The sequence below is a fragment of the Kitasatospora sp. NPDC085464 genome, assembly GCF_044541955.1.
Lineage (GTDB): Bacteria > Actinomycetota > Actinomycetes > Streptomycetales > Streptomycetaceae > Kitasatospora.
This window is the reverse complement of sequence record NZ_JBITTM010000025.1, coordinates 1-57,671: the sequence shown is the minus strand read 5'-3', so window position 1 is coordinate 57,671 and position 57,671 is coordinate 1. Positions and strand designations below refer to the sequence as shown.

Below are 57,671 nucleotides of genomic sequence, written 5' to 3'. Positions count from 1 at the left end.
GGGCGCTGGTTGATTCAGTTCGGGTGCGTGGCAGCTCGGCGAGGAGCTGGGGTCTTGCTTTCATCTCTCCCTGATCCGAGCTGAGTTGTCAGTGCGAAGTCTTGCGACACCGAAGCGTACTCGCACGCGGAGGCCGAGGGGGCGCTTGAGGGCGAGTGGAGAGATGGTCGACTTCTTCGAGGGGCGTGGGCGTCGTGACGTAGAGTCGGCGGATCCGGCCAGGCCCTGGTCGGCGGGCGGCGACGCGCCCGCGGCGGAGGGGTTCAAGGCCGCTTCTCGGTAGGGTAATTCAGGCAGTTCTCCGCCTCTTGCGCTGCTGTTGCGCGGGCTGACAGTCTCTGCGCTGTGATCGGTGACAACGCGCTCGCAGTTGCGGAGGCGGTCGCCTCGCCGCGGTGGTCGCCGACCTTCGCGCCGGTGGAGGCCGCGGGCCTGCGACACCTCGAATCGGCCGAGTTCGTCGAGGCCGCTCTCGCCACAGCTCCCAGCAGGCCCGTCCTGCCGGTCGGGCCGCTGCCCGGGACGGCCGGCTTCGCCGTCGTGATGGCGCCGTTCGCGGGGCTGGCTGCGCGGCAGCTGGTCGGCAGGCTCGATCCGGTGGTGGGGCAGGTGGTCGAACTGCCCAGCATCGTGCAGGAGTTCACCGAGACCACGGCTGCCGCGCTCGGCAGCCTGGCGGCGCGGGCGCTGGTGCTGGAGTTGCGGGTGGCCCGGAGTGAGGGGCGGCTGTCGGGGGCGAGTCCGCAGGACAGGTTCCGGGACTTCGTCGCCGCTGCCGGTACCCGGTCCGGGTTGGTGCGGTTGTTCGCCGAGTACCCGGTGTTGGCGATGCTGGTCGGTCGTATCTGTGTGGATTCCGTTGCGGCGACGGCCGAGGTGCTCACCCGGTACGCCGCCGACCGCTCCGAGCTGGTCGCCCGGCTGTTGGGCGGGCGCGACCCGGGCCCGTTGGTCGCCGTGGACCGGGCCGTCGGTGATGCGCACCGAGGTGGCCGTCGGGTGGCGGTACTCGGCTTCGCCGACGGCAGTCGGGTGGTCTACAAGCCCCGTTCGCTCGCGGTCGACCGCCACTTCGGCGAACTGGTGGACTGGTTCAACGCCCGCCCGGGGTCACCCGGGTTGCGCACGCCCGCTCTCCTGGCCCGGCCGGACTACGGCTGGACGGAGTTCGTCGAGGCCCGGCCCTGCGCCTCCGCGTCGGAGCTGGAGCGGTTCTACCGGCGGCAGGGTGCGCTGCTCGCCATCGCGCACGTCCTCGACCTCACCGACCTGCACCACGAGAACCTGATCGCCTGCGCCGACCACCCGGTGCCGGTGGACGTCGAGACGTTGTTCCACCCGCCCGGGTACGAGGGCGAGGACCGCACCGACGACGACCCGGCGGGCCGCGCGCTGGATGCGTCCGTCCAGCGGACCGGTCTGCTGCCGCACCTGGTGCTCGGGGACGAGGCCGCGCTCGACCTTTCCGGACTGGGGGGCGGCGCCGGTCACGGCTCGCCGTTGGAGGCGGTCGGCTGGGAGGCCGCCGGCACCGACGAGATGCGGCTGGTCCGCCGGCCCGGCGTCGTCGACGGCGGGGTCAACCGCCCGCAGCTGGGCGGTGTCGAGGCCGAGCCCGCGGCTCATGCGGGGGCGCTGGTGGCCGGTTTCCGCGCTGGCTACCGCGCGATCCTGACGGGCCGGCGGGAGTTGGCCGGACTGCTGCGGCGCTTCGCGGCCGACGAGGTCCGGGTGGTGACCCGGGCCACGCAGGTCTACGCGACGGTCCTCGCCGAGGCGACCCACCCCGACGTGCTGCGGGAGCCGGGCGACCGGGAGGGGCTGCTGCGGCTGCTCGGTACGGACGCCGTGGACGACCAGGGCTGGCCGGGGCTGCTCGACCACGAGGTCGCCGAGCTGTGGGACGGCGACGTGCCGGTGTTCACCGCCCGTCCGGGTGGCGTCGACCTGTGGAGCGGCACCGGTGCTCGCATCCCCGGCGCCCTCGACCGGCCCGGACTGGCCCGGGTGATGGAGCGCCTGGCGGCGATGGACGAGGCCGACCTCGCCGGGCAGGAGCGGATCATCCGGGCGTCGCTGGCCTGCCGTGCCGCGGAACCGGCCCATCCCGCCGCGGTGCCCGGCCCGCGCACCCGCGAACAGGACGCTGAACTGCCCGCTCCCGAGCGGCTGCTCGCCGCGGCCCGGGACATCGGCGACCTGCTGGTCGAGCAGGCGCACCGGGGGCCGGGGCGGGCGAACTGGCTGGCCATGGAGCTGCTCGGCGAGCGGTACCGCAGGCTCGCGCCCTGCGGTGCCGACCTGGGGCACGGATACGCCGGGGTCGCCCTGTTCCTCGCCCAACTCGCCGCGGTCACCGGCACGGACCGCTACGCGGACACGGCGCTTGCCGCGCTGCACCCGGTGCCGGAACTGCTGGAGCGCCTCGCCGCGCTCCCGGACGAGGACCTGGGCGCGGTCGGCTCGGGTGCCTTCACCGGGCTCGGCGGCATCCTGTACGCCCTCGCGCAGACGGCGGTCGCCCTGGACGACGCCGGGCTGCGCGCCCTGGTCGAGCCGGCGGCCGATCTGACCGTTCGGGCTGCCGGGGCCGAGCAGCCGCTCGGCGTGCTCGACGGCACCGCGGGCGGTCTGGTCGCGCTGCTGGCTGCGCACCGGGTGTTCCCGTCGGCAGGGATCCGGCGCGGCGCGGGTGCCTGTGCCGACCGGCTCGCCGCCGCGCCCGTCCCGGTGGAACCAGGCTTCGCGACCGGCGCGGCCGGGGTCGGCTGGGCGCTGCTCGGTTTCGCCTCCGGCGGGGGCGGCGACCGCTACCACCGGTCGGGGCTGGCCGCGCTGCGTTCGGCCGTGGCCGCGGTGCCGTCCGTCGGGGCCGACCTCTCCTGGTGCACCGGCCGGGCCGGGGTGGCGCTGGCGGTCGCGGACCGGGCCGAGGCGATGGCGGACCCGGGGTCGGCCGAGGCCGTCGCCGAGGTCGTCGGGCACCTCGCGGGCGCCGGACCGCTGCCCGATCACGGTCTGTGCCACGGCGAGTGGGGCGTCCTGGAGCTCCTGCACCGGATGCCCGACCGTCCGGCACTCCGGGTCCGCGCCGCAGGTGCGGTCCTGCGTGGCCCGCGCTGCCCGGCCCCCGGCGGGATCACGCCGCCCGGACTGCTCACCGGTCTGGCCGGCCTCGGCCACGGCCTGCTGCGGCTCGGCTTCGCCGACCGCGTCCCGTCGGCGCTGCTGCTGCGGGCACCGAACCCCTGAGCCCCGCCGTCAGCCCATCCGACCGAACCACCGTGCTGACCGAACCACCGTCCGCAGCCGATCGACCGTGCTGACCGAACCACCGTGCCAAACCGAACCACCCTGCCAAAGCGGACCACCGTGCGCAGCCGAACCACCGTGCCCGGTCGGGCCACTGTGCCCGGTCGGGCCACTGTGCCCGAACCGCGGTCACAGCCGCGGTCGCCTCCGAGACCGTCGGACGTCGACCTTCGAGATCATCTGCCGGAAGGGAACACCGTTCATGAACACCACCGCCCTCGCGCAGCGCCCGATGCAGCCCGCCGGCGCGCACCGCGCCGCCACCGTCGATCACCCGGCGGGTGAGATCCGGCTGCGGACCGGCGGCGGGCTCGGCCGCCGGTCCCGACTGCTCAGCGGGCCCACGGCGTTCCGCTCCACCAGCGCGTGGACCACCATCAGCAAGGTGGTGGGTGACGAGCGTCACTGACCGCACCGCCGGGCAGGCCGGATCCGGCGCGCCCGGCGGGCGGACCGGCCGGAACAGGCAGGCGGGCCCGGGCCGCGCACCCCGCGGCAGCACGACCACCTTCCTGTGGAGATCACTATTCATCACAACTTCGGCACAGTAGCCTGCGAATGTGCGCAACACTTCCCCGACGATCATCGGCCGTGAGACCGAACTCGGGCTGCTTGAGAGCAGCCTGAGCGGTCTTCAGTCCCATGCGGGCCGCGCGGTCTTCCTGGTGGGGGAGGCGGGGATAGGCAAGTCCCGGCTGGCGGGTGACTGTGCCGGCCGGGCCGAGGCGCTGGGCCTGCCGGTGCTGCGCGGACGCGGCAGCCCGACCAGTGCCGGGATCCCGTACCGCCCGCTCATCGAGGCGTTGAACTCCCGCTTCCGGGTCGTCGGTGTCCCCGACGACCCGGAGCTGGAGCCCTACCGTCCGGCGCTGGGCCTGGTGATCCCGCAGTGGCGGCACACGGCCGTGCCCGGCTACCCGGAGAGTGCCGTCGAGCTGGCCGAGGCCGTGCTGCGGCTGCTGGCCGTGCTCGGCCGGGACGGTGGTTGCCTGCTCGTCCTGGAGGACCTGCACGAGGCCGACTCGGACACCATCGCCGTGGTGGACTACCTGGTCGACAACCTGGCCGGACTGCCCGTCCTCCTGGTGGCCACCCTGCGGCCCGAGCCGGGCGCCGCCCTGGAGCTGGCCCGGGGCGGTGAGCGGCGCCGGGTCGCCTCGCTGGCCGCCCTGGAGCCGCTCGGGCCGACGCAGATCGGCGCGCTCGCCGCGGGCTGTCTGGAGCTGGGCTCCGAGCAGGTGCCCGCTGCGGTGGTCGACCGGCTGAGCACCATCAGCAACGGGAACCCCTACCTCGTCGAGGAGTTGCTGACCGAGATGGTCGGCTCCGGGGCGCTGCGCCAGGACGGCGACGGCTGGGTGGTCGTCGGCGACCTGGCGGCCGCCGTGCCGGCCAGCGTGGTCAGCGGCCTGCGGCACCGACTGGAGCAGCTCGATCCCCAGGTGCGCGACCTGCTGCTGCTCGCCGCCACCCTGGGCACCGGCTTCTCGCTCGGCACGCTCCAGCTGATCACCGGCCACAGCATGCGGCTGCTGCTCGACCACCTGGCGGCGGCGGCCGCCTCGGGCTTCGTCGTCCCCGACTCCACCGCCGTCGACCAGTACGCCTTCCGGCACGCGCTCACCGCGGAGGCCCTGCTCGCCGGGCTGCCGCCGGCCGAGCGGGCCGTGATCGCCCGCCGGGCGGCCGAGGCGATCCTGGCGGCCGACCCGGCGCTCGCCGACGGGCGCTGCCAGCTGGTGGCGCGCCTGCGGGAGCTGGGCGGTGACCGGGCGGGGGCGGCGCTGCTCTACGCCGAGGCGGGCCGCCGGGCGCTCGCCGCGGGGGCCTCCGCCACCGCGGTGAAGCTGCTGGAGCGGGCCCACGAGTCGGCCGCGGCGTCCGACCGCACCGACGTCATCGAGTCGCTGGTCTACGCGCTGGCCGAGGCCGGTCAGCTGGACCGGGTGTTCGCGCTGGCCGAGTCGCTGCCGGCGGCCGGGGCCGACGCGCTGGACATCGAGCGTCGCATCGCCCTGCACACCAGGCTCGCCTGGGCGGCGGTGATCGCCGAGCGCGCTGCCGACACCCGGACGCAGATCGCCGCGGCCCGTGCGCAGCTCGGCGGCTCCGGCGATCCCCGCCAGACCGCCGCCCTGGCCGTGGTCGAGGGCCACCTGGCGCTGCTGCCCGGCCACGGCGGGGCGACGGCGGAGACCGAGCGGCTGGCCCGCGAGGCGGCCGAGGTCGCCGAGCGCGAGAAGCTTCCGGTGGTGGCCTGCCAGGCGTGGCAGCTGCTCGCCCTGCTGGCCCGCGAACGCGGCTTCGACGACGCGGACGCCTGCCTGGAGCGGATGCTCGCCGTCGCGGAGACGCACACCCTGCCGGTCTGGCGGGTGGAGGCGCTGCTGCGGCTCGGCGGGAACGCCTTCATGCGCACCGGTGACGCGCGTAGGATCCGGGAGGCCAGGGACGCCGCCCGCGACCTGGGCGCCCTCGTCCTCGCCCAGCACGCGGAAGGCCTGCTGGCCATGGACGCCCTGCAGCGCGCCGACTTCACGGCCGCCCGGGAGATCATCGACCGCTGCCTGGAGCCGAGCGCCCGGATGCGCAACCTGGGCAGCCACCGCTACCTGCTGCTGGTGGCCGCCACCCTCGCCGCCCACCAGGGCCGGCGGCGGCAGATGGAGCGGGAGCTGCTCCGCTTCGAGCAGGCCGACGACTCGGACTCCTTCCTCACGCCGGTCCTGCACGGCCTGTGCCGGGCGTTCTGCGCGCTCCTGGAGGAGAACCGCGCCCGGGCGGGTGCCGACCTCGCCGCCGCGGCCGCCTGGGAGGACCGGCACCCCAACGTGTTCTACCTCAGCGGACGGTACGGCCTCGGTGCGCTGCTCGGCGTCCTCGCGGGCACCGCCGACCGCACGGCGTACGCGACGGTCCTGGCGGCGCCGGCCGCCGCCCTGGCGTGGAACCGGCAGTTCATGCTGCTGGCCGACGCCGTCCTGCTCGGACGCGAGGGCCGCGGCGGGGAGGCCGCCGGCCGGGTGGAGCAGGCGCTGCAGGCGTCCCGGGGGTTCCCGACCGCCCGGCACCTCGGACTGCGCCTGGTCGCCGAGGCCGCCCTCGCCGACGGCTGGGGCGAGCCGGTCGCCTGGCTGCGGACCGCGGAGGAGTACTTCCACGAGGCCGGCGTACGCTCCGTCGCCGGCGCCTGCCGGTCGCTGATCCGGCAGGCGGGCGTGTCGGTCGCCCAGCGGCGCAGCGGGCGGGAGCTGATCCCCGAGGCGCTGCGGGCGAGCGGGGTGACGCCGCGTGAGTACGACGTGTTCGCCCTGCTCGTGGAGCGCCTCGGGAACCAGGACGTCGCCCAGCGGCTGTCCATCTCGCCCCGGACGGTGGAGAAGCACATCGCCAGCCTGCTCCAGAAGACGGGCAGCGCGGACCGCGCGGAGCTGTGCCGCCTCGCCCGGGCGCTGTGCGGGGACTGATCGGGGGAAGTGACCGGGGGCTCCGGGCGATGCCGGACGGGGCCGGGTGATGCCGGGCGAAGCCGGGCGGGGCGGGGACGCCTCGGTCCCCGCCCCGCCCGGCATCGCGTCCCGACGCGTCCCTGCGCGTTTCCACGCGTCCCGACGCGTCCGGGCTCCTACGCTCCCGGACTGAGGAAGTCCGGGACGTCGGTGCCGAGGCCCTGCTCCTGCGCCCTGTGGTGGACCAGGTCGGCGACGGCGAGGTCGAGGACGCCCAGGCCGAAGGGCGAGAAGACCGTCAGCGCCTCGGGGTCGCGGTGGTGGCGGCCGCCGGTGAGGACGGCGCCGATCGAGTCGGCGATGAAGTCGCGGTGGCCGGTCTGCTGTTCGGCGAGGTGAAGGGAGGTGGACTCGCGGCAGACGTGGTCGCCGTCGTCGACGATGTTGACGCTGGACAAGATGGTCTCCGGGGCGAGGTCACGCAGGGACAGGTGGAGCAGCAGCGTCCCCGGTCGGCAGGGGGAGGGGTCCAGGTGCGGGGTGGAGGCGGTGGTGGCCAGGGAGACCAGGCGGTGGGCCGCCAGGGCGTCCTCGATCCGGTCGGCCGTGGTGGTCTTGAGCCCGGGGAACCGGGCCGCGCACCGTTCGGCGAACGCCTGGGCGCGGGCCGGGTCGAGGTCGAACAGGGTGACCTCGGTCAGGTCGGGCAGCAGGGCGCGCAGGAAGGTGAGCACCTCGAAGTTGATCACGCCGCAGCCGATCAGGGTGGCGCCGGTCTGCGGCTCCTGCGGGGCGAGCGTGGCGGCGGCGAGGGCGGCGCTGGCCGCGGTGCGCCGGGCGGAGATCACCGAGCCCTCCAGCAGCACCTCGGGGTGGCCGGTGCGCATCGAGTTGAGGATGATCGCGGCCGAGGCGCGCTCCAGTCCGGAGGCCAGGTTGCCCGGGAAGGACGAGATCCACTTGATGCCGGCGACCGGCTCCCGGTCGTCGGCGTCCCCGGTGTTCCCGAGGTAGCCGGGCAGGGCGATGATCCGGTTGCGGGCCTCCTCGGGGAAGCGCAGGAAGAGCGAGTGGGGGAGCGCGGTCCGGCCGGCGGCGTGCAGGCGGTACGCCCGGCTCACCGCCTCGACCACCTGGTGCTCCGCACCGTCCAGGACCTGCCGGACCTCGCGGGCTGTCAGGATCAGCATGGTGTCACCTCGGCCATCGGACCGTTCTCCCTCCACAGGTGGGTGACGTCGCCGAAGTGCGACGTGACCCAGTCGTCGTCGTAGATCGTGTCGAGGTAGCGCTCACCCCGGTCGGGGAGGATCACCGCGCAGGTTGCGCCGGGCGGGATCCGGTCGCCCATCTGCCGGACCGCGGCGAGCACCGCGCCCGACGAGCCGCCGGCGAGGATGGCCTCGCGGTGCGCCAGGCGCCGGCAGTTGACCACGCAGTCCAGATCGCTGACGTGCACCACCTCGTCCGCCAGGCCGTCCTGGTGGAGTGCCGGCCGGACGGCGGCGCCGTGGCCGGGGATGAGCCGGGGCGCGGGCCGGCGCCCGAAGATGACGCTGCCCTCGGCGTCGACGGCCACGATGGTCACCGGGAGCTGCTGCTCCCGCGCGTACTCGGCGCAGCCGCGCAGGGTTCCGCAGGAACTGGTCGCGCAGAACAGGTAGTCCGGGCCGCCGGGCAGGGCCTCCCGGATCTCCCGCATGGTCGCGTGGTGCGAGCGCGGGTTGAGCGGGTTCGAGTACTGGTCCGGCCAGTAGGCGTGTTCGGTCCTGGCGAGGATCTCGCGCACCCGCCGGATCCGCACCGGCAGGTACTCGCCGGTGGCCGGGTCGGTCCGGGTGACCACCTCGACCTCGGCGCCCAGCGCCCGCATGATCGCGATGTTCTGCCGGTTGGCGCGGGGGTCCACCACGCAGATGAGGCGGATCCCGAAGTACCCGCAGACCTGGGCGAGTCCGATGCCCAGGTTGCCGGAGCTGGACTCGACGACGACCGACAGCCCGGGGATCAGCCGGCCCGAGCGGATGCCCTCGCTCAACAGCTCCAGTGCGGAGCGGTCCTTGATGGAACCGCCCGGGTTGTGCGCCTCCAGCTTGGCGAAGAGGCGGAAGTGGCTGGTCGGGTCGATTCTGGTCAGCTCGACCAGCGGCGTTCGGCCCACGGTCCGGAGTACACCGGCCGGCACGGTGTCAGACATGCGCACGGGCCCCGTCGATGGTGTCGCCGGTGGTGCGGCGGCGCGGGCTCGTCGGCCGCGTCCCGGTCCACGCGGGCCCGGTGTGCGGCTCCACATCGTCGACGGCGATCCGGGACGTGCAGGTTTCGGTGGCTTCCTCGGCCACAACTACCCTCCTGGTCTTGAGGTTTGACACTGCGACGGGGCGAGCCTGCCGGGCTGTGGGGAACGGCGGCAAGAGACAAACGGGCAGCGGGACGAGCATGCGCGCGGTGCCGCTGTGTCCCCGGGCCGCGAAGCCCGCAGCGCACGGCGGACCGGCCGGTCACCCCGGCGGCGGCGCACCCGCGCCGGACGGCCGCAGGACGGCGTACGGGCCGGCGTACGCGACGCGGCACTCACGCGCCGCGGGCCACGCGCCACGGGTCACGCGTCACGCGCTCGGAGCGGACTCGGCGGCGGTGGCGTCGGTGATGCCGGCTGCGTCCTCGTCCTCGTCCTCGTCCTCGGCCCCGGCCGCGGTGGCGCCGTCGTCGGCGGCCGGCTGCCCGGGGGCGGCGCCGGCCAGGGACGGCGCGGAGCGCACCGAGGGGCTGAGGGTGGCGGTCGCGCCGAGCAGGACCATCCAGGCGGCCAGGACCACCACGGTGGAGTGCGCCCCGAACCGCGCGAGCAACTCGCCGCCGATCAGCGAACCCAGCGGGACGGCACCGAAGGCGATCAGGCCGACCGCGCCGATCACCCGGCCCTGGATGGCGTCCGGGGTGACGGCGAGCTGGTAGGCGGAGGTCACCACGTTCCACACCGGCCCGACGAAGCACATCAGGGCGTACACCGCGCCGATCAGGTACGGGCCGTGGACCACCAGGAGCACCGGGACCAGCAGCGCCCAGGCCCAGTTGGCGCCGATCACCACGGTCCGCATCGACAGCCGCCGTTCCAGCTCGGGCGCCAGCAGGGAGCCCAGCACCCCGCCGACCGCTCCCAGGCCGAACATCACGCCGATCTGTGCCGGTGAGCCGCCCTGGTCGCGCGCCATCAGGATGACCGTCAGGAACACCGCCTGGAACAGCAGGTTGCTGCCCGCGATCAGGAAGGTCGTGGTGCGGATGAACGGCTGGCGCCACAACCAGCGGACGCCTTCGGTGAGTTCGCGGTGCAGCGGGCCGCTGCGGGGGCGCCGTTCGGCCTGGAACTCGGTGCGGATCAGCAGCAGGGAGACCAGCGACCACAGGTAGCTGACGGCGTCGAAGAGGAACGGCAGTGCGCGGCCGAAGCCGAACAGGGCGCCGCCCAGCGGTTTGCCGAGCATCGTGGCGCCGCGGGCCCGCGCCTCGTTGCGGGAGAGCGCGGCGGCGAGCTGGGACGGGTGCACCACGTTGGGGACGGCCGCCGAGGCGGCGATCTGGAAGCACACCGTCAGCGTGCCCTCGGTGAAGCCCACCGCGAGGATGTGCGGCAACGACAGCCGGTCCAGCAGCAGGGCCGCCGCGACGCTGCCGATGGCCAGGATGCGCAGCACGTCGCACCAGATCATCGTCCGTCGGCGGTTCCAGCGGTCGACCAGGGCTCCCGCCGGGAGCTGGAACAGGAGTTGCGGCACCAGTGCGACGAAGCCGGCGGCTCCCGCGTCGGCCGGGGACCCGGTCAGCGCGAGGACCAGCAGCGGGTACGCCACACTGGAGGCGTTGGATCCGAGCCCGGAGACCGCCGCTCCCTGCCAGAGCAGCAGGAAGTCCCGGTTGCGCAGCAGCGGCGGGACGTTCCGGGGGACTTCCTCGCGCACGGTGTCGGTCATGGTCCGATGCTGGGAGGCCGGCCGCCCCGGGCCCAGAGAAGGACCGGCAGTCACGCGCGCAGTTCGCCGCCGGAACCTCGGCCGTGCTGACCCTGCCGCCCCTTTCCCGCAGTCGGCAGGCTGACGCCGGGCCGGTGGAGCGTCACCGGACCGCTGACCCGGTCGCACGCACAGGAAGGCGAAGGATGAGCACGAGCCCGAGCTCCCGCACGGAGCTGCTGCAGCGGCGCCTCAGCGGCTTGACGAAGAAGCGGCAGGAGGGGATCGCCCCCGTGCCGCGGGACGGCGCGCTCCCGCTGTCGTTCGCGCAGCGCCGGATGTGGGTGCTCGACCGGCTCCGGCCGGGCGGCGTCGAGTACCTGATGCCGCTGCTGCTGCGCCTGCCGGGACCGGTGGATCCGGTGGCGCTGCGGCGCGCGCTGGACGCGCTGGTCGCCCGGCACGAGGTGCTGCGCACCCGCTACCCGGCCGTGGACGACGAGCCGGTGCTGGTGATCGACGCACCGGGGCCGATCGCCCTGACCACCGTCGACCTGGCGTCCGACGGGCCGGAGCAGGCCGAGCGCCGGCTCGCCGAGCTGGTGGCCGAGGACGGCCGGCAGCCGTTCGACCTGGCTGCCGGGCACCCCGTCCGGGCGCTGCTCGCCAAGCTCCCCGGCGACGCGTACGCGTTGCTGCTGACGATCCATCACATCGCGTCGGACGGCTGGTCGGAGGACGTCCTGCTCGGCGAACTCGGACGGCTCTACGAGGCGTTCGCGGCCGGCCGGGCGGACCCGCTCGGCCCGCCCGCCGTGCAGTACGCGGACTTCGCCGCCTGGCAGCGCGAGCAGCTGTCCGGCGACCGGCTGGCCTCTCAACTCGCCTACTGGCGCGACACCCTGGCCGACCTGACCCCGCTCGCGCTGCCCACCGACCGGCCCCGCGGTCCGGTCCGGGACGCCGCCGGCGCCGTCGCGATGTTCACCGTTCCGGCCGAACTCGTCGCGCCGCTGGAGGAGTTGGGCCGAAGCCGGGGCGCCACCCCGTTCATGGTCTTCCTGGCGGCCTTCCAGCTCCTGCTGGGCCGCAGTTGCGGGCAGACCGACGTGGTGGTCGGCACCCCCGTCGCGGGCCGGGAGCAGGCCGACGTCCAGGCCATGGTGGGCCTGTTCGCCAACACCGTCGCCCTGCGCGCCGACCTCGCCGGCGACCCGTCGTTCCTGGAACTGCTCGGCCGCGTGCGGGAGTCCGCGCTCGGCGCGTTCACCCACCAGGAGACCCCGTTCGAGCGGCTGGTCGACGAGCTGGCGCCCGAACGCGACCCCTCCCGCAACCCGATCTTCCAGGTGGTCTTCCAGCTCGCCGCGCACACCCCGGCCGAGCCGGGTGCGCTGCGCGCCGAGCTGCAGGCGGTGGACTGGCACCCCGCCAAGTTCGACCTCTCGCTCGCGCTCACCACTGCCGCCGACGGCTCCATCAGCGGCGAACTGGAGTACGCCACCGCGCTGTTCGACCCGGAGACGATCGAGCGGACCGTCGCGCACTACCTGCGGCTGCTGGCCGGAATAGCCGCCGACCCCGGCCGGCCGGTCAACCGGCTCGACCTGCTGCCCGACGCCGAGCGCGAACTCCTCGCGTCCTGGAGCGGAGCCGGCCGCAGCTACCCGGCCGATGAGACCCTGCCCGAGGTGTTCCGGCAGTGGGTGGAGCGCACCCCCGACGCCCCCGCCGCGACCTGCGACGGCGTCTCGCTGACGTACGCGGAACTGAACGCCCGGGCCAACCGGCTGGCCCACCGGCTGCGTGCGCTCGGCGCCGGCCCGGAGAGCCTGGTCGGCGTGCGCTGCGAGCGCGGGCTCGGCCTGGTGGTGGCGCTGCTCGGTGTGCTCAAGTCCGGTGCGGGCTACCTCCCGCTGGACCCGGGCCAGCCGGCCGACCGGCTCGCCTACATCCTCGCCGATGCCGGGGCGACCGTCCTGGTCGCCGACCGGAGCACCGGCGAGGAGAACGTCACCACCGTGCTGCTCGACGAGGCCGACCGGGACTGGCCCGACACCGACCCCACCCCGCTGGCGACGTCCGGCAACACCGCCTACGTCATCCACACCTCCGGCTCCACCGGCGCCCCCAAGGGCGTCCCCGTCACGCACGCCAACGTGCTGCGCCTGCTGCGCTCCTGCCAGGAGGACTTCGGCTTCGGCCCGGACGACGTGTGGACGCTGTTCCACTCCTACGCCTTCGACTTCTCGGTCTGGGAGCTGTGGGGCGCGCTGCTGAACGGCGGCCGGGTCGTGGTGGTGCCGTTCGCCGTCTCGCGCTCCCCGCAGGACTTCCTCGACCTGCTGGTCGCCGAGCGCGTCACCGTGCTCAACCAGACCCCCTCGGCCTTCCGCGGCCTGCAGGAGGCCGTCGCGCTGGCCGACCTGCGCCCCGAGGCCCTGTCGCTGCGGACCGTGGTCTTCGGCGGCGAAGCGCTGGACGTGGCCGAACTGGGGCCCTGGTTCGAGCGGTTCGGCGACCGGCGGCCCGTCCTGGTGAACATGTACGGCATCACCGAGACCACCGTCCACGTCACCCACCGCCCGGTGCGGGCCGAGGAGACCGCCGGTGCCCGGCGCAGCCCGATCGGCCGCCCGCTCGGCGACCTGCGGCTCCACCTCCTCGACGCGGAGCTCAACCCGGTGCCGATCGGCGTCCCGGGCCAGCTCCACGTCTCCGGGCCCGGCCTGGCCCGCGGCTACCTGAACCGCCCGGGGCTGACCGCCGAACGCTTCCTGCCCGACCCGTACGCCGGCACACCGGGCGCCAGGATGTACCGCACCGGGGACCTCGCCCGCTACGGCGCCGACGGCGAACTGGAGTTCCTCGGCCGGGCCGACAGCCAGGTGAAGATCCGCGGCCACCGGATCGAGCCCGGCGAGATCGAGGCGGCCATCGGCGCCCTCCCCGACGTGGACAAGAGCCTGGTGATCGCGCACCGCGGCGCCGAGGAGCGGGAGGCCCGCCTGGTCGCGTACGTCGCCCCCCGGGCAGGCAGCACCCTCGACGTGGCGGAGCTGCGCGCGGCCCTGGGCCGGACGCTGCCCGGCTACATGGTGCCGGCGGTCTTCGTCCCGCTGGCGGCCTTCCCGATGACGGCCAACGGCAAGATCGACCGCCGTGCCCTGCCCGCCCCCGAGGCCCACCGCGCGCTCGGCGGCGCCGAGCACGTCGCCCCGCGCACCGGCACCGAGCGGGTCGTCGCCGAGACCTGGGCCGAGGTCCTGCGCCTGCCCCGGGTCGGCGCCCTCGACAACTTCTTCCACCTGGGCGGCGACTCCATCCGGGCGATCAAGGTCGTCGGCGCGCTGCGGCGGCGCGGGATCGACCTGACGGTGCAGAACCTGCTGGTGCACCAGAGCGTCGAGAGCCTGGCCCGGTTCGCCGACCAGGCCGCGCCCGGCGGACCGGCCGGCGTGGAGGAGCAGCGGGTGGCGCCGTTCGAGCTGCTCTCGGCAGCCGACCGCGCCGCCCTGCCGCCCGGCCTGGTGGACGCCTACCCGCTCGCCATGGTGCAGGCCGCGATGGTCTACCAGATGCTCGCAGACCGGGACGAGAGCCCGTACCACAACATCACGCTGTTCCCGTTCGTCGACGACGCGCCGTTCTCGCTGCGCGCGATGCGGGAGGCCGCGGCCCGGCTCGCCCGGCGGCACGAGATCGTGCGCACCAGCTTCGACCTCACCGGGTACTCCGAGCCGCTCCAGCTCGTCCACGCAGACGGGACGGTGGAGGTCGGCCACGACGACCTGCGCGGGCTCGACGAGGAGCGGATCCAGGCCGAGCTCACGGAGTTCACCACCCGGACCCGCCGCACGCCCTTCGACATCGGCCGGGCGCCGATGCTGCGCTTCCACGTCCACCAGACCGCCGACGACCGCTGGACGTTCTCCTTCATCGAGTGCCACGCGATCCTCGACGGCTGGAGCCACCACTCGCTGATCGACGAGGTGATGCGCGACTACCGGGCGATCCGCGACGGGCGGGCCCCGGCCGACACCGGGCAGCGGCACACCGTCCGCTACGCCGACCACATCGCGCTGGAGCGGCGCTCCCTCGCCGGCACCGAGGACCGCGCGTTCTGGCAGCAGCGGGTCGGCGACTTCGAGCGCGTCGTCCTGCCGCCGTCCTGGGCCGCCGACCCGGCGGCCGGCGAGCGGCCGTACCAGGTCACCGTTCCGTTCCACGACCTGGAGCCGGGCCTGCGCGCGCTGGCCGCGGCCGGCGGGGTGCCGCTCAAGAGCGTGCTGTTCGCCGCGCACCTGAAGGCGATGGCCGTGATCAGCGGCAGCCGCCGCTTCCACAGCGGACTGGTCTTCAACGGGCGCCTGGAGACGGACGGCGGCGAGCTGGTGCGCGGCATGCACCTCAACACCGTGCCGCTCGGCGTCGAACTGACCGGCGGCACGTGGCGCGAGCTGGTGGGGCAGGTCTTCGCCGCCGAGGTGGCCGCCTGGCCGCACCGCCGCTTCCCGCTGCCGGAGATGCAGCGCGCCTGGGGCGACGGCAGCCCGCTGGTCGAGGTGTCCTTCACCTACCTGGACTTCCACGTCCTGGACGACCGGCAGATCGATTCCGGCAAGGTCGTCGACGTCAGCCCGAACGAGTTCGCGCTGGACGCCTCGACCTTCCCCGGCGTGTTCGTCCTCTACGGCCGCCCGGAGCGGATCAGCCGGGCCAACGGGGAGCGGCTGGCCGGGCTGTACCGGCGGATCCTGGAGGCGATGGCCGCCGACCCGCTGGGCGACTCCGGCGCCGACGCCCTCGCCGCCGAGGAGCGCGAACTGCTCGACCGGTTCGCGACCGGCCCCCGGACGGCCGCCCCGGACGCCTGCGTGCACGAGCTGTTCGAGCAGCAGGCCGCCCGCACCCCGGACGCGGCCGCGCTGCACTGCGCCGACGGCAGCACCGTCGACTACGCCTCACTCAACGCCCGCGCCAACCGGATCGCCCGGCGGCTGCGCGGGCTCGGCGTCGGCCCCGAGTCGAAGGTCGGGGTCCTGCTGCGGCGGGGCCCGGACCTGGTCGCGGCGCTGCTCGCGGTCCTCAAGTCCGGTGCCGCCTACCTGCCGCTCGACCCCGCGCACCCGGCCCGGCGGCTGGCCGGCGTGCTCGCCGAGACCGGCGCCGCGGCCGTCCTCACCCAGGCGGAGCTGGCCCCGCTGGTCGCGGGCCTGCCCGCCGAGGCCGTGCTGCTCGACCGCGACGCGGAGACCGACGCGCAGGACGGGGACGACCTCGGCCCGATCGCCACGCCCGCCAACCTGGCGTACATCGTCTACACCTCCGGCTCCACCGGCACCCCCAAGGGGGTGATGATCGAGCACCGCTCCCTGGTCAACTACGCGACCTGGGCGGGCGCCGAGTTCCCGGACGTGCACGGCACCGGCTCGCCGCTGTACTCCGCGATGGCCTTCGACCTGCCGGTCACCTCGCTCTTCCCCGCGCTGCTCTCCGGGCGGCCGGTCACCCTCACCGAGGACGACGGCACCCCCGGCCTGGACGGCCTGGTCGCCGTCCTGGAGCGCGGCGGATTCGGCCTGGTCAAGCTGACCCCCACCCACCTGGCGCTGCTCAACCAGACCCTGCCGCCCGCCGCGCTCGCCTCCGCCACCGACCGGTTGGTGGTCGGCGGCGAGGAGCTCACCCGCGAGGCGCTCAGCGCCTGGACCGAACACGCCCCGGACACGGCGGTGGTCAACCACTACGGCCCGACCGAGGCGACCGTCGGCTGCTGCATCCTGAAGTCCCGCGCCGACAGCCTGCCCGAAGGCCCGGTGCCGATCGGCCGGCCGGTGGCCAACACGGTGATGCGGATCCTCGACCGCGACCAGCGGCTCGTCCCGGTCGGCGTCATGGGCGAGCTGTACATCGGCGGCGCCCAGCTGGCCCGCGGCTACGCCGAGCGGCCCGCGCTGACCGCCGAGCGCTTCGTCCCGGACCCCTACGCGGCCGCGCCCGGCGCCCGGCTCTACCGCACCGGGGACCTGGCCCGCTACCGGGAGGACGGCCTGCTGGAGTTCGGCGGCCGGGCGGACAACCAGGTGAAGATCCGCGGCTACCGGGTCGAGCCCGGCGAGGTGGAGGGCATGCTCCGTCGCCACGGGGCGGTCCGGGAGGTCGCCGTCCGGGTGCGCACCGCGGCCGGCGGCGACCGCAGCATGGTCGCGTACGTCGTGCCGCGCGAGGGCGCGGACATCCAGCCCGTGGAGCTGCGGGACTGGCTGCTCGGGCACCTGCCCGAGTACCTCGTCCCGTCCGCCTTCGTCCTGCTGGACGCCCTGCCGCTGACCCGCAGCGGCAAGGTCGACCCGCACGCCCTGCCCGAGCCCGAGGCCGACAGCCTCCCCGCCACGCCGTACCTGGCGCCGCGCACCGCGATCGAGGGCATCCTGGCGACGGCGCTCGCCGAGGTGCTGGGCCTGCCCCGGATCGGCATGGACGACTCCTTCACCGACCTCGGCCTGCACTCGCTGATCGCGATGCGGGTGATCGTCAAACTCCGGGAGGAGCACGGGACGGCGGTCGCCTTCCGCGACTTCTACCAGCACCGTACGGTCGCCGAGCTGGCCCGGGCGATCGACCCCGCCGTCGCCGCCGACCTCGCGCCCGCGCTCGTCGCCGACCCGGCGAACGCCGCGGACGACCTCGCGGACTCCGTGCTGTGGCTGCGGCGCGAGGGCGGGCGGGCACCGCTGTTCTGCGTCTACCCGGGCGGCGCCCAGTGGTACGTCCACCTGGCCGAACACCTCGCCGAGGACCGCCGGGTGGTCGGCCTGGAGTGGCCCGGCCTGCACCGCGACGTCGCCTCCCCGCAGAGCATCGGCCGCGTCGCCGAGCAGTTCCTCGCCCGGATCCGGGCCATCCGGCCCACCGGCCCGTACCACCTGCTCGGCTGGTGCGGGGCCGGACCGGTCACCAGCGAACTGGCGCACCGGCTGCACCAGGACGGCGAACAGGTCACCTTCGCCCTGCTCGACCCCGCCCTGGACAGCCACACCCGCCGGAACCTGTGGGACGAGGCGGCGATGCTCGCCCGCGGCGAGAGCCTGCTCGGCGAGCTCGACCTTGCGGAGGGGGAGGAGGAGATCGAACTCCTGCAGGCGGAGTTCCTCAAGGTGCTCGACCACGTCATCGACGAGGGCCCCAAGTTGGCGCCCCGGCCCGGTGACACCTTCTGGGCGGGCCGGCTGAAGGTCTGGCGCGAGCTGGCCCAGGCCACCCTCGGGTACCGGCACCGGCCCTACCCGGGGCGGATGCACCTGCTGATCGGCGACGAACTCGCCGGCGGCGCGCACGACGTGGCCTCCGGCCAGTCCTTCCGGGACTACGTGACGCGCTGGACCGAGCTGACCCCCGGGGGCCTGGAGGTCCACCGGGTCGGCGGCGACCACCTCGGCGTGCTGCAGCCGCCGCACGTCGCCGGGCTCGCCGGGGTGCTCGACGGGCTGATGGCGGAACAGGACTGACGGTCGGCGGCAGTCGAGGCCGGCCCCCCGCGGCGCAACCGCGGGGGGCCGGCCTCTGCGTGTCGGTTCAGGTGTGTCGGCCTCTGCGTCCCCGTTACTGCGTTCCCGCCCCTGCGGGCCCGCGCCCGCCGGACACGCCGAAGGGGCCGCCTCCCGGTGGTTTCCGGGAGGCGGCCCCTTCGGCCGGGCTCACTCGTCGCCGGCCCCCGCCGGGCCGCCGCCGACGCACCACTCCAGCACCGCGCGGGCACTGTGGTACTTGTTCTCGGCCTGCTCGAAGGCGATCGAGTCGGGCCCGTCGAGCACCTCGGCGGTCACCTCGTCGCCGCGGTGCGCGGGCAGGTCGTGCATGAACAGCGCGCCGGGGACGGCGTCCATGACGGCCTTGTCCACCCGGAACGGCTCGAAGAGGCGCCGCCAGTCGGGGTCGGGCTTGGTCGTGCCGGTGGTCTGCCAGCGGGTGGTATAGACCACGTCGACCTCGGGCAGGTCGGCCATGTCGTGCCGCTGCTCCACCAGCGCGCCGCTGCCCGCCGCGTACTCGGCGGCCCGGTCGAGGTAGCGCTGCTCGACGCCGTAGCCGGCCGGCGTGCGCAGGTGCAGCGCCGTCCCGGGGTAGCGGGAGAGGGCCAGCGTCAGCGCCGAGGCGGTGTTGTTGCCCTCGCCGACGTAGAGCACCCGCAGGCCCTCGATCCGCCCGAACCGGCCGAGCAGTGTGGTGAGGTCGGTGAGTGCCTGGGTGGGGTGCTCGACGGCGCTCATCGCGTTGACGACGGCCATCCGCTGCTGGGCGGCGAACGCCCGCAGCTCGGCCTCGGTGCCCACGGTCCTGGCCACCAGGACGTCGAGCATCCGGGACAGCACGGCGGCGGTGTCCTCGACCGTCTCCCCGGTGTTCTCCTGCAGGTCGCCGGGGCCGTAGGTGATCAGCCGGCCGCCCAGGCGCAGCGTGCCGGCGGAGAAGGCGGTGCGGGTGCGGGTGGAGGTCTTGCGGAACAGGACGCCCACCACCGCGTCCTGCAGGGGACGGGCGTCCTCGCAGCGGCCGGCCGCGAAGTCGGCGCCGCGCTGCACGATGCGGTGCATGGACTCGAAGTCGAGGTCGTCGATCGAGATCAGGTGGCGGCGTATCGGTCGGGACATTGCGCGCTCCTCAGGTGATGGTGTGTCAGATCGTCTGCAGGCCCTGCCGCAGCACGTCGAGGCCCCGGTCGAGCAGTGCGAGGTCGACGGTCAGCGGCGGCAGCAGCTTGACCACTTCATCATCACGGCCGCAGAGTTCGACGATCAGCCCCCGCTCGAAGGCGTACCGCTGCAGGCGGTCGGCGCGCAGGGCGCCGCCGGAGGCGCCGAGGTCGATGCCGAGCGCCATCCCGCGTCCGCGCATCACCAGGTCCTGCCCCAGCGCGGCCAGTTCGCCGCGGAAGCCCTCCAGGCGGGCGGTCGCGGCGGCGAGGTGGGTGTGGAAGGAGTCCTGGCGCCACAGCTCGCAGGCCGCGGTGGCGGCGACGAAGGCCAGCTGGTTGCCGCGGAACGTCCCGGTGTGCTCGCCCGGCTCCCAGGCGTCCAACTCCCGCTTGAAGAGCACCATCGACAGCGGAAGCCCGTAGCCGCTGAGCGACTTGGACAGCGTCACCACGTCCGGGGTGATCCCGGCGTGCTCGAAGCAGAAGAACCGGCCGGAGCGGCCGCAGCCCGCCTGGATCTCGTCGAGGATCAGCAGGATCCCGTGCCGCTCGGTGAGTTCGCGTAGGGCGCGCAGCCACTCGGCGCTCGCCGGGTAGACCCCGCCCTCCATCTGCATCGGCTCCAGGATGACCGCGGCGGGCAGGTCGACGCCCGACGAGGGGTCGGCGAGCAGCCGCTCCAGGTAGCCGATCGAGTCGAACGCGCCCTGCGGGCCGTCCTCGTAGGGGACGAACGTGACGTCCTGGCCGCTGACCCCGCCCGCCCGCCGGGCCCGGCGGCTGCCGGTCACCGCGAGCGAGCCGCGCGACATGCCGTGGTACGCGCCGGTGAACGCGACCAGGCCGCTGCGGCCGGTCTGCTTGCGGGCCAGCTTGAGCGCGGCCTCGACGGCGTCGGTGCCGGTCGGGCCGGTGAACTGCGCCTTGTAGTCCAGCCCGCGGGGGCGCAGCACGGTGTCGGCGAAGGCGGTCAGGAACTCCCGCTTGGCCACGGTGTACATGTCCAGGCCGTGCGCGATGCCGTCGGCGGCGAGGTACTCGGCCACCCGGGCCTTGATGAAGTCGTTGTTGTGCCCGTAGTTGAGCGTTCCCGCGCCGCAGAAGAAGTCGATGAACGTCCGGCCGTCCTCGGCGTGCAGTTCGACGCCCTTGGCCCGCTCGAAGACGGCCGGGAACTTGCGGCAGTACAGCCGGACCTCGGACTCCAGCTCCTCGAAGGTCTTGAACTCGTGCTCCGGCAGGGGATCCTGGCCGGTGGTCGGGGTGTCCTCGGCGATGTCCATCGGGTCCTCTCGGGAGGGATCGAACCCGCGGCGGGCCGCTCGGGGCGGCGCCCGCGGGTGCAGGGAGGGTTCGCCGTGTCCGCCTGGTGGACACGGGCAGGAGCAGCGTGCCGCCGGACCGCGGCACGGTGCCAGGGAACGAGTGGCAGCCTCGGCGCCGGGGCGCTGCGCGTTTGTCCCGGCCGGCGGCCGTGCCCGGCCGCGAAGGGTCCCCGGCCGGCGGTCAGATCAGCCCGGTCCGTACGGCGTGCGCCACCGCGTGGGCCCTGTTGTGCACCTGGAGCTGGCCCATCAGCTCGTAGATCACGTTCTTGACGGTGTGCTTGGAGCAGCTCAGCGTCCGGGCGATGGCCTCGTTCCCGTGGCCGTCGGCCATCAGCCGCAGGACCTCGATCTGCCGGTCCGTCAACGGCGAGCTGCCCGAACGCCGTTCGCGGCCGGTCGGCTCCGAGGAGCCGTTGAGCAGGCAGGCGAGCACCGGGTGGGACAGCCGGCCCTCGCCGCGGTGTGCCGAGTGGACGGCCGCGGCCAGCCGCGCCGGCGTCGCCTCGGCGGACAGCAGCACGGCCCGGGCGCCCGCCTTCAGGGCCCGCAGCACGCCGTGCCGGGACAGCACGTCGGCCACCACCACCAACAGCCGCTCGCCGCTGCCCGGCAGGGCGGGCCGGCAGGCCTCGATGGCGCCCTCCACCGTGTCGCCGACGGCCACCAGCACGTCCCGCGACTGCGGATCCGGCACGTGGACCGGCCGGAGCCCCGCCACCACCAGCTTGGCCTCCACGCCCGCGCGCGCCACCGCGTCGCTCGACCGCACCCGCACCCTGGGTCCCGCGGTGGGGCGGGTGGCCGTCGCCACGGCCGCACCGGGGGCCGTGCTCCTCGCGGCCGGGGCCGCCGTCGTCGCGATCACAGCAGACCCGCCCGCAGGGCGAAGGCCACCGCGTGCGCGCGGTTGCGGAGCCGGAACCGCCGGGTGACGTCGTGCACCACGGTGGTCACGGTGCGGGAGGAGTAGCACAGTTCACGTGCGATCTCCTCGGTCTCCCGGCCGTCGGCGACCAGCCGCAGGACGGCCTGTTCCCGCTCCGACAGCTCCCAGCCCGCCGGGGCCGCCACCGCGCCCGCACGGCGGGTGCCGTCCCCGCCGTCGAGGAGCCCGTCCAGCAGGTCCGGCGGCAGGGTGCAGTCGCCCGCGGCGGCCGCCACGACCGTCCAGGCCAGCCGCTCGGCGGTGGCCTCGGAGCGGCGCAGGAGCCCCCGGGTGCCGGCCGCGAAGGCCTGGGCGGCGTCGCCGGCCGCGAGCTCCGTGGCGACCAGCACGATCTCCCGGCGCTGGTCCGCCTCGCGGGCGGAGCGCACCGTCTCCATCACCTCGGGGGTCACCCGGTCCACCATGATGACCGCGACCTGCGCCCGTTCCCCGGGCAGTGCCACGGCGATGTCACCGTGGCACTGCAGGCTGGTCCGCGCACCGGCCTCCAGCACCGGGTCCTGTGCGACGACGCTGACTCTCACCGGTTCGCCCATCGGCTCCTCCTGGGGTGTGTGCCCGTGCCCGACAGGTAGAGAGCATCGACCGGTGGGCGCCGCGCGGCATCGGGTGACGGCCCCCAGATTTCCCGAGCGGCCCGCGGGCCGGACCGGCGCCGGACGACTGCGACCTGCGCGGGGCTCCGCGCGACGTCCCGCGCCGCCCGGCCCGGCGGCGCCCGGACCGCGGATCGTCCGCCGTCGGACGGTCGTGGCGCGAACCGCCGGGCCGTGGCCAGGCCGGACGGAGAAACATGGGGGCGATGCCCCCATGAAGGGCCGCGACGGCGCGGGCCGCCGGTGGTGGGGCCGACGCGGCCGGAGCGGTGGCGTCCGCCCACCGGTGCTCGACCGTCCGGTGACCGAACGTTCGGTCACCGGACGGCCGAGCACCCGAGGATGCGGGCCCCCGAGGGCGCGGGAAGCCGAGGATGCGGGAAGCCGGGGACGGGGAAGCCGGCGGGCCGGCCGGGCTCGGGGTCCGGCCGGCCCGCCGGCCGCGTCAGGGTGGTTCCGGGCGGTGCCCTACGCCTCCTCTGCGAGCAGTGCCTCGACCTCCTCGTCGGAGAGCCCCGCGATCTCGGCCTCGACCGCCCGTTCGACGGCCTCCGCCTGGAGGGCGACGGTCGGCGCCTCGAAGAGCAGGCGCAGCGGCAGCTCGACCGCGAACGCCCGGCGCAGCTGGGCCAGCACCCTGGTGGCGAGCAGCGAGTGCCCGCCGAGGTCGAAGAACCCGTCGTGCACGCCGATCCGGTCGAGGCCCAGGACCTCGCCCCAGATCCGCGCGACGACCTCCTCCGCGGGGGTGCCGGGGGCGAGGTAGCCGTGCTCCAGCTGCGGGCGGCCCGCCTCGGGGGCCGGGAGGGCCTTGCGGTCCACCTTCTTGCTGCTGGTGAGCGGCAGTTCGGGCAGTTCCACCCAGAGCGAGGGGATCATGTACTCGGGGAGCCGGTCGCCCAGGTAGGCGCGCAGGGCCGCGATGTCCGGGGCCGTGCCGTCACCGGTGACGAGGTAGGCCACCAGCCGGCGGTCGCCGGGCCGCACGTCCCGGGCCACCACGGCGACCGCGCGGACCAGGGGGTGCCGGGCGAGCGCCGCCTCGATCTCGCCGAGCTCGATCCGGAACCCGCGGATCTTGACCTGCTGGTCGATCCGGCCGAGGAACTCGATGACCCCGTCGGCCGCGTAGCGGACCAGGTCGCCGGTGCGGTACAGGCGGCCGGGCTCGGGCGAGAACGGGTCGGGCACGAAGCGCTCGGCGGTCAGCGCGGGCCTGCGGTGGTAGCCGCGGGCGACCCGGACCCCGCCGAGGTAGAGCTCGCCCGGCACCCCGACCGGGACCGGGTTGAGGTCGGGGTCGAGGACGTACGCCGTGGTGCCGGGCACCGGTCGGCCGATCGGCAGCGTGGACTCCCCGCGGGCGCCCGGGAGTGCGCCGGCGACGGGGTGCAGGACACAGGTGACGGTGGCCTCGGTGGGGCCGTAGTTGCACAGGAAGCGGGCGGGCAGGCCGGTGGCGGCCCAGCGCCGGGCGTCGTCCACCGTGACCACGTCGCTGCCGACGTTCATCAGCCGCAGCCGCTCCAGCCGTCGGTCGCCCGGCGCGAGGCCGGCGACCAGTTCGCGGTAGTAGGCCGGGGTGATCTCCATGATCGTGACCCGGTGCTCGGCCAGCCGGTCCGCCAGCTCGGCCGGGCTCCAGAACAGCGGATCGCTCACCACCACGGTCGCCCCGGCCAGCAGGGTGGCCGCCATCTGGTCCATCGCCACGTCGAAGGTGAGCGCCGACAGCAGCACCACGCGGTCGTCGGCGCCGATGTCGTACGCCTCGGCGATGACCTCGCAGTGGTGGGCGTAGGAGCCGTGCTGGATCAGCACGCCCTTGGGCTGCCCGGTGGACCCCGACGTGTAGATGACGTACGCGAGTCGGTCCGGGTCGACGGTCACCGCCGGGGCCGTGGTGGGCCGCTGGGCCAGCAGGTCGGCGTCGCCGTCCAGGCTGATCACCGTCGCCCGCCCGCCGGCCAGGCGGTCGGCGAAGCGGCTGTGCGTCAGCACCGTCGAGGCCCCGGCGTCCTCCAGCATGAAGGCGAGCCGCTCGGCGGGGTGCTCGGGGTCGAACGGCACGTAGCAGCCGCCGGCCTTCAGCACGCCGAGCAGGGCGACCACGACATCCGGCCCGCGCTCCAGGCAGACCCCGACCACGCTCTCCGGGCCGACTCCCGACGCCCGCAGGTGGTGCGCCAACTGGTTGGCCCGCGCGTCGAGTTCGCCGTAGGTGAGGCGGCGCTCGGGCCGGCCGGCGTAGACCACCGCGAGCGCGTCGGGCTGCGCGGCGGCCCGCGCCGAGAAGAGCTCGGGCACGCAGGCCCGGGGCTGCCCGGCCGGGGTGCCGCGCCAGTCGGTGAGCAGCTGCCGCCGCTCCGGCCCGGTCAGCATCTCCAGCTCGCCGATCCGGGCGTCCGGCGCGCCGACGGCGCTGCGCACCAGCTGCAGGTAGTGCTGGGCCATCCGTTCCACGGTGGACCGGTCGAACAGCGCGGTGGAGTACTCGAAGGCGCACGAGAGCGTGCCGTCGGGCTGCTCCTCGAAGGTGACGGTGAGGTCGAACTTGGCGACCCGCCAGTCGGCCGGCAGCTCCTCGACGTCGACGCCGTCGATCTCCAGCGGGCTCTGCCGGGTGTGCAGCAGCTCGAACATCACCTGGAAGAGCGGGTTGCGGGACAGGTCGCGGTCGGGGCGCAGCTCGTCGACCAGCCGCTCGAACGGCAGGTCCTGGTGGGCGTAGGCCTGGACGGCGTCGGCCCGGACCCGGTCGAGCAGTTCGGCGAAGGTCGGCGCCCCCGAGAGGTCGGCCCGCAGGACGACGGTGTTGACGAACAGGCCGGCCAGGTCCTCCGTCTCGGCGCGGGTGCGGCCGGCCACCGGGGTGCCGACCGCGAGGTCGCTCTGACCGCTGTAGCGGGCCAGCAGCACGTGGAACGCGGCCAGCAGGACCATGAAGGAGGTCGCCGAGCGGGCCCGGCCCACGGCGGCGACCGCCGCGCCGAGGTCGGCGGGCACCTCGACGTGGAGCAGTTCGCCGCGCGGGTCGCGCACCGCCGGGCGCGGCCGGTCGGTCGGCAGCTCCAGCGGCTGGAGGCCGCTCAGGTGCTCCTTCCAGTAGTCCAGTTGGGCGGCGACCACCGGCTCGGCCAGCCGGTCGCGCTGCCAGGCGGCGAAGTCGGCGTACTGCACGGCCGGCGCGGCTTCCGGCAGCGGCAGTCCGGCCGTGAAGCAGCGGTAGAACCGCCCGATCTCGCCGGTTACCACCTCCATCGACCAGGCGTCGGTGGCGATGTGGTGGAAGGTCAGGGCGAGGATCCACTCCTCGGCGGCGGTGCGCAGCAGCGCGGCCCGCACCGGCGGCTCGCGGTCGAGCTCGAACGGCCGGCCGGTCTCCCGGGCGAGCAGCTCGTGCACGTCCTGCTCGGTCGCGCCGCGCAGGTCCCGCGCGGCCAGGCCGAGCGGGCGCGGCGGGTCGACCACCTGCACGGGCACCCCGTCCACCTCGGTGTACCGGGTGCGCAGCACCTCGTGCCGGGCCACCACCTGGTCCAGGGCCCGGGCCAGCGCCTGCTCGTCCAGCCGGCCGGTGAGCCGCAGCACGGCCGGCACCAGGTACTCGGCGCTGCCGGGCTCCAGCCGGTCGAGGAACCAGAGGCGCTGCTGCGCCGAGGAGAGCGGCAGCGGGCCGGTCCTGGGGGCGGGGGTGATCGGCGGCAGCTCGACGCCCCGGTAGCCGGTCTCGATCAGCTCGGCCAGCCGGGCCGGTGTGCGCAGGGCGAAGACCTGGGCGAGCGGCAGCTCGACGCCCAGCGCGTCGCGCAGCCGGAAGGCGACCCGGGTGGCGAGCAGCGAGTGCCCGCCGAGTGCGAAGAAGTCGTCCCGGGCGCCGACCCGTTCCAGCCCCAGGACCTCGGCGAAGACCGCGGCCAGGGTCTGCTCGACGGGGGAGCGCGGGGCGACGTACGCGCCCGCGGCCTCGGAGCGTGCGGGGTCGGGCGCGGGCAGCGCCGCGCGGTCGACCTTGCCGCTGGCGGTCAGCGGGAGCGCGTCCAGCAGGACGAAGGCGGAGGGGACCATCGCCTCCGGGAGCCGGCCCGCCAGGTGCGACCGCAGCCGCTGCGGGTCGAGCACCGCCGCCGCCTCGGGCACGACGTGCGCGATCAGCCGGTGGTCCCCGTCGTCGCGGCGCTGCACGCCCACCACGGCCGCGGCGACGCCCGGGTGGGTGCACAGGACGCCCTCGACCTCGCCCGGTTCGATCCGCACACCGCGGACCTTGAGCTGGCCGTCGATCCGGCCCAGGTACTCCAGCCGGCCGTCGGCGTGCCACCGCGCGCGGTCCCCGGTGCGGTAGAGCCGCTCGCCCGGCTGCTGCGGGAAGGGGCTGGGGGCGAACCGCTCGGCGGTCAGCCCGGGGCGGCCCAGGTAGCCGCGGGCGAGTCCGACGCCGACGACGCACAGTTCGCCGGGGACGCCGACCGGGCAGAGGTTGTCGTCCCGGTCGAGGACCAGGATCCGCAGGTTGTCCAGCGGCCGGCCGATGGAGACGGTCCGGGCGCGGTCGTCGGCCCGGTAGCGCCAGGCGGTCACGTCGATCGAGCACTCGGTGGGCCCGTAGGTGTTGTACAGCTCCACCTTCACCCGGCTGAGCAGCTTCTCGCAGAGGCGGGCCGGCAGCGGTTCGCCGGCGCAGAACACCAGGCGCAGGCTGGTGCACTCGGCGAGGCCCGGCTGGTCCACCAGGGTGCTCAGGACCGACGGCACGAGCTGCAGCACGGTGACGCCGTGCTCGGCCACCGCCCGGAGCATCGCGGCCGGGTCGCGGTGGGCGCCGTCGGGGGCCAGCACGATGGTGGCGCCGCACACCAGCGGTGCCAGGAACTCCCACATCGCCGCGTCGAAGCCGATCGTGGTCTTCTGCAGGATCCGGTCGCCGGCCGAGAGGCCGTGCCGCTCGACGGTCCACAGCACGCGGTTGCGGATCCCCTCGTGGGGCACCAGCACGCCCTTGGGCAGGCCGGTCGAACCGGAGGTGTAGACGGCGTACGCGGCGCCGGCCGGGTCGACCCGCGGCAGGTCGACGGTGTCGGAGCCGTCGGGGAAGGCCGGCTCCCCGCCGTCGAGGACGACGTCGGCCGGGAACTGCGGCAGGTCGTGCGAGGCGTCGGCGATCAGCAGGGCGGCCGCGCTGTCCCGCAGCAGGTGTTCGCGGCGGGCCGCCGGGTGCTCGGGGTCGACCGGGACGTAGACCGAGCCGGCCTTGAGGACCGCGAGCAGCGCGGTGACCAGGTCCGGGCCGCGGCGCAGGGACACCGCCACCGGCACCTCGGGGCCGGCGCCCAGCTCGACCAGCCGGCGGGCCAGGCGGTCGGCCCGCCGGTCGAGCGCGCCGTACGTCACCTCCTCGGTGCCGAAGACCACCGCGGTCGCCTCGGGAGCGGCGGCGGCCTGCTCGGCGAAGAGCTCGTGCAGGCAGCGGTCGGGACGCGGGACCACCGGGCCGAGGCCGGCCTCGTCGAGGCGGTCGCGCTCGGCGGCGTCCAGCAGGTCGAAGCGGGCGAGCGGGCGTCCGGGGTCGGCGGCGAGGCCCGTCAGCAGCCGGCCGTAGTGGTCCGCCAGCCGCTGCACGCTCTCGCGTTCGAACAGGGCGGTGGCGTACTGCAGGGAGCCCGAGAGGGTGCCGTCCTCGTGTTCCAGCACGTGCAGGGTCAGGTCGAAGGCCGCGCCCGCCCCCGGCGTGGGGACGACCCGCACCTGGAGGCCGGGCAGCGTGAACGGCCGGGCGGCGGCGTTCTGCAGCGCGAAGGAGACCTGGAGGAGGGGGTTGCGGGAGAGGTCCCGGTCCGGCGCCAGTTCGTCGACCAGGCGCTCGAACGGGACCTCCTGGTGGGTGAAGGCGTCCAGCGCCGACTCCCGCACCTGGGCCAGCAGGTCGAGGAAGGACGGGTCGCCGGACAGGTCGGCCCGCATCACCAGGGTGTTGGTGAAGAAGCCGACCAGCTCCTCCACCTCCACCAGGGACCGGCCCGCCACCGGCGTGCCCACGGCGACGTCCGTCCGGCCGGTGTGCCGGGCCAGCAGGGCCTGGAAGGCCGCGAGCAGCACCATGAACGGCGTCGCGCCGTGGGCCCGCGCCAGCCGCTCGACCGCCGCGACCAGCTCGGGGGCGAGCGCGAAGTCCACGCTGTCGCCCGCCGCGTCCCAGACCGCCGGCCGCGGCCGGTCCGTCGGCAGGTCCAGCGGCGCCAGCCCGGCGAGCCGGTCGTGCCAGTACGCCAGGTCCTCGGCCAGCCGGTCGCCGGACAGGTACTCGCGCTGCCAGTCGGCGAAGTCCGCGTACTGCACCGGGAGCGGCTCCGGGACCGGTGCCCCGCCGCCGGTGAACGCGCCGTAGAAGGCGTCCAGCTCCCGGGCCAGGACGCCCCAGGACCAGCCGTCGAAGGCGATGTGGTGCACCACCAGCAGCAGCAGGTGCTCCTCGTCGGACAGCCGGAGCAGGGTCAGGCGCAGCGGCAGCTCGGTGGCCAGGTCGAACGGACGGCGGATCCCCCGCTCGACGACCGCGCGCGCCTCGGCCTCCCGCTCCTCCGGCCGGATGTACGTCAGATCGAGCCGCGCCAACGGCACTTCGGCGTGCTCGGCGATCTCCTGTACGGGTACGCCCCGGGCCGCCGGGTACCGGGTCCGCAGCACCTCGTGCCGGTCCAGCACCGCCTGCGCCGCCCGGGTCAGTGCCCCGGTGTCCAGCGGCCCGGTGATCCGCAGCACGAGCGGCAGCAGGTAGTCCGCCGCCCCCGGTCGCAACTGGTCGATGAACCAGAGCCGTTCCTGGGCGAAGGACGTCGGGCAGTGCACCGGCTGCCCCTGCGCAGCCCCGTCCGCCACGTCGGCCTCCGGGCCGAAACCACCGTTCACCTGCCACCTCCCACAGAGCGCCACGTCGGCGTGCGGTCAGCCTGCCGAGGATCCGGCGGTGCCCGGTAGAGAGGGACCGGCAGACCTGCGCGCCGCACGACTGCGCACTCCGCCGTCGGTTCTTCTCTGTGGCCGCCGAGCCGGCCTGCGGCACGCTGTGCTGCGACAGAGCCGGACACCGAGGGCCGGTCGAGCAGTGCGGGAGGACAGCGGGATGGCTGACGAGAACACCGACGAGCGCACCTACTGCGTGGTCCGCAACGACGAGGAGCAGTACTCGATCTGGCTCGCCGACCGGGAGCTTCCGCTCGGCTGGTACCGGGAGGGCTTCGAGGGCCCCCGGCAGGCCTGCCTGGACCACATCGACGAGGTGTGGACGGACATGCGCCCGCTGAGCCTGCGCCGCCGCATGGAGCAGGCGAGCCAGGCCTGATGGGCGAGCGAAGCGAGCACGTGCCGCTGCCCGACCTCTCGTTGCACCAGCGGGTCGCGCAGCACGCGGCCGCCGCGCCGCAGGCCGTCGCGGTGGAGTGCGCCGGCGAGCGGCTGACCTACGCCGAACTGGACGCCCGGGCGAACCAGGTGGCCCACCTGCTGGGCGAGCACGGCGTCGGCCGCGGTGACCCGGTGGCGGTCTGCGCGGGGCGCGACACCGAGGTGGTGGTCGCACTGCTCGGCGTGCTCAAGGCCGGCGGCTACTACGTGCCGCTGGACCCGGAGTACCCGGCCGAGCGGCTGGCGTTCATGGCCGCCGACTCCGGGGCCCGGATCCTGCTGGTCCAGCCGGAGTCGGCGCACCGCTTCGACGCCGTCCCGGGCCTGCACGCCGTCCCGATGGCGAAGGGCCCGGTGGCGCCCGGCCGCCCGACCACCCCGCCGCCGGTCGCCACCCACCCGGACGACCTCGCGTACCTGATGTACACCTCCGGTTCGACGGGCCGGCCCAAGGGGGTCGGGATCACGCACCGGAACGTGATGCGGCTGGTGCACGGGGTCGACTACGTCGACCTCGACCCCGGGCAGGTGGTGCTGATGCTCGCTTCGCTCTCCTTCGACGCCTCGACCTTCGAGATCTGGGGCCCGCTGGCCAACGGCGCCAGGCTGGCCGTCCTGCCGCAGGGCATCCCCACCGGCGAGACGATCGAGCGGGCGGTCCGCGACCACGGCGTGACCCTGCTGATGCTCACCAGCGGGCTGTTCCAGCACGTGGTGCGCACCCGCCCCGACGCCCTGGCCCCGGTCCGCCACGTCCTCGTGGTCGGCGACGTGGCACCGCCCGCCGAGGTGCGGGCCCTGATCGAACTCGGCGTCGAGGTCAGCAACGGCTACGGGCCCACCGAGTGCACGACGTTCAGCTGCGTGCGGCGCGGCGTCACCCCGGCCGAGACGGCCGGCAGCATCCCGATCGGCGCCGCCATCACCAACACCACGGCGTACGTCGTCGACGACCGGGGCCGGCGCACCCCGCCCGGCACCGAGGGCGAACTGCTGATCGGCGGCCCGGGCGTGGGCCTCGGCTACCTCGGGCGGCCCGCCCTCACCGCCGAGCGCTTCGTACCGGACCCGTTCGGCACCACGCGGGGCGGCCGGCTGTACCGGACCGGTGACCTGGTGGTCCGTCAGGACGACGGCCTGTTCAGGTTCCTGGGCCGACGCGACCAGCAGGTGAAGATCCTCGGGCACCGGGTGGAACCCGGCGAGATCGAGGCGGCGCTGAGCAACCACCCCGAACTCGCCGCGGCGGCGGTCGCCGTGCGGCCGACCGCCGCCGGGGGCAAGCAACTGGTCGGCTACGTCGTCCCCGCCGGCGACGCGGCGCCCACCGGCGCGCAGCTGCGGGCATACCTGGGCGAGCGGCTGCCGGACCACCTGGTGCCGACCGCCTGGGTCACGCTCGCAGCCCTGCCGCTCACACCGAACGGCAAGGTGGACCGGGCGGCCCTGCCGGACCCGGCCGCGGGCGGGCGCGGACCGGTGACGGCGGCCAGGACGCCGCTGGAGGAGTCCGTCGCCGAGATCTGGACCGAGCTGCTCGGCGTGGACCCGATCGACGTGCACGACGACTTCTTCACCCTGGGCGGCCAGTCGCTGCTGGCCACCCAGGTCGTCGCCCGGCTGCAGGAGCGGTTCCCGGTCGCACTGCCCGTGCGTGCCGTGTTCGACGCGCCCACGGTCGAGCGGCTGGCCGCCCTGGTGCACCGGGCGATCACCGAGCATGTCGAGCAACTGACGGATTCCGAGGTGGAGTTGATGTTGTCGCAGGTGCGTGAGGGATGAGCACAGTGCCGAACCGGCGTGCGCCGGGGAGTTCCGGGGACCAGCGGCAGGCGCTGCTGGACAGCCTCCTGCGCGGCGCCGCCGGCCCCGCGCGCGCCTCCGCGGCGATCGGTCCCGCACCGCGCGACCGGCAGCTGCCCCTCTCCTTCGCCCAGCAGCGGCTCTGGACCCTGGAGCAGCTGCGCCCCGGCACCGCCGAGTACGTGGTTCCGCTCGGCTGGGAGCTGCACGGGCCGCTGGACGTCCCGGCGCTGCGCCGGGCCCTGCGCGAGCTGGTCGAGCGGCACGAGGTGCTGCGCACCCGCTACCGGGAGGACGACCACCGGCCGGTCCAGGTGGTGGACCCGGCCGCCGAGCCGGACTTCGCCGAGCTGGACCTCAGCGGCCTGAGCCCCGACGAACGCCCGGCGCGGACGGCGGAGGCGATCGAGCGCGAGGCCAGGACGCCGTTCGACCTGGCCGACCGCTGGCCGCTGCGGGCCCGGCTGGTGCGGCTCGCCCCGGACCACCACGTGCTGGCCCTGGCCCTGCACCACATCGCCGTCGACGGCTGGTCGGTCGGCGTGCTCGCCCGTGAACTCGGCGCGCTGTACTCGGCGTTCGCCACCGGCTCGGCGGTCCCGCTGGAGCCGCTGCCGGTGCAGTACGCCGACTTCGCGGCCTGGCAGCGCGGCGAACAGGCCGGCCCGACGACCGGGCAGCTGCCGTACTGGCGGTCCCGGCTCGCGGGTGCGACGGCGACCGCCCTGACCACCGACCGGCGCCGCCCCCCGGTCTTCGACCCGGCCGGCGCCACCCTGCCGTTCACCGTACCGGCCCGCACGGCGCGGGCCCTGGCGGAACTCGGGCGCTCGCGCGGCGCGACGCCGTTCATGGTGCTGCTGGCCGCGTTCCAGGTCCTGCTGGCCCGGCACACCGGCCGGACGGACATCGTGGTGGGCACGCCGGTGGCCGGGCGCACCAGGGCCGAGGTGCAGGGCCTGGTCGGCTTCTTCGTCAACACCCTGGTGATGCGCACCGACCTGTCCGGCGACCCGTCCTTCCTGGCCGCCGTGGACCGCGTGCGGGAGACGGCGCTGGACGCCTTCGCCCACCAGGAGGTTCCGTTCGAGCGGCTGGTGGACGAGCTGGCGCCGGAGCGGGACCCCTCCCGCAACCCGCTGTTCCAGATCATGTTCGCGCTGAACAACACCGACCCCGCGGAGTTCGACGGCACGGATCTGCGGGCCACCGAACTCGCGACGCCCTGGCACGGATCCAGGTTCGACCTGACGCTGCACCTGACCGAGCAGCCCGACGGCTCGCTGCGCGGAGTCGTCGAGTACGCGACGGCGCTGTTCGGCCCGGAGCGGATGGCGGCGCTCGCGCAGCACTTCGCCACCCTGCTCGAAGGGCTGGCCGACGACCCGAGGACGACGCTGCACGAGGCGCCGCTGGCGTCGGCCGGGGAGCTGGAGCTGCTCGCCGGGTTCAACGACACGGCGGTGGAGTACCCGCAGGACGGGCTGCTGCACGGGCTGGTCGAGGAGCAGGCGGAGCGCTCCCCGGACGCGGTGGCGGTGCGCTTCGAGGGCCGTGAGCTGACGTACGCGCAGCTGGACGCGGCGGCGGCGCGGGTGGCCCGGCGGCTGCGGGCGTCGGGCGTCGGCCCGGAGTCGGTCGTCGGGGTGTGCCTGCACCGCAGCCTGGAGCTGCCGGTGGCGCTGCTGGGCGTGCTCAAGGCCGGCGGGGCGTACCTGCCCCTGGACCCGGGGTACCCGGCGCAGCGGCTGGCCCACATGCTCGCCGACTCCGGCACCCCGGTCGTGCTCACCACCGCCGACCTGGCGGCCGGCCTGCCCGGGCACGATGCCCGGACCGTGCTCGTCGACGAGGCCCAGGGCGACGAACCCCAGGCCCAGGAGGGCGAGGCCGACGAGGGCCCGGACCGGCCGTCCCCGGCCGTGCCGGTGGACCCGGACAACCCGGCCTACGTGATCTACACCTCCGGCTCCACCGGCCTGCCCAAGGGCGTGGTCGTCACCCACCGCGGCATCGTCAACCGGCTGCGCTGGATGCAGGACGCCTACCGGCTCGACCGGGACGACCGGGTCCTGCAGAAGACGCCCTACAGCTTCGACGTCTCGGTGTGGGAGTTCTTCTGGCCGCTGGCCACCGGGGCGACGCTGGTGCTCGCCCGCCCGGACGGGCACCGCGACCCCGGCTACCTCGCCGAGACCATCACCGGCGAGCGGATCACCACCACCCACTTCGTCCCCGCCATGCTGCGGCTCCTCCTCGACACCCTGCCGACCGGCAGTGCGCTCACCCCGCTGCGCCGGGTCCTGTGCAGCGGCGAGGCCCTGCCCGAGGACCTCGCCGACGCCTTCCACCACCACCCGGCGATCCGGCACGCCGAACTCCACAACCTCTACGGCCCCACCGAGGCGTCCGTCGACGTCACCGCCACCCCCTGTCCGCCGGGGCAGCCGGTGACCATCGGCCGTCCCATCGCCAACACCCGCACCCACGTCCTCGACCAGGACCTCACCCCCCAACCCCTCCACCTCGCCGGCCAACTCGCCCTCGCCGGCGTGCAACTCGCCCGCGGCTACCTGGGCCGCCCCGCCCTCACCGCCGAACGCTTCGTCCCCGACCCCGACCCGCGCCACCCCGGCACCCGCCTCTACCTCACCGGCGACCAGGCCCACCACAACCCCGACGGCACCCTCACCTACCACGGCCGCACCGACCACCAGGTGAAACTCCACGGCCACCGCATCGAGCTCGGCGAGATCGAGACCGCCCTGCGCAGCCACCCCGCCGTCAGCCAGGCCGTCGTCACCGTCCACCAGGACCACCTCACCGCGTACACCGTCACCGCCCCCGAGAGCGCCCCGCCCGCCCCGGCCCGGCTGCGCGACCACCTCGCCGCCACCCTGCCCGCCCACATGCTCCCCACCCACTACCGCGCCCTCGACGCCCTCCCGCTCACCCCGAGCGGCAAGATCGACCGCAACGCCCTCCCGGCACCGGACCCGACACCGGTCGACGCGGCGAACCACACCCCGCCGAGCACCCCGCTCCAGCACCTGATCGTCCGCAGCTGGGCCGAGGCCCTCGGCATCGAGCCGCACCTGATCGGCGTCCACGCCGGCTTCTTCGCGCTCGGCGGCGACTCGATCCGGGCCATCGGCGCGGTCGGCCGCCTGCGCGGCGCCGGGCTCGACATCGCCGTCCAGGACGTCTTCCGGCACCAGACGGTCGCCCGGCTCGCCGAGGCCGTCGCCCCGCGCGGCGCCGGCGCGGAGCAGGCCGGGACGGCTCCCTTCGAGCTGCTCGCCGAGGCCGACCTCGACCGCCTCCCGGCCGGGTTGGCGGACGCCTACCCGCTGTCGCTCGCCCAGGCCGGCATGGTCTACGAGATGCTCGCGGGCGCCGACCGGGGCGTCTACCTGACCAACCTGAGCCACCCGGTCCGCGACGACGGCGCGTTCTCGCCGGACGCCCTGCGCGCCGCCGCGGCCCTCCTGGCGGAGCGCCACGAGATCCTGCGCACCTCCGTCGACCTGTCCTCGTTCTCCGAGCCGCTGCAGCTGGTGCACCCCACCGCGACGATCCCGGTCTCCCATGTCGACCTGCGGCAGCTGGGCGCGGCGGAGCAGCGGGCCGAACTCACCGCGGCCGTCGCCCGCGACCGGCTGGCGCCGTTCGACCTGGCCGTGCCGGGCCAACTGCGGGTGGTGGCCTACCAGCTGGACGAGCGGCACTGGCAGCTGTCGGTCAGCAACGGCCACGCCCTTCTGGACGGCTGGAGCCAGAGCTCGCTGGTCGGCGAACTGCTCGGCTACTACCGGGCCCTCCGGGACGGCCGGGATCCGGCGCCGGCCGCCCCGCCCGCGGCCCGGTTCGCCGACGCGATCGCCCTGGAGAAGCGGGCCCTGGCGTCCGCGGCGGACCAGGAGTTCTGGCGTGAGCGGGTCGCCCGGTACGCCCCGCTGACGCTCCCGCAGGCCTGGGCGAGCCCGCCCGGCGCGGCGGACGACGGGGGTTCGAAGACGGGCCCCGGGACGGACGAGGTGGCCAGGGTCGACTTCCGCGACCTGCTGCCGCAGCTGCGCGCGGTGGCGCAGGACGCCGGGGTGCCGCTGAAGAGCGTCCTGCTGGCCGCGCACCTCACCGTGCTGGGCATGATCAGGGGCGGCACCGCGAGCCCGATCGCCTTCCGGACCGGCCTGGTCTGCAACGTGCGGCCGGAGACGGTCGACGGCGACCAGGCGCGCGGCATGTTCCTCAACACCGTGCCCTTCGGGCTGACGCTGGACGCCCCGAGCTGGACCGAGCTGGCCCGCGCGGTGTTCGCCGAGGAGACCGCCCTGTGGCCGCACCGGCACTACCCGCTGCCCGCCATGCAGCGGGCCTGGGGCCAGGGGACGCCGCTGGTGGACGTCTTCTTCAACCACACGGACCTGACGGTGGTCGACGGCGAGTCCATCGGACTGGACGAGGTCGGGGAGCGCACGGCGAACGAGTTCGGCCTCTCGGTCTCCACCGTCGCGGACGGCTTCGTGCTGGAGGCCGGCGCGGAGCGGGTCGGCCGGTCCGAACTCGACCTGCTGGCCCGGACGTACCGGCACGTCCTGGTCGGCCTGGCCGCCGACCCGCAGGCCGACCCGCGCCGCACCGCGCTGCCCGAGCCGGACCGCCGCACGCTGCTGGAGCGCTGGAACACCGAGCCACCGGCCGCCGTCGGCCGCAGCCTCGTCGCGCTGTTCGAGGAGCAGACGGCCCGCACCCCGGACGGCGTGGCCGTGATCTCCTCCGGCGACCGGCTGACCTACCGGCAGCTGGCCGAGCAGGTCGCCCGGCTGGCCGGACACCTGCGGGAGCGCGGGCTGGGCCCGGGCGCGACGGCGGCGGTCTTCCTGGAGCGCGGTCCGGAGCTGCTGGTCGCCCTGCTGGCCGTGCTCGCCACGGGCGCCGCCTACGTGCCGCTGGACCCGGACCACCCCGCCGAGCGGAACGCCTTCGTGCTCGCCGACACCGCCGCCTCGGTGGTCGTCACCCGGACCGGCCCGGCGGAGCGGCTCACCGCCCTGCCGCCGGCCGCCGGCGGCCCGGTCACCGTGCTGCTCGACGCGGACCGGGAGGCGATCGCCCGGCAGAGCCCGGCGTTCGCCGGGCCGCAGCTCGACCGGGACGCCCTCGCGTACGTCATCTACACCTCCGGCTCCACCGGCCGGCCCAAGGGCGTGATGATCACGCACGGCGGCCTGGCCGACTTCCTGACCGCGATGCTCTACCTGCCCGGACTGCGCCCCGGCGCGCCGGTGGCCGCGCTGACCACGGTGTCCTTCGACCCCTCCGTCCTGGAGCTCTACCTGCCGCTGCTGGTCGGTGCCCCGGTGGTGCTCGCGACCGCGGAGGAGGTCAGGGACCCGCTGCGGATGGCCGCGCTGATCACCGCCACCGCCCCCGCGATCGTCCAGTCCACCCCGGTCACCCTGCGGATGCTGCTGGACAGCGGCTGGTCGGCCCCGGCCGGGCTGGTGGTGCTGTGCGGCGGCGAGCGGCTGCCCGTCGAGCTGGCCCGCCGGCTCGCCGCCGACGGCGCCCGGGTGCTGGACCTGTACGGCCCCACCGAGACCACGGTGTGGACCACCGTGACCCGGCTGCGCGCGGACGGCGCCCCGGAGCAGTGGTCGCCGGTGCCCGGCACCGTCCTGTACGTCCTGGACGGCGGGCTGGAGCCGGTGCCGGTCGGGGTCCCGGGCGAGATCTGCCTCGGCGGCGCCGGCCTGGCCAGGGGCTACCTCAACCGACCCGGTGTCACGGCGCAGGCCTTCGTGCCCGACCCGCACGGCCGGGAGCCCGGGGCCAGGCTCTACCGCACCGGCGACCTCGGCCGCCGCCACCCCGACGGCCGGGTCGAGCTGCTCGGCCGGGCGGACCACCAGGTGAAGATCCGCGGCCACCGGATCGAGCCCGGTGAGATCGAGGCGGTGCTGCTGGGCTGCCCGGAGGTGCGGGCCGCGGTCGTGCACCCGGTCGCGTCGGGCACCGGGGAGGCGGAACTGGTCGCCTACCTGGAGCCGTTCCCCGGCGCCACGCCGCCGGACAGCGGCGAGCTGCGCGACCTGGTGGGCCGGCTGGTCCCGGACTACATGATCCCGGCGGCCTTCGTCGTGCTGGACGCGCTGCCGCTCACCCCGAGCGGCAAGGTCGACCGGGGCAGGCTCCCCGCCCCGGCCCCGGCCGCCCGCACCGGCGAGTACCTGGCGCCGCGGACCGAGCAGGAACGGACCGTCGCCGGCGCGTGGTGCGAGGTGCTCGGCGTCGAGCGCGTCGGAGTGCACGACAACTTCTTCGACCTCGGCGGTCACTCCCTGCTGGCCACCCGCATCGCGCTGCGGCTGCGCGACGCGACCGGGCTGGACGTACCGGTCCGCGCCCTGTTCGACCGCTCCACCGTCGCCGCGCTGGCCGCCGCGCTGCCCCAGTACGCCGAGCGCCCGACCCGGGAGACGCCCCGGCTGGTCGCCGGCCGCCGGTTCCGGCGACAGTCCGCCCCCTGACATCCGGTCACCCCACCACCACGAAGACGGAGCCAAGCCGTGAACCGCACCATGCTCAAGTCCAAGATCCACCGAGCCACCGTGACCCAGGCGGACCTGCACTACGTGGGATCGCTGACGATCGACCAGGACCTGATGGACGGCGCCGACCTGCTGCCCGGCGAACTCGTCCACATCGTCGACATCGACAACGGCGCCCGCCTGGAGACCTACGTGATCGCCGGCCCGCGCGGCAGCGGGATCATCGGCATCAACGGCGCGGCCGCCCGGCTGATCCACACCGGCGACCTGGTCATCATCATCAGCTACACCACGGTCAGCGACGCCGAGGCCAAGGCCCTCGTCCCCAAGGTCCTGATGGTCGACGCCGAGAACCGCCCGCTCGCCTACACCGACGACCCGGCCGAGCCGGTGCCCGGCACCCGGACCAGCCGCGGCGACGCGGTCGCCGCCCGGTAGCGCGGGGGAGCAGTAGCGGGAGCAGCTGCGGGAGGAGCAGGGGGAGGGGCGGGCCGGACCACGTTGTCCGCCCGCTCCTCCCGTTGTCCACGGGCTTCAGGACGGAGCGCCGACGGCGGCCTGCGCCATGGCGATGAAGCGCGGGATGAGCGGATGGGCACCGCGCTGGGGATGGACCAGGTTCAGCGGCACCTGCGGGGCGTCCGGGATGGCGATGAACGACACGAACGAGTGCACGTGCTGGCGGCCGACGAATTCGGGGACCACGCCCACGCCCCGGTTCGCGGCGACGGCTTCCAGCCATTCGTCGAAATTGCTGCAGATCGCGGAGACGCTCGGCTGGCGGTCGGCCGGCCAGTCGGTCAGGTCGGTCGTTCCGCTCACTTCGTTCAGCACGAGGCCCAGTTCGGCGATTTCGGCCCAGCTCATCTCCTCCTTTCCGGCCAGTTCGGATCGTGTGGAGACGGCGGCGATCCTCCGTTCGTGCAGCAGGGTCGTGACCTTCACGTCCGGGGCCTTGATCCGACCGCGCAGGATCGCCAGGTCGCTTTTCCCGCGGTCGACCCCGGCGAGCTTGGCGTCGTGCCGCTGCACCTGGACGGTGACGCCGGTCTCGGCCTCGAACTCGGCGATCACCTCCTGCGGCCACCCGGAAGGGAAACCCCAGGCGAATCCGAGCCTGAGCACGTCCTTCGGTTCAAAACGCAATGCGTCTTCCAACCGAGTTATGAGAAAGGAAAGTTGATCGTAAAGGCGCTCACCTTCCGGGGTGAGCGTCACCTGACGGGTGGTTCGTTCCAGTAGCTTCCGGCCGAGCAGTTCCTCCAGGCGCTTGATGTTTCTGCTGAGCGTCGGCTGGGAAACGTTCATCCGCTTGGCGGCGCGGGTGAAGTGTCTCTCTTCCGACAGGGCCAGGAACCCGCGCAGGTGGTGCAGCTCGATACTCATGGACAGCAGCATATGCAGGCAGGCATATGCGTCATCAGATGTCCCGGGTGGGCGGGAGCTGTGAGATGTCGGACGCAATGAGTCCTTCCCCGGTGCCTCGGCCGGCGTTCCCGCGGCCGGCCCAACGTCCGCACCCGGGCTGTTTCCGTCCGTTCCACCGCACAGTTGACCGGCATTCACCTGAGTCTCCGTCACCGCGATCGCGGACACTCCCGGACCGGAGGCCTTGTGCCGCCGGCCGCTCCCGGGCTCGTGGGTGGCGTCGAGCAGGCCGACCGGTCCGGCCCGGGAGCGGAGGGTTCAGCCCGAGTACTCCTCGTCGGTCACGTGCTCGTGCCAGTCGGTGGGCCCGTCGGTGACGGCGATGTGGGTCATGAACGTGCCCTCGCCGGCGCCGTGCCAGTGCTCCTCGCCGGGGTGGCAGACCACCGTGTCGCCGGCCCTGATCTCCTGCCGCTCGCCGCCGCGGGCCTGCACCACGCCCACGCCCTCGGTCACGTGCAGGACCTGTCCGGCCGGGTGGGTGTGCCAGTGGCTGCGGGAGCCGGGCGTGAACAGGACGTTGCGCACCTCGGTGTTGGCGGTCGCGCCGATCCGCGGCCACAGCCAGACGTCGCCGGTGAAGCGGTCCTCGGGGCCCTTGGTCGAGTCGCCGGGGTGGTGGATGACATCCATCGTGTGAACTCCTTCATGGTTGTGTGTCATTGGTCGTCGGCCACTGGTCGTCGGACGTCGCCGGTTGGCGACCAGTGGCGGGTGGCTATTGCTCGCTCAGCACCGGGCCGGTCGACGAGGACCGCCCGGCGAGCAGGATCAGGGCGGAGGCGGCGAGCGACATCACCGCCAGGACGGCGGTGGTGGTGGCGAACGCGTGCTGCGGCGTCCCGCTGCCGCCGACGAGATCCAGGTAGAGGGTGCCGAACACGGCCACGCCCAGGGTGCCGCCGACCTGGAGCGTGGTGTTGAACAGGCCGCTGACGTCCGGCGCGTACCGGGCCTCGACGGTCTCGGTCATGTGCGCCAGAGTGCCGCTGAACGCCGCGCCGTAGCCGACGCCGCCGATCCCCAGCAGGACGACCAGGGCGGCGGTGCCCTGGGCGCCGAGCGCGATGAGCGCGAAGCTGACGGCCATCAGCCCGCCCCCGACCGGGGCGGCCAGCCGGCGGGCGCGCGTTCCCAGCCGCCCGAGGATCGGCCCGATCAGGGCGAAGGTCGCCACCCAGGCGACCGGGACCAGGCCGGAGTAGACCGCGCTCTTGCCGAGCCCCTGTTGCAGGTAGAGCGCCAGGACGAACAGAACGGCGAAGTAGCCGGCCCGGGTGGCGGCCTGCGAGGCGAGCGCGAGGGCGACATGACGGCGGGTCAGCAGTTCGACGTTCATCAGGGGGGCGCCCGAGCGTCGTACCACCCTCCGCTCGGTCCAGCCGAAGAGGGCGAACACCGGCAGCGAGGAGCCCAGGCAGAGCCAGGTCCACAGCGGCCAGCCCGCGTCGCGCCCCAGGACCAGCGGTGTCACCAGCAGGAACAGTCCGAGCGAGAGCAGTGCCACGCCGGGCAGGTCCAACGCGCCCTGCTGCGAGGGGCGGTCGTCCGGCAGGAAGGCGAGCGAGGTGAACAGCAGGACGACGCCGATCGGCACGTTGATCAGGAAGACCGGCCGCCAGCCGGTGCCCAGGATGTCGGCCGACACCAGGATGCCGCCCAGTGCCTGGCCGACGACCGAACTGACGCCGAGGATGCCGGTGTACGCGCCCAGCGCCCGGCGCCTGGCCCGGCCATCGAACTCCACCTGGATGGTGGTCAGCACCTGGGAGATCATCAGGGCGGCGCCGAATCCCTGCACCACCCGGGCGCACACCAGGACGACGGCGTCGGGCGCGAGGCCGCAGCCGAGCGAGGACAGGGTGAAGACGGTCAGCCCGGCGAGGTAGACGCGCCGCCGACCGTGGATCTCGCCCAGTCGGGCGCCGGTGATCAGCAGCATCGCGAAGGCGAGCGTGTACCCGGAGACGATGAGCTCCAGGGCACCGCTGGAGGCGTGCAGCCGATCGCGGATCGAGGGGATCGCGACGTTGACCACCGCGATGTCGACGTTGCCCAGGAACATGCCGCCGAGCAGGGACGCCAGCATCCAGAACGGCCGTCCGCCGCGTCGGTCCCCGGGGGTGTGCGGTGCCTCGACCGGCACCGCCTCGGTTGCCGCAGAGATCTTCAAGGAATCCACATCCCGGAGTGTAACTACTAGTATGTACAGTCGCAATCCGGCGCCGGCGAAGGGCAGTCCGGGCTCGAACGGCGGACGGACGGCGGCCTACGGGACGGCGCTGGACGGACGGCGGCCGACGGGCGGCCGGGGGCGGGTGGGGCACCGACTGGACGGTCCCGCCCCCGGCCGTCACGGGCGCGGCCTCAGACCACGTCCCGCTGGACCAGCTGGAACTGGATCCCGTCGGAAGTCCCGGGCTGCGTCCAGGCATTGAGGTTCGGCCCCACCAGCACAGGCTCGCTCGTGGTGAGTTCGATGCCCAGCTGCTGCACCGCCTTCATGATCTGCGGCACGTCGTCGACTTCCACGCCGATGTGCTCGATCCGGGCCTGCGCCCCGTCGCCGAGCCTGCGGCTGCGCGCCTCCGCACCGGTCGGCTCGATGAGCTCGATCCGGCCGTCCCCGCACCGGTAGAACGCGATCCGGACGTTGCGCTCGGGGATGTCCTGAGCCCGTTCCAGCTGCATGCCCAGACTCTCCAGCAGGGCTCGGGCCTCGGTGATGTCGTCCACCACCACGCCGATGTGGTCGATCCGCTTGAACATGGTCCGCCTCTCGTGACTGCTCGTGCTGCTCGTTGACTCTCGTACTGCTCGGGTTCTCGTACGTCTCGGCGCCTGCCCCGCCGGCTACTTGGAGAAGTTGTTGTGCAGGGCCGCCAGTTGGGGAAGGTTCGACATGTTGAGGAGCAGCAGGTCGGCGTCCCCCGCCCCGTTCTCGAAGTGGTGCACGGTCCACGCCGGGATGAGCAGGATGTCGCCCTCGCTCAACCCGGTGGTGTCGCCGCTCTCGTGGAAGACCACCGTGCCCGTCCCGGAGCGCACGAAGTAGAGGTGCCACCAGGTGTGCGAGTGCGGGGTGGTGCGCTCTCCGGGCCGGACGGCCTGGAAGGTCATCGAGGTGCCGGGGACGACCTCGTGGCCGCCGTCCGGTCGGGCCAGGGTGATCGTGCCGTACTCGGTGTGCTCGGTCACCCGGAGCTCCTCGGCGAGGGCTTGCCACTGCCACAGGACCGGCTCCGGCTGCGGCCGCGCATGGCGCCGGCGGAACTCAGGGTACGGAAACTGCTGTCCGGGCTGTATCGCCACGTTCTGCCTCCGGGGTGACGTCGGTGCGCTGGTGGATGTGCGTGATCAGGTCCCGTACGGCGGTGTCCGCGTCGGCCGAGAACTGCGAGGCCATCGCGTGCCGGGGCAGCGCGTGGGTGTAGAACCGCGGCCCCTCGACCGGGTAGCCGATCGCCCAGGCGGTGGCGAGCGTCTCGCCGGTCGCGGTGACGGGCCGGCCGCACGTGTCGATCTCGATGCCGCCGGGCCGGAACGGGCCGTTGGCGTACGGGCGGACCAGCCCGCGCCCGAGCAGGTTGCCGGTCAGCGGCGAGCCGTCGAGTTCCGGGTGGAAGGCGTCGAGCCGGGCGATCACCAGGGCGTCGGCGGCCACCGACTCCGCCCCCTGCGGGTACGGGGTGCGCACCACGAACCGTCCGGTCTCCCGGTCGTGGACCACGGTGCAGCCCGGCCCGCCGGCCAGGTCCACCACGCCCGCCCGGAACAGCGCGAGCAGCTGCCGGTTGCGGACCAGCGGCGGACCGAACGAGACCCGGTTCATGATCGGGCCGTAGGTCCGGTTGAACACCCGGTGCGACCGCGGGGTGAGCCCGGAGAACTCCACCGCCTCCCGCAGGCTCGCCCGGGTGTCCCGGATGACGTCGGTGGCGGCCTTGACCGGGCTCGTCGTGTTCCCCAGTTCCGCCTGCGCCAGGTCCTCGGCGACGTGGTCGAGGAAGAACCCGGTGAAGGCCTTCTGGCTGTCGAACTCCCGCTCGTGCAACGGGTCGAGGATCGCCTCGACGGCCGCCAGCTCGGCCGGGCTCGGCTCGAACCCCTCCGGGGGGACGGTGCAGCCCTGCTGCGCGGCACGGTGGGCGTAGGCCATCTCCCGCTTCAGGAGCGGCAGTACCTCCTCCTCGAAGTCGAGCCGCGGGTCGTTGCGCCGCTCCAGCGCGCGGTCCTTGAGGAGGCGCACCGCCTCCGGGGTGAAGAACCGCGCCCGGTGCTGCCCGGTCGTGCCCTTCTGGTTCACCCCGCGGGCGGCGAACGGCAGGCACTGGCGGGAGAACAGCCGGATCGCGGGCTCCCGCCCGGAGGGCCGGTAGACGAGCTCCGCGCCGGAGTCGTCGAACCGTCCGCCGCGGCCGACGGTGAGCTCGGAGATCACGTCGTGCGCGGTCAGCCCGAAGCCCTGGACGGCGACGGTGGAACCGGGGGCGATCCCGCCGAGCCGCTGCACCGGGTACGGCGAGGCGCAGTACGCCAGCCAGGGGTTGCGGTCGGCGTGCTCCCGGGCGAACTCCGTGTGGGCCCGGTCCTCGTCGGTGGGGATCCGCTCGCAGTGCCCGGTGGTGAGGAAGACGTAGTCGCTCGGCAGGCGGTGGCCGTTCGCCAGGTGGACGGTGTAGCCGCCGCCCGGGTGCGCCTCGACGTCGCACGCCCGGTCGCGGTGGTGCACCACCCTGATCCGCTCCGGCAGCGCGCGCACCGTCCGGTCGAACACCCAGGTGAGGTACTCGCCGAGCAGCCTGCGCGGCAGGTAGGCGTGTTCACCGACCGGGCGGCCGCCCTCGCCGCCGGTGGGGTGGAAGCCGGTGTCGAACTCGCGGTACCCGACGGCCGCCGCCCACTCGGTGAACGAGGGGCCCCGGCCGTCGGCGAACATCGTCACCTGGCTGGCCACGGTGTTGGTCAGCAGGTGGGCGGGCTGGCCGGCGGGGTGCGCGCCCTGGCCGGGCTCGCCGGGGTCGATCAGGTGCACCTCCAGCCGGCGGTCGGCGGGCAGCCGGTCGGCCAGTTCGCCGATCCGCTGCAGGACGCTCAGGCCGCGCGGCCCGACGCCGATGATCGAGACCCGGTGGAGCGTCATCGGGCCGCCCCGATCCGCTCCGCGCGGGCCGCGGCGCCGTCGGTCCCGCTCCCGATGTCCTGGGCGCCCCGGGCGCCCTGGCTGTGCTCCGCGCCCGGGGTGTCGGCCAGTGGGGCCTCGTGCAGGCGCACCCAGTCGGGCGCCGCCGCCAGCGGGGGGAACCGCCGGGCCACCCGGGGGTCGTGGCCGGGGATGACGTGGTCCGGGCCGTCCGCGAGGGACTCGATCACGTCGTAGCCTTCGAGCATCGGCGTGAGCTGGTCGAGGATCGGGAACGGGCTGCGCAGCCGGATGTTGGCCCACAGGTGGGTCGCGTCGCTGGCCAGCACGACCCAGCCGCGCGCGGTGTGGACCCGGACCACCTGGGTGCCCGGCGTGTGGCCCGGCACCGGGTGCACCGTCACCCCCGGCAGGATCTCCGCCTCCCCGCGGTGCAGCACCAGCCGCTCCTCGAACAGCCCCTGCACGGCGGTCTGCACGTTGACCGGCTCGAACGGCCGGCGTACGGCCCGGTGGCGCATGGCCGGCCCGGCGCAGAACCGCAGCTCCTCCTCCTGCAGGTGGATGCGGGCGGTGGGGAAGCGGTCGAGGTTGCCCGCGTGGTCGTAGTGCATGTGGGTGATCACGACGTCCGACACCTGCTCGGCCGTGACCCCGAGGTCGGTCAGCGCGTCGACCGGGCAGCGGAACAGGGTGCGACCGCGGCGGACGGCCATCTCCTCGGGGAAGCCGGTGTCCACCAGCAGGAAGTGCCGGTCGTCGCGGATCGCCCAGAGGTAGAAGTCCATCGGGCCGGCGCTGCCCGGGGCGAACTGGCCTTCGTCGTGCAGGAAGTTGTCCCGCGCGGGGCGGTCGGCGTGGGTGCCGAACCGGAGCGCGAGGACCTCGTAGGTCGGCAGCGGTCGACCGGCCATCCGGGTCACACCCCCACCAGGTCGAGCGGTCGGCCGGTCCCGGGACGGTCCCCGGCGGGCTCCTCCTCGAAGAAGAACGAGCGCTCTCCGAAGGCCGGGACGAGCTGGTCGAACCAGGTCGCGGCGGGGTCGAACTTCGCGTAGAAGGGGCGGCGGACGACGCCGTCCTGACGCGCCTGCAGGAACTGCAGCGCGAACACCTTCTCGCCGCGGATCGTCGGCGTGCCGTCGATGAGCACCTTGCCGGGGAAAGCGCTCATCGACGGGCCGCGCACGGTGCGGGACAGCCCCGAGACCGAGCTGTAGGCGGTCCGGAAGATGTCGTACGCCTCGGCCAGCGGCAGCTCGAAGTAGGACCGGGCACCCGTGTCGCGCTCGACGAACATGTAGTACGGCACGGCGCCGAGCTTGACCCCCAGGGTCCACAGCTCCTGCCAGGCCGCCGGGTCGTCGTTGATGTGCCGCAGCACGGGGGACTGCATCCGGACGACCGCGCCGGTACCGGTGATGCGCCGCAGCGCCTGCTGGGCGATGGCGGGGCGCAGCTCGGCCGGGTGGTTGTAGTGGGCCATCAGGGCGAGGTGCTTGCCGGCGCCGACGATGCGCTCGAACAGGCGCAGCAGGTCGTCCGCGTCCACGTCGCTGACGAAGCGCTGCGGCCAGTAGCCGACGGCCTTGGTGCCGATCCGGATGTTCTGGATGTGCGCCAGATCGGGCGCCAGCAGCGGTTCGAGGTACCGCTCCAGCGCTCCGGTCCGCATGATCATGGGGTCGCCGCCGGTGATCAGCACGTCCGTGACCTCGGGGTGCCGCCTGAGGTAGGCGGCCAGGCCCTCGGCGTCGCGGGCCGCGAAGTGCAGGTCCTCCTCGCCGACGAACTGGGGCCAGCGGAAGCAGAACGTGCAGTAGGCGTGGCAGGTCTGGCCGGCGCTCGGGAAGAACAGCACGGTCTGGTCGTACTTGTGCTGGATCCCGGGGACGACCTGGCCGTCCAGCTCCGGCACGTTGTGGCTCAGCTGGCCGGCCGGGTGGGGGTTCATCCGGGTGCGGACCTCGAAGATCTGCTTGGCCAGCTGTTGCTTGTCACCCGAGCGGATCAGGTCGCGCAGTGCGGTGTAGTCGTCGGGTTCCAGCATCGTGCGGTGCGGGAAGTTGAGCCGGAATATCGGGTCGTCGGGAATTTTGTCCCAGTTGATGAGTTCGTCGAGTACGTACTGGTTCGTCCGGAACGGCAGGACGTGGGCCACCACCTCGACGGCTTCGCGGAGGTCCTGCGGAATCCGCTCCCATTGCGGCGACCGCGTTATCGACGACCGGTTGTACGGCTTGTACTTGGCAGGGCTGAGGTCGGCCATGTGTATTTCTCCGCTCGAATGACGGAAACGGGAGGCTGCGAGTGTCGCGCGGCGGCGGAATCGGGCGGTGTCCCGGTTTCCGGGGCCCGCGGTCCGGCCGTCGGATCGGGCCGGCCGGGAACGCCCGGTGTGCGGGAAGTCCGCTGGTCGTGCCTGTTGCACCGGTCGGACGGGGTCGGCCCCGGACAGCCGCCGCACGCCGTGCCGAAAAGCTAACCGGGGGGCCGGGGGGATGGGAAATAGATCGCCCCGACCATCCATTCGCCGGGTGCATGAATGGCGTTCCATGGCGCCGGTGCATGAATGATGCGCGGGCCGCATGAATGGCTGGGCGTGCTGACTAGGATCGGCGTGAGCGAACGATCGGGCGGCGCCAGACACCGGGGACGGGCTTTGAGGAATCGATTCAGTGTCGGAATCGTGGGGGTGGGCCCCCGCGGACTCATTCTGCTGGAGCGCCTGTGCGCCAATGCGGCGGCCGACCCCGACTGCGGCCCCGTGACGGTGCACGCGATCGACCCGACCCCGCCCGGGGCGGGCCGGGTCTGGCGGACGGACCAGTCCCCGCAGCTGCTGATGAACACGGTCGCGGAGCAGATCACCGTGTTCACCGATGCGAGCGTGGTCTGCGCGGGACCGGTGGTGCCCGGCCCCAACCTGTACGAGTGGGCGCGGGCGCTCGCCGGGGCGATACCGGACGCCCCCAGACCGGACGACCTCGGTGGGGCCGACGGGCACGCCGACTGCGGCCCGGCCGACTGCGGCCGGGACGACTGCGGCCGGGACGACGCGTACCCGGACGACATCCTCCGCGAGGCGGGAGCGTTGGGCCCGAACTCGTACCCCACCCGGCCCTTCTACGGCCACTACCTGCGCTGGGCCTTCCGCCGCGCGGTGCGGACCGCGCCGCCGCACGTGACGGTGCGCGTCCACCGGGACAGCGCCGTCGCACTGGAGGACTTCGGCGAGCAGCAGCTGTTGCGCCTCGCCGGCGGCGACCGGATCCTGCTCGACGCCGTCGTCCTCGCCCAGGGTCATCTGCCCACTGCCCCCGGCCGCACCCCCGCAGCCTCCGCAGCGACCGGCCGCGGTCCTGCAGCCCCCGCAGCGACCGGCCCTGCAACGACCGGCCCTGCAACGACCCACGCCACCCCGGCCCCGGCGCCGACCCCGGCCGGCGGCCGACACCTGCCGCCGGGCAACCCGGCGGAGGTCGACACCGAGGCGATGGCCCCGGGCGAACCGGTGGCCGTGCGCGGCCTCGGGCTCGCCTTCTTCGACTACCTGACCCTGCTCACCCAGGGGCGCGGCGGCGTGTTCGAGCAGCGCGCCGACGGGCGCCTCGACTACCGCCCGTCCGGCCGGGAACCGCGGCTCTACGCGGGCTCCCGCCGCGGCCTCCCGTACCGGGCGCGCGGCGAGAACCAGAAGGAACTGGGCGAACGGCACCGGCCGCTGCTGCTCACCGGGCCGACCGTCCGCGCGCTGCGCGAGCGCGCCGCCGCCCGCGGCGACGTGCGGTTCCGCCGGGACGTCTGGCCGCTGATCGCGCGCGAGGTCGAGATCGTCTACTACCGGACGCTGCTGAGCGGGCGCGCCGCCCCGGCCGAGGCGGTGAACGGCTTCCTGCGGGCCTGCCTGTACTCGCCGGCGCACCTGCCGCTGCCGGAGCCGCTGCTGCGGCGGCACGGCATCACCGCCGACACGCAGTGGAACTGGCGGCTGGTCGAGACCCCGTACGACGAACAGGCGCTGCGCGGGCGGCGGGAGTTCGGCCGGTGGCTGGCCGAGCACTTGGACCGCGACGCCGCCGCGGCCCGGGGCGGCAACGTCGACGACCCGGTCAAGGCGGCCCTCGACGCGCTGCGCGACCTGCGCAACGAGATCCGCCAGGTCGTCGACCACGCGGGGATCACCGGCCGCTCCTACCGGGAGGAACTGACCGGCTGGTTCTCGCCGTTCAACGCCGGCCTGTCGATCGGCCCGCCCGGGCGCCGGATCGCGGAGCTGGCCGCGCTGGTCCGCGCCGGCGTGGTGACCCCGCTGGGCCCCGGGATGCGGGTGGCGCCGGCACCGCGGCACGACGGGTTCCTGGTCTCCTCGGCCACGGTGCCGGGGCCGGCGATCGCGGTCACCACCCTCATCGAGGCGCGCATCCAGGACCCGGACGTGCGCACCACGGCGGACCGGCTGCTGCGGGGGCTCCTGGAGACCGGCCAGGCGGCGCCGTACCGGATCCCCGACCCGGACGGCGGCCACCACGAGACCGGGGCGCTCGCGGTGACCGAGCGGCCGAGCCGCCTCGTGGACGCACGCGGCCGCGTGCACCCGCGGCGGTACGCCCTCGGTGTCCCCACCGAGGGGGTGCACTGGGCCACCGCCGCCGGGGTCCGGCCCGGCGTCGACTCCGTGACGCTCGGGGACGCGGACGCGGTCGCCCGGGCCCTGCTGGACAGCGCCGCACGCCACCGCGCCGACCGGATGGAGGCGTTGGCCCGGTGAGCACCCTCGTCCGGACCGCACGGGCTGCACGGACAACACGGGCTGCACGGCCCGCACGGCCCGCACGGCCCGCACGGCCCGACCCGGCGGGCCCCGGCGCGTCGGGACTGTCCACGGCCCTGGGAGTGGCGGCGGTCACCGTCCTCACCTCGCTGCCGGTCTTCCTCCCCGGCGCCGCGAACGGCCTGATCTGCGCGGAGCTGGGCTGGAGCACGGCGCGGACCGGCGCCGTCCTCGCCGTCTACTGGCTGGCCTCCCTGGCGGGTGCCTTCGTCAGCAGGCGCTCCGAACTCCCCGCCGGAGTGGAACGGACCCTGGCGGTCGCCCTCGGCGCCACCTGCGTCGGACTGCTCTGCGCGGCCGGCGCACCGGTCGCCGGCCTCTGGGTCAGCTCGGCGCTCGGCGGCTTCGCCTACGGGTACACCCAGCCGCACACCAACGCCCTCCTGATGCGCCGGTGCGCCCCCCGGCTGCGGGCCTTCGCGTTCGGCCTGAAACAGGCCGCGGTGCCGGCGGCTACCCTGCTCGCCAGCGCGGCGATGCCGCTGCTCGCCGACCCGGTCGGCTGGCGCGGCGTCCTCGCCGCCACCGCGGTCCCGTGCGGCCTCGGCGCCGCCCTGGTGGTGCGGCGCAGTGCCGCGGACGGGCGGCGGGCGGCGGCCGCGGGCGGCGGTGCGCCGCTGCCGGCCGACGTCCACCTGATCGCCCTCAGCTGCGCCGGATTCTTCGGCGCGATGGTCGGCAACGGGCTGGGCGGCTTCCTGGTGCTGGCACTGACCACCCGGGGCGCCTCGCTGTCGGTCGCCGGAGCGGTGGCGACCGCCGGCGCCGCACTGAACATCGCCGTCCGGCTCGCCGCGGGCTGGCTGGTCGGCCGTCTGCCCCGGCTCGCCTGGCCGGCCCTCGTCGGCCTGTTCGCGACCGGTGCGGTGGGGGCCGTGCTGCTGACCCACCGGGGGACGGTGCCGACCCTCCTCGGCGCCCTGCTCGCGTACGGCGGCGGCTGGGGCTGGGCGGGCCTGCTGCACTACGTCATCGGTCTGCCGTACCCCGGACGGGAGCAACGGGCCACGGCCTGCAGCCAGATGGGAGTCTCGCTCGGGGCCGCGGCCGGTCCGCTGCTGTGCGGTGTGCTGTTCGGCCTGCGCCCGGACGCCCTCTGGTGGGCCCTGGCGGCGGCGGCCGCCGCCGGCGCGGTCTGTGTCCTCGCCGCCGCGGTGGCCGGTCGGGCACCGCGGCAGCCGCACGCCGTCCCGCTGCCGGCCGGGCAGACCTGACTCGGGGTCAGTCCTGGCCGGGGTGGACCCGGAGGTCGGCCAGGACCCGTCGGACCCCCTCGACGGCCCGCTGGAACGCCTCGGGCTGCTGCCAGGCCCGTGCCAGGACGTACCCGCCCTGCACCGTCGCCATGATCAGTGCGGCGATCGCCACGGGATCGGTGCCGGGCCGCAGTTCCCCCGTGCGCACGCCCTCGGCGAGGACCGCCGTCAGCCGCTCGTCGAGCCAGTCGAAGAACTCGGCCAGCGGCGCGCGCAGCCGATCGTCCGTCACGACGTCGTAGTCCTGGGTCAGACGCCCCAGCCGACAGCCCGCCAGCGGGTCACGCTCCAGATCGAGGAACGCGTCGATGCGGGCGACGGCCCCGCCTTCGCCGCCCAGCGCCCCCTCGGCCCGGGCCCGGAGCTCCTCGCTCATCTGCGTCATGGCCTCCACCGCCAGCTCCGCCTTGCCGGAGAAGTGGTGGTACATGCTGCCCTGCCCCGCGCGCGCCCGCTCCAGGACCTTGGCCGGGCTGGTGCCGGTGTACCCGCGCTCCCACAACAGCTCCGCCGCAGCCCGGGTCAGCGCCTCTTTCTTGCTCATGCGCCGAGTGTACCTACCACTCGTTACAGTCGTCCGCCGACGAGGGACGGCACCACGGGTCCGGCAAGGTACGCCCACGCCCGTCGGCCGGCTGCCGTGGTCAGCCGCACTGCTCCCGGATGAAGGAGGCGAGCCGGGTCAGCCCCTCGTCGATCCGGTCCGGAGTCAGGGAGCTGTAGGAGAGGCGGATCTGCCGGTCGGCGGAAGGGTCGTCGTAGAAGTGGCGCATGGGCGTCCACAGGACTCCGTACCGGTCGGCCGACAGTTCGAGCAGGTCGTCGTGCACCGGGAAGGGGACCGTCAGGACCAGGAAGAACCCGCCGGCCGGGGTGTTCCAGGTGACTCCGGTGCCGGCGAGGTGCCGCTCCAGGCCGGCCAGGAGGTGGCGGAGGTTGGTCCGGTACAGCTCGGTTTCCCGGCGGTTGGCCTCGACCAGGCTGCCGCCGTGCTCCAGCAGCTTCCCGGCGACGACCGCCTGCGCGATCGGAGAGGTGTTGACGGTCACCATGCTCTTGAGCTTGGACAGCCGGTCGGCGAACAGGCCGACCTCGCCCGATTCCTCCTCCACCGGCTGGTCGGCCACGGCGAAGCCGACGCGGGCCCCGGGCATGGCGGTCTTGGAGAACGAGCCGAGGTAGACCACCCGGTGCCGGGTGTCCGTCGACTTGAGGGAGGGAAGCCGCTCGCCCCCGGCGTGGAACAGGCCGTACGGGTTGTCCTCCAGCAGCAGGATGTCCTCCTGATCGGCGAGTTCGAGGAGGCTTCGCCTGCTCTCCGGGTCGAGGTTGAGCCCCGAGGGGTTGGCGAAGTTGGGGACGAGGTAGCAGGCGCGCGGCCGCAGGCCGTCGGCGCGGGCCCGGCGGATGCGCGCGCGGAGGTGTTCGAGGTCCACACCCGTGGTCCCGCTGTGCACCGGGAGGACCGGCATGTCCAGGAGCCGGGCGGCGCCGGTGAGGCCGACATAGGTCGGCGCCACCGCGAGGACGACGTCACGCTCGTCCTGCCGCAGGGCCCGTAGGACCAGGAACATCGCCTCCTGGCAGCCGGAGGTGACCACGATGGCGTCCGGGTCGGGGCGGAAGCCCTCGTCGGCCTCCAGGTTGCGGGCGATCAGCTCGTGGATGACGCCCTTGGTGCGGCCGTACTGGAAGAGCTCCCGGCGGACCTGCGCGGGCGAGTAGCCCTTGTCGGTGATGAGGTGGTGCTCGTAGCGGCGGAGGTAGGTGTGGATCTGCTCCAGGTCGAAGAACTCCTCGACGGGGCGCCCCGGTGCGAACGAGACGGCGTCGGGATAGCGCCCGGCGATCTCGTTCAGGAAGTTCATCGACTCCAGGGCCGGGTCACCGAGGGAGGAGTGCAGGGACCCCGCCGGGATTCGATGGGGTGCGGACTGCTCCGGGACGCCCGTCATGGCGGCTGCTCCTAGGTTCGGGTTACGGGACTGCGGGCTGGGGGGACAGGGCGGTGAACGCCGCGGAGCCGAAGGCCCTGAGGCCCTGTGCGTCGGTCACGCGGCCGCAACCGGCGAGGCCGAGGGCGGTGTGGAGCTCTTCGGCGAGCAGCCGCAGGACGGTGGTCGCCCCGCTCTCGCCGCCGAGGGCCAGCCCCCACAGCACCGGCCGCCCCAGCAGGACGCCCGAGGCTCCCAGGGCCAGGGCCTTGAGGACGTCCGTGCCGCTGCGGACACCGCTGTCGAAGAGGACCTCGCAGTGCCCGCCGACCGCGTCCCGGATCCCGGGCAACGCGGCGATCGCGGGAACGGCGCCGTCCAACTGGCGGCCGCCGTGGTTGGAGACCACCAGGGCGTCGACACCGCAGTCGGCGGCCCGCCGGGCGTCCCGCGGGTCGAGGATCCCCTTGAGGACGAGCGGCAGGCCGGTGCGGGACCGGATCTCCTCGACGTCCCGCCAGCTCAGCGCGGAGTCCAGCGCCTCGCGGGTGTGGGCCGCCACGGCGGAGCCGGCGGCGCGGGCAGTGCGCGCGGTCGCGGACGCACCGCCGGAGAGATTGGCGGCGACCACGTCCTCGGGGAGCACGAAGCCGTTGCGCACGTCCCGCAGCCGGTTGCCCATCCAGGGCACGTCGACGGTGAGCATCACGGCTTCGCAGCCGACCTCCTCGGCCTCCTTGACCAGGTCGGACACCTTCTGCCGGTCGCGCAGCCAGTAGAGCTGGAACCAGGTCCGGGCGCCCTCGGCCGCGATCCGTGCCAGTGGGAGGCTGCTCAGGGTCCCCACCGTGACGGGGATGCCGGCCCGTCGGGCGGCGCGCGCGGTGGCGAGTTCGCCGTCAGGATGGACCAGTCGGTGGTAGGCCATCGGAGCCACGGCCATCGGCAGGGCCGCGGGCCGGCCGAGCAGCGTCGTCTCGGCCGTGCAGTCCGAGACGTCGCGCAGGACGCGGGGGACGAGGTGGACACCGTCCAGCGCGGCCCGGTTGGCGTCCAGGGTGAGTTCGTTCCCGCTGCCGCCGGCGATGAAGTCCCGGACGGCGGCGGGCAGCACCGCGGCCGCCAGGCGTTCCACGTCGTCGAGGCAGACGGGCTGCTCCGGAAGGCTCATCGGGCCGGTCCGTCGGTGTGCGACCGCTCGACCTCGACCGCCTCGTACAGCGCCTTGATGTTGGCGCTCCCGAAGGTCTCCGCGCCGATCCGCTCGATGACCTCGAAGAACAGCGTCCGGCGCGGGTGGGACGACCGGGTGAAGATCTGGAACAGCTGACCGGCGTGGTCCTCGTCGAGGAGGACGTGGTGCTCGCGAAGCTCGGCAGGGCTGTGCCGCTTGGGATCGATGCGCCGGGCCAGCAGGTCGTAGTACGCCCCGGGGGTCGTGAGGAAGGCGACGCCGCGGCCGCGCAGGGTGGCGACGGACTCGACGATGTCGCCCGTGGCGAAGGCCACGTGCTGGACTCCGGCGCCCGCGTGCGCGGTGAGGAATCCGTCGATCTGGCCGGGGTCGGAGCCGGTGTCGGGTTCGATCACGGTGAACGTGACGGCGCCGGACGCGCTCTGGACGACCTTGGAGAGCATGGCCTGGGAACCGACGACGATGCGTTCCCGGAACGTCTCGCGGAATCCGAGGACCTGCCGGTAGAACGCGATCGTCGTGTCCAGTTCCCCGGCCGGGACACAGACCGCGAAGTGGTCGACCCGCTCCAGGCCCGCCCGGCCGCCCGGCCCGGCCGACGTGCCCTCGGCGGCGGCCACCGGAGCGAAGCCCGGCGGCAGGCCGGAGCCGCCGGAGCCGTCGGCCTGCACCAGCGTGTGCACGAGGTCGCCGAACGCGCCGATGGTGGCCGTCACCGCGCCGCCGTCGCCGGTCGCCGGCCCGGTGACGGCACGGGCGCCGCGGCGTACCGCCCCGTCGAAGAACGCGCGCACGTCGGGCGTGCGGAGCGCGATGTCGGCGATGCCGCGCCCGTGGGCGCGGACGTACCGGGAGGCGGGGTGCTCGGGCGAGGTGCCCTGGGTGAGCACCAGAAGGATGTCACCCTGCCGGAGGGCCGAGCTCAGGAAGCCCTCGGCGGCGGATCCCCGGCGCCCGGTCTCCTGGAACCCGTACTGGTCGACCCATTCCCGGCTGTCGGCGGCGAGGTCGTCGACGTACAACTCCACGTAGGCGAGGCCGAGTTCGTCGGATGTGGTCGCCCGGATCCCGCGGACCGGCGCCGTCGGGCGCCGCACCGCCGCTGTGGTGGCGGCGGCCGGCGTGACCGGAGCGGCCCGTCGCAGTGCCGCGCACATGTCGACGAGTCGGGGCGCCGCGAAGACGTCGTCCAGGGCGAGCGCCAGGCCCCAGCGCCGGCGGACGGCCAGGAGCAGCCGGGCCGCGAGCAGCGAAGTCCCGCCCAGGGCGAAGAAGTTGGCGTCCTCGCCGATCGGATCGTCGGTCACCAGGACCTGCGCCCAGAGCTCGGCGAGTTCCGCCGGGGTCGCGTCGGGCGCGGACGCTTCGGCGGCCTCCGGCCGGTGCGACTCGGCGACCACGGCGCGCAGCGCGGCGAGGTCGACCTTCCCACCCGCCGCCGTGGGGAGCGCGTCGAAGTGCAGGAACCGCCCGGGGATCATGTGCGCGGGGAGCGAGGCCGCCAGCCGGGTGCGGAGTCCGGCCTCGTCGATCTCCGCGAGGCCGACCAGACAGGCCACGAGCTGACCTTCGAGTTCGACCACCCTGGCGTCCCGGGCGCCGGTCGCGGAGAGCAGTGCGTGGACGACCTCACCCGGTTCGATGCGGCGGCCCGCGATGTTCAGCTGGTCGTCGGAGCGGCCGTGGAAGACCAGCAGGCCGTCGGTCTCCCGGACGATGTCGCCGGTGCGCAGCCACCGCTCGGCGTCCTGACCGCCCGACCGGGTGATGAACCGGGAGTCGGTGAGCTCCCGGTCCCCGAGGTAGCCCTCCGCCAGTCCCGGGCCGCTGAGCAGCAGCTCGCCGGGCTCACCCGCCCGGACCGGGCGCAGGTCCCGGTCCACGACCTCGGCCCGCATGCCGTCCAGCGGTGTGCCCAGCGGTACCTGACCGTTCGACAGGATCTCGGGGGTGAGCTCGCAGGTGATCGAGGTGACGGTGGCCTCCGACAGGCCGTAGGCGTTGATCAGCCGAGGGCTGCGCGGGTCGGCGAGCCACTGCCGTGCGGGTGCCGCGGGGAGCTGCTCGCTGCCGACGACGACGAGTCGCAGGTGGGGAAGGCGGGTCGGGAGGTCGGACCGGGTCGGTGCCCAACCGGCGAAGTAGGACGCGGGCAGGTTGCAGACGGTCACGTCCGAGTCGGCGAGCCGCTCCGTGAACTCCTCGAAGCCGGTCGAACCGAGCTCGGTCGGGAGGACGACCAGGGTCGCCCCGGCCGCGAGGGTGGGCCAGATCTCCTCCGCCGCCACGTCGAAGCCCAGGGACGTGGCGTGGAGCACCCGGTCGTCCGGCCGGAGGTCGTACGCGCTGGCCGTGGTCTCCGCATGCCAGCTCAGGGCGGCCCGACTGACCACGACTCCCTTGGGGGTTCCGGTACTTCCGGAGGTGAAGATCAGGTAAGCGGAGCCCCGGCCGGACGGTGCCGCGGCCGGCGGGTCGGCCGGCGGCGCGGTGAACGCCTCGCTCGGCGGCACCCACACCGGTGCGGACGGCGGCAGTTCGCTCGGCTCCGTTCCCACGGCGAGGCGGGGGCGGGCCTGTTCGACGATCGTCCGGAGGCGCTCGTGCGGCACCCCGGGCTCGACCGGGAGGTAGGCGGCGCCGGACATGAGGGTGCCGAGCATCACGGCGACCGCCTCGGGCGAGCGGGCCATCCGGACGAGCACCACGTCGCCGTCGCCGACTTCCGTCGCGTCGAGCAGGGCGCTGAACCGCCGTGCCCGGTCGAGCAATCGGTCGTACGTCCAGGCGACGCCGTCCATCTCAACGGCCACGCGTGCCGGATCGGCGGCTGCGCGTGCTCGGATGAGGTCGACGGGATCCTTGGATATGGCCACTCCGGGGCGCCCCTTAGCAATCGTTGGTAACCATCGGCACTTGACCCGCACCGGCAGGCAGGCGATCACCGTATGCAATTCGACGGTGCGGAACAAGGAGCATAAGCCGGGGGAGGGGACCGGCCCTATCCGATCGCATTTTCCGGCATTGCAGAATGCGGCGCGGCCATAGTGGGGCGAAACGGACCATAGACGGATGATCATGAGAATGCGGACCGGTTTCCCGGCGGTGCTTGACGCGTACGCCGGTGGCGTGCAAGATCAACCCCGCGAGACGGGGGATAGTTATGCAAGACTTCAGCGGTGCGTCGTGCCCTTTGCCGACGGTGGTCCGCATCGAATTTTCCGGTGAAACCCCGGTGCGCTCCTTCGGCGACCTGGTGGCCGGGCTTCCGCACGGTGGCGAGGTCGTGCTGGATCCACTGCGGGCTCCCGGCGTCGCGGCCGGGCCGGGTTACCGGGCGCAGGCCGAGTACTGGACCGAGCGGCTCGCAGCCGAGGACGGCCCGTTCGTGGTGCTCGGCTACTGCTCCGGCGCGAACCTGGCGCTGGCCCTGGCCTCCGCTCTTCGTGCGGCTGGTCGCGAGGTGTCGACGATTGGCCTGTTCGACCCGATCACCTTTACGTTGGCCCAGGTCAGAGAGGTTGCGGTAGAGATTGCCGCAGCTCTGGACCCTACGGGCGACGCTGAGCTGTGCCCGCTGCCGGCGAACCGCGAGACTGCCGTCCCGAACCTGCTGTCCTTCGTGGGCGAGGTGCTCGACGCCGCTCTCGGCGACCTGCCCGAGGACACCCGCGCGCAGCTCCTGACGCGGTACGCCGCGTGGATCGGGTATTCCCTGTCCGCAACCGAGCCGGTGGCCGCGCCGGCCGGCGTGGACATTCACGTATTCGCCAGCGATGACCTGATCGCGGGCGCGCCGGGTTCCTCCTGGGGTGCGCCGCGTCAGCTCGGCGGTTCTGGG

The 57,671-nt window shown here is 74.3% G+C and carries 32 protein-coding genes; 11 read left to right on the top strand and 21 right to left on the bottom strand.

Translation table 11 applies throughout. From position 1 onward, the window contains the following. Positions 1-345: 345 nt before the first annotated feature. The 3 genes from ACIGG8_RS22550 (at position 346) to ACIGG8_RS22540 (ending at position 6,779) form a co-directional block, all read left to right on the top strand. Complete coding sequence (locus ACIGG8_RS22550; RefSeq protein ID WP_396550199.1) at positions 346-3,252, top strand: type 2 lanthipeptide synthetase LanM family protein; 2,907 nt, start codon at positions 346-348, stop codon at positions 3,250-3,252. A gap of 262 nt (positions 3,253-3,514) precedes the next feature. Continuing rightward, entirely contained in the window at positions 3,515-3,721 is a 207-nt protein-coding gene (locus tag ACIGG8_RS22545; RefSeq protein WP_396550198.1) for a hypothetical protein, read from the top strand. Between the two features lie 151 nt (positions 3,722-3,872). Beyond that, complete coding sequence (locus tag ACIGG8_RS22540; RefSeq protein ID WP_396550196.1) at positions 3,873-6,779, top strand: AAA family ATPase; 2,907 nt, start codon at positions 3,873-3,875, stop codon at positions 6,777-6,779. Positions 6,780-6,937: 158 nt separating this feature from the next. Here ACIGG8_RS22540 and sbnB read toward each other — a convergent pair whose 3' ends face one another. From sbnB to ACIGG8_RS22520, 4 genes are all read right to left on the bottom strand, one after another. Next, positions 6,938-7,951 (bottom strand): 2,3-diaminopropionate biosynthesis protein SbnB, encoded by a 1,014-nt coding sequence (sbnB, locus tag ACIGG8_RS22535; RefSeq protein WP_396550194.1) that lies wholly within the window; start codon positions 7,949-7,951, stop codon positions 6,938-6,940. Further along, the gene (sbnA, locus tag ACIGG8_RS22530; protein WP_350525596.1) at positions 7,945-8,958 is read right to left on the bottom strand and encodes a 2,3-diaminopropionate biosynthesis protein SbnA; all 1,014 of its coding nucleotides are present in this window, start codon (positions 8,956-8,958) and stop codon (positions 7,945-7,947) included. The genes sbnB and sbnA overlap by 7 nt, the downstream gene beginning before the upstream one ends. Beyond that, positions 8,951-9,103, bottom strand: a complete 153-nt coding sequence (locus ACIGG8_RS22525) for a hypothetical protein (protein ID WP_396550193.1) — start codon at positions 9,101-9,103, stop codon at positions 8,951-8,953. Before ACIGG8_RS22525 ends, sbnA begins: the two co-directional genes overlap by 8 nt. A 267-nt stretch (positions 9,104-9,370) precedes the next feature. Then, positions 9,371-10,735 carry an MFS transporter gene (locus tag ACIGG8_RS22520; protein ID WP_396550192.1) on the bottom strand — a complete coding sequence of 455 codons (1,365 nt, stop codon included), beginning with the start codon at positions 10,733-10,735 and terminating at the stop codon, positions 9,371-9,373. Positions 10,736-10,920: 185 nt separating this feature from the next. Here ACIGG8_RS22520 and ACIGG8_RS22515 point away from each other — a divergent pair, with 185 nt between their 5' ends. Next, on the top strand, positions 10,921-18,225 hold the full coding sequence (locus ACIGG8_RS22515; protein WP_396550190.1) for an amino acid adenylation domain-containing protein: 7,305 nt from the start codon (positions 10,921-10,923) through the stop codon (positions 18,223-18,225). A 189-nt stretch (positions 18,226-18,414) separates the two neighbouring features. Here ACIGG8_RS22515 and ACIGG8_RS22510 read toward each other — a convergent pair whose 3' ends face one another. From ACIGG8_RS22510 to ACIGG8_RS22490, 5 genes are all read right to left on the bottom strand, one after another. Further along, a complete protein-coding gene (locus ACIGG8_RS22510) occupies positions 18,415-19,368 on the bottom strand; it encodes an ornithine carbamoyltransferase (RefSeq protein WP_350525600.1) in 954 nt (317 codons plus the stop codon). 25 nt (positions 19,369-19,393) lie between these two features. Continuing rightward, positions 19,394-20,695, bottom strand: a complete 1,302-nt coding sequence (ectB, locus tag ACIGG8_RS22505; protein ID WP_396550187.1) for a diaminobutyrate--2-oxoglutarate transaminase — start codon at positions 20,693-20,695, stop codon at positions 19,394-19,396. A gap of 223 nt (positions 20,696-20,918) precedes the next feature. Next, positions 20,919-21,551 carry a response regulator transcription factor gene (locus ACIGG8_RS22500; protein WP_396550186.1) on the bottom strand — a complete coding sequence of 211 codons (633 nt, stop codon included), beginning with the start codon at positions 21,549-21,551 and terminating at the stop codon, positions 20,919-20,921. Positions 21,552-21,601: 50 nt separating this feature from the next. After that, positions 21,602-22,222, bottom strand: a complete 621-nt coding sequence (locus ACIGG8_RS22495) for a LuxR C-terminal-related transcriptional regulator (RefSeq protein ID WP_350525603.1) — start codon at positions 22,220-22,222, stop codon at positions 21,602-21,604. Positions 22,223-22,750: 528 nt separating this feature from the next. After that, positions 22,751-29,188 carry an amino acid adenylation domain-containing protein gene (locus ACIGG8_RS22490; protein WP_396550185.1) on the bottom strand — a complete coding sequence of 2,146 codons (6,438 nt, stop codon included), beginning with the start codon at positions 29,186-29,188 and terminating at the stop codon, positions 22,751-22,753. A gap of 214 nt (positions 29,189-29,402) precedes the next feature. On the opposite strand from ACIGG8_RS22490, the gene ACIGG8_RS22485 reads away from it, so the two are divergent. The 4 genes from ACIGG8_RS22485 to panD are packed head-to-tail and all read left to right on the top strand — an operon-like array spanning position 29,403 to position 38,478. Continuing rightward, positions 29,403-29,621 (top strand): MbtH family NRPS accessory protein, encoded by a 219-nt coding sequence (locus ACIGG8_RS22485; protein ID WP_350523993.1) that lies wholly within the window; start codon positions 29,403-29,405, stop codon positions 29,619-29,621. Next, positions 29,621-31,465 (top strand): amino acid adenylation domain-containing protein, encoded by a 1,845-nt coding sequence (locus ACIGG8_RS22480; protein WP_396550184.1) that lies wholly within the window; start codon positions 29,621-29,623, stop codon positions 31,463-31,465. Before ACIGG8_RS22485 ends, ACIGG8_RS22480 begins: the two co-directional genes overlap by 1 nt. After that, the gene (locus tag ACIGG8_RS22475; protein WP_396550183.1) at positions 31,462-38,019 is read left to right on the top strand and encodes an amino acid adenylation domain-containing protein; all 6,558 of its coding nucleotides are present in this window, start codon (positions 31,462-31,464) and stop codon (positions 38,017-38,019) included. Before ACIGG8_RS22480 ends, ACIGG8_RS22475 begins: the two co-directional genes overlap by 4 nt. A 39-nt stretch (positions 38,020-38,058) precedes the next feature. Continuing rightward, complete coding sequence (gene panD / locus ACIGG8_RS22470; protein ID WP_396550181.1) at positions 38,059-38,478, top strand: aspartate 1-decarboxylase; 420 nt, start codon at positions 38,059-38,061, stop codon at positions 38,476-38,478. A 96-nt stretch (positions 38,479-38,574) separates the two neighbouring features. On the opposite strand, the gene ACIGG8_RS22465 is transcribed toward panD, so the two are convergent. The 8 genes from ACIGG8_RS22465 to ACIGG8_RS22430 form a co-directional block, all read right to left on the bottom strand. Beyond that, positions 38,575-39,426, bottom strand: coding sequence for a LysR family transcriptional regulator (locus tag ACIGG8_RS22465; protein WP_350523997.1), 852 nt, complete (start codon positions 39,424-39,426; stop codon positions 38,575-38,577). 300 nt (positions 39,427-39,726) lie between these two features. Next, positions 39,727-40,101: a cupin domain-containing protein gene (locus ACIGG8_RS22460; protein ID WP_396550179.1), complete on the bottom strand. Its 375-nt coding sequence runs from the start codon at positions 40,099-40,101 to the stop codon at positions 39,727-39,729. An 85-nt stretch (positions 40,102-40,186) separates the two neighbouring features. Next, complete coding sequence (locus tag ACIGG8_RS22455; protein ID WP_396550177.1) at positions 40,187-41,650, bottom strand: MFS transporter; 1,464 nt, start codon at positions 41,648-41,650, stop codon at positions 40,187-40,189. A 185-nt stretch (positions 41,651-41,835) separates the two neighbouring features. After that, positions 41,836-42,237, bottom strand: coding sequence for a VOC family protein (locus tag ACIGG8_RS22450; RefSeq protein WP_350524000.1), 402 nt, complete (start codon positions 42,235-42,237; stop codon positions 41,836-41,838). A gap of 84 nt (positions 42,238-42,321) precedes the next feature. After that, on the bottom strand, positions 42,322-42,666 hold the full coding sequence (locus ACIGG8_RS22445; RefSeq protein WP_350524001.1) for a cupin domain-containing protein: 345 nt from the start codon (positions 42,664-42,666) through the stop codon (positions 42,322-42,324). Between the two features lie 76 nt (positions 42,667-42,742). Next, the gene (locus ACIGG8_RS22440; protein ID WP_396550175.1) at positions 42,743-44,611 is read right to left on the bottom strand and encodes an FAD/NAD(P)-binding protein; all 1,869 of its coding nucleotides are present in this window, start codon (positions 44,609-44,611) and stop codon (positions 42,743-42,745) included. Next, a complete protein-coding gene (locus ACIGG8_RS22435) occupies positions 44,608-45,525 on the bottom strand; it encodes an N-acyl homoserine lactonase family protein (protein WP_396550173.1) in 918 nt (305 codons plus the stop codon). The genes ACIGG8_RS22440 and ACIGG8_RS22435 overlap by 4 nt, the downstream gene beginning before the upstream one ends. A 5-nt stretch (positions 45,526-45,530) precedes the next feature. After that, entirely contained in the window at positions 45,531-46,880 is a 1,350-nt protein-coding gene (locus ACIGG8_RS22430; RefSeq protein ID WP_396550171.1) for a KamA family radical SAM protein, read from the bottom strand. Between the two features lie 420 nt (positions 46,881-47,300). On the opposite strand from ACIGG8_RS22430, the gene ACIGG8_RS22425 reads away from it, so the two are divergent. Continuing rightward, the gene (locus tag ACIGG8_RS22425; RefSeq protein WP_396550170.1) at positions 47,301-49,382 is read left to right on the top strand and encodes an FAD/NAD(P)-binding protein; all 2,082 of its coding nucleotides are present in this window, start codon (positions 47,301-47,303) and stop codon (positions 49,380-49,382) included. A gap of 125 nt (positions 49,383-49,507) precedes the next feature. Next, the gene (locus tag ACIGG8_RS22420) at positions 49,508-50,659 is read left to right on the top strand and encodes an MFS transporter (RefSeq protein WP_396550168.1); all 1,152 of its coding nucleotides are present in this window, start codon (positions 49,508-49,510) and stop codon (positions 50,657-50,659) included. A 7-nt stretch (positions 50,660-50,666) separates the two neighbouring features. Here the strand turns inward: ACIGG8_RS22420 and ACIGG8_RS22415 are convergent, their stop codons facing one another. The 4 genes from ACIGG8_RS22415 to hppD all read right to left on the bottom strand — a co-directional run bounded on the left by ACIGG8_RS22415 (position 50,667) and on the right by hppD (position 56,910). Next, entirely contained in the window at positions 50,667-51,245 is a 579-nt protein-coding gene (locus ACIGG8_RS22415; RefSeq protein ID WP_396550166.1) for a TetR family transcriptional regulator C-terminal domain-containing protein, read from the bottom strand. A 100-nt stretch (positions 51,246-51,345) separates the two neighbouring features. Beyond that, complete coding sequence (locus ACIGG8_RS22410) at positions 51,346-52,656, bottom strand: PLP-dependent aminotransferase family protein (protein WP_396550164.1); 1,311 nt, start codon at positions 52,654-52,656, stop codon at positions 51,346-51,348. A 22-nt stretch (positions 52,657-52,678) separates the two neighbouring features. After that, positions 52,679-53,806 (bottom strand): alpha-hydroxy acid oxidase, encoded by a 1,128-nt coding sequence (locus tag ACIGG8_RS22405; RefSeq protein WP_396550162.1) that lies wholly within the window; start codon positions 53,804-53,806, stop codon positions 52,679-52,681. Further along, positions 53,803-56,910 (bottom strand): 4-hydroxyphenylpyruvate dioxygenase, encoded by a 3,108-nt coding sequence (hppD, locus tag ACIGG8_RS22400; protein WP_396550160.1) that lies wholly within the window; start codon positions 56,908-56,910, stop codon positions 53,803-53,805. The genes ACIGG8_RS22405 and hppD overlap by 4 nt, the downstream gene beginning before the upstream one ends. An 83-nt stretch (positions 56,911-56,993) precedes the next feature. Here hppD and ACIGG8_RS22395 point away from each other — a divergent pair. Further along, the coding region (locus tag ACIGG8_RS22395) for a thioesterase domain-containing protein (protein WP_396550158.1) at positions 56,994-57,671 on the top strand (678 nt) is incomplete at its 3' end.

Bases quoted from the DNA above. Each gene is read 5' to 3' on its own strand.
- ACIGG8_RS22545 (WP_396550198.1), top strand. From the start codon at position 3,515: ATGAACACCACCGCCCTCGCGCAGCGCCCGATGCAGCCCGCCGGCGCG.
- sbnB (WP_396550194.1), bottom strand. From the start codon at position 7,951: ATGCTGATCCTGACAGCCCGCGAGGTCCGGCAGGTCCTGGACGGTGCG.
- sbnA (WP_350525596.1), bottom strand. From the start codon at position 8,958: ATGTCTGACACCGTGCCGGCCGGTGTACTCCGGACCGTGGGCCGAACG.
- ACIGG8_RS22520 (WP_396550192.1), bottom strand. From the start codon at position 10,735: ATGACCGACACCGTGCGCGAGGAAGTCCCCCGGAACGTCCCGCCGCTG.
- ACIGG8_RS22515 (WP_396550190.1), top strand. From the start codon at position 10,921: ATGAGCACGAGCCCGAGCTCCCGCACGGAGCTGCTGCAGCGGCGCCTC.
- ACIGG8_RS22510 (WP_350525600.1), bottom strand. From the start codon at position 19,368: ATGTCCCGACCGATACGCCGCCACCTGATCTCGATCGACGACCTCGAC.
- ectB (WP_396550187.1), bottom strand. From the start codon at position 20,695: ATGGACATCGCCGAGGACACCCCGACCACCGGCCAGGATCCCCTGCCG.
- ACIGG8_RS22495 (WP_350525603.1), bottom strand. From the start codon at position 22,222: ATGGGCGAACCGGTGAGAGTCAGCGTCGTCGCACAGGACCCGGTGCTG.
- ACIGG8_RS22485 (WP_350523993.1), top strand. From the start codon at position 29,403: ATGGCTGACGAGAACACCGACGAGCGCACCTACTGCGTGGTCCGCAAC.
- ACIGG8_RS22480 (WP_396550184.1), top strand. From the start codon at position 29,621: ATGGGCGAGCGAAGCGAGCACGTGCCGCTGCCCGACCTCTCGTTGCAC.
- ACIGG8_RS22475 (WP_396550183.1), top strand. From the start codon at position 31,462: ATGAGCACAGTGCCGAACCGGCGTGCGCCGGGGAGTTCCGGGGACCAG.
- ACIGG8_RS22465 (WP_350523997.1), bottom strand. From the start codon at position 39,426: ATGAGTATCGAGCTGCACCACCTGCGCGGGTTCCTGGCCCTGTCGGAA.
- ACIGG8_RS22460 (WP_396550179.1), bottom strand. From the start codon at position 40,101: ATGGATGTCATCCACCACCCCGGCGACTCGACCAAGGGCCCCGAGGAC.
- ACIGG8_RS22450 (WP_350524000.1), bottom strand. From the start codon at position 42,237: ATGTTCAAGCGGATCGACCACATCGGCGTGGTGGTGGACGACATCACC.
- ACIGG8_RS22440 (WP_396550175.1), bottom strand. From the start codon at position 44,611: ATGACGCTCCACCGGGTCTCGATCATCGGCGTCGGGCCGCGCGGCCTG.
- ACIGG8_RS22435 (WP_396550173.1), bottom strand. From the start codon at position 45,525: ATGGCCGGTCGACCGCTGCCGACCTACGAGGTCCTCGCGCTCCGGTTC.
- ACIGG8_RS22430 (WP_396550171.1), bottom strand. From the start codon at position 46,880: ATGGCCGACCTCAGCCCTGCCAAGTACAAGCCGTACAACCGGTCGTCG.
- ACIGG8_RS22415 (WP_396550166.1), bottom strand. From the start codon at position 51,245: ATGAGCAAGAAAGAGGCGCTGACCCGGGCTGCGGCGGAGCTGTTGTGG.
- ACIGG8_RS22410 (WP_396550164.1), bottom strand. From the start codon at position 52,656: ATGACGGGCGTCCCGGAGCAGTCCGCACCCCATCGAATCCCGGCGGGG.
- ACIGG8_RS22405 (WP_396550162.1), bottom strand. From the start codon at position 53,806: ATGAGCCTTCCGGAGCAGCCCGTCTGCCTCGACGACGTGGAACGCCTG.
- hppD (WP_396550160.1), bottom strand. From the start codon at position 56,910: ATGATCATCCGTCTATGGTCCGTTTCGCCCCACTATGGCCGCGCCGCA.